Source organism: Halosimplex litoreum, assembly GCF_016065055.1.
Taxonomy (GTDB): Archaea; Halobacteriota; Halobacteria; order Halobacteriales; family Haloarculaceae; genus Halosimplex; species Halosimplex litoreum.
Window position 1 is genome coordinate 2,738,400 of the sequence record NZ_CP065856.1, and the last position, 54,424, is coordinate 2,792,823.

Annotated in this window: 58 protein-coding genes (2 of these 58 only partly in view); 29 read left to right on the forward strand and 29 right to left on the reverse strand. The window is 70.2% G+C overall.

Annotated features, from left to right (window positions below):
• Positions 1–300, forward strand: partial view of a DUF7530 family protein gene (locus I7X12_RS13515; protein ID WP_198060590.1) — the 3' end only. Its footprint begins 459 nt before the window's first position; the window shows 300 of its 759 coding nt (coding positions 460–759); the start codon falls outside the window, past its left edge; its stop codon occupies positions 298–300.
• Here I7X12_RS13515 and I7X12_RS13520 read toward each other — a convergent pair.
• Complete coding sequence (locus tag I7X12_RS13520; protein ID WP_232342847.1) at positions 281–451, reverse strand: DUF5786 family protein; 171 nt, start codon at positions 449–451, stop codon at positions 281–283. The genes I7X12_RS13515 and I7X12_RS13520 overlap by 20 nt on opposite strands.
• A gap of 171 nt (positions 452–622) precedes the next feature.
• Between I7X12_RS13520 and I7X12_RS13525 the strand changes: the two genes are divergently transcribed.
• From I7X12_RS13525 to I7X12_RS13540, 4 genes are all read left to right on the forward strand, one after another.
• The gene (locus I7X12_RS13525; protein ID WP_198060591.1) at positions 623–1,624 is read left to right on the forward strand and encodes a DUF5784 family protein; all 1,002 of its coding nucleotides are present in this window, start codon (positions 623–625) and stop codon (positions 1,622–1,624) included.
• A gap of 325 nt (positions 1,625–1,949) precedes the next feature.
• Positions 1,950–2,354, forward strand: coding sequence for an Hsp20/alpha crystallin family protein (locus I7X12_RS13530; RefSeq protein WP_198060592.1), 405 nt, complete (start codon positions 1,950–1,952; stop codon positions 2,352–2,354).
• A 163-nt stretch (positions 2,355–2,517) separates the two neighbouring features.
• Positions 2,518–3,114 (forward strand): zinc ribbon domain-containing protein, encoded by a 597-nt coding sequence (locus I7X12_RS13535; protein ID WP_198060593.1) that lies wholly within the window; start codon positions 2,518–2,520, stop codon positions 3,112–3,114.
• A gap of 52 nt (positions 3,115–3,166) precedes the next feature.
• Positions 3,167–3,544, forward strand: coding sequence for an ArsR/SmtB family transcription factor (locus I7X12_RS13540; protein ID WP_198060594.1), 378 nt, complete (start codon positions 3,167–3,169; stop codon positions 3,542–3,544).
• 90 nt (positions 3,545–3,634) lie between these two features.
• On the opposite strand, the gene I7X12_RS20705 is transcribed toward I7X12_RS13540, so the two are convergent.
• The gene (locus tag I7X12_RS20705; RefSeq protein WP_269750317.1) at positions 3,635–3,766 is read right to left on the reverse strand and encodes a hypothetical protein; all 132 of its coding nucleotides are present in this window, start codon (positions 3,764–3,766) and stop codon (positions 3,635–3,637) included.
• A 126-nt stretch (positions 3,767–3,892) separates the two neighbouring features.
• The gene (locus tag I7X12_RS13550) at positions 3,893–4,255 is read right to left on the reverse strand and encodes a MarR family transcriptional regulator (RefSeq protein ID WP_198060595.1); all 363 of its coding nucleotides are present in this window, start codon (positions 4,253–4,255) and stop codon (positions 3,893–3,895) included.
• Positions 4,256–4,415: 160 nt separating this feature from the next.
• Between I7X12_RS13550 and I7X12_RS13555 the strand changes: the two genes are divergently transcribed.
• Positions 4,416–5,528, forward strand: a complete 1,113-nt coding sequence (locus I7X12_RS13555; RefSeq protein ID WP_198060596.1) for a pyridoxal-phosphate-dependent aminotransferase family protein — start codon at positions 4,416–4,418, stop codon at positions 5,526–5,528.
• Between the two features lie 252 nt (positions 5,529–5,780).
• Here the strand turns inward: I7X12_RS13555 and I7X12_RS13560 are convergent, their stop codons facing one another.
• Complete coding sequence (locus tag I7X12_RS13560; RefSeq protein ID WP_198060597.1) at positions 5,781–5,933, reverse strand: hypothetical protein; 153 nt, start codon at positions 5,931–5,933, stop codon at positions 5,781–5,783.
• Between the two features lie 168 nt (positions 5,934–6,101).
• Between I7X12_RS13560 and I7X12_RS13565 the strand changes: the two genes are divergently transcribed.
• The gene (locus tag I7X12_RS13565; RefSeq protein WP_198060598.1) at positions 6,102–6,362 is read left to right on the forward strand and encodes a DUF7123 family protein; all 261 of its coding nucleotides are present in this window, start codon (positions 6,102–6,104) and stop codon (positions 6,360–6,362) included.
• Positions 6,363–6,432: 70 nt separating this feature from the next.
• Positions 6,433–8,526 carry an NAD-dependent DNA ligase LigA gene (gene ligA / locus I7X12_RS13570; protein ID WP_198060599.1) on the forward strand — a complete coding sequence of 698 codons (2,094 nt, stop codon included), beginning with the start codon at positions 6,433–6,435 and terminating at the stop codon, positions 8,524–8,526.
• 102 nt (positions 8,527–8,628) lie between these two features.
• Here the strand turns inward: ligA and I7X12_RS13575 are convergent, their stop codons facing one another.
• The 4 genes from I7X12_RS13575 to I7X12_RS13590 all read right to left on the reverse strand — a co-directional run bounded on the left by I7X12_RS13575 (position 8,629) and on the right by I7X12_RS13590 (position 11,824).
• A complete protein-coding gene (locus I7X12_RS13575) occupies positions 8,629–9,663 on the reverse strand; it encodes an ABC transporter permease subunit (RefSeq protein ID WP_198060600.1) in 1,035 nt (344 codons plus the stop codon).
• Complete coding sequence (locus I7X12_RS13580; RefSeq protein ID WP_198060601.1) at positions 9,660–10,667, reverse strand: ABC transporter ATP-binding protein; 1,008 nt, start codon at positions 10,665–10,667, stop codon at positions 9,660–9,662. Before I7X12_RS13580 ends, I7X12_RS13575 begins: the two co-directional genes overlap by 4 nt.
• A 141-nt stretch (positions 10,668–10,808) precedes the next feature.
• Positions 10,809–11,072, reverse strand: a complete 264-nt coding sequence (locus tag I7X12_RS13585) for a hypothetical protein (protein ID WP_198060602.1) — start codon at positions 11,070–11,072, stop codon at positions 10,809–10,811.
• Positions 11,073–11,155: 83 nt separating this feature from the next.
• A complete protein-coding gene (locus I7X12_RS13590; protein ID WP_198060603.1) occupies positions 11,156–11,824 on the reverse strand; it encodes a hypothetical protein in 669 nt (222 codons plus the stop codon).
• 117 nt (positions 11,825–11,941) lie between these two features.
• On the opposite strand from I7X12_RS13590, the gene I7X12_RS13595 reads away from it, so the two are divergent.
• Entirely contained in the window at positions 11,942–12,655 is a 714-nt protein-coding gene (locus I7X12_RS13595) for a hypothetical protein (protein ID WP_198060604.1), read from the forward strand.
• Between the two features lie 46 nt (positions 12,656–12,701).
• Here I7X12_RS13595 and I7X12_RS13600 read toward each other — a convergent pair whose 3' ends face one another.
• Positions 12,702–13,685, reverse strand: coding sequence for an aldo/keto reductase (locus I7X12_RS13600; RefSeq protein WP_198060605.1), 984 nt, complete (start codon positions 13,683–13,685; stop codon positions 12,702–12,704).
• Between the two features lie 211 nt (positions 13,686–13,896).
• On the opposite strand from I7X12_RS13600, the gene I7X12_RS13605 reads away from it, so the two are divergent.
• The 6 genes from I7X12_RS13605 to I7X12_RS13630 all read left to right on the forward strand — a co-directional run bounded on the left by I7X12_RS13605 (position 13,897) and on the right by I7X12_RS13630 (position 19,163).
• Entirely contained in the window at positions 13,897–14,115 is a 219-nt protein-coding gene (locus I7X12_RS13605; protein WP_198060606.1) for a hypothetical protein, read from the forward strand.
• Between the two features lie 126 nt (positions 14,116–14,241).
• Positions 14,242–16,152: an excinuclease ABC subunit C gene (locus I7X12_RS13610; RefSeq protein WP_198060607.1), complete on the forward strand. Its 1,911-nt coding sequence runs from the start codon at positions 14,242–14,244 to the stop codon at positions 16,150–16,152.
• Positions 16,153–16,332: 180 nt separating this feature from the next.
• Positions 16,333–16,704 carry a DUF5518 domain-containing protein gene (locus I7X12_RS13615; protein ID WP_232342848.1) on the forward strand — a complete coding sequence of 124 codons (372 nt, stop codon included), beginning with the start codon at positions 16,333–16,335 and terminating at the stop codon, positions 16,702–16,704.
• An 84-nt stretch (positions 16,705–16,788) separates the two neighbouring features.
• Positions 16,789–16,938, forward strand: coding sequence for a hypothetical protein (locus tag I7X12_RS13620; RefSeq protein WP_198060609.1), 150 nt, complete (start codon positions 16,789–16,791; stop codon positions 16,936–16,938).
• Between the two features lie 69 nt (positions 16,939–17,007).
• The gene (locus tag I7X12_RS13625) at positions 17,008–17,847 is read left to right on the forward strand and encodes a cobalt-precorrin-7 (C(5))-methyltransferase (protein WP_198060610.1); all 840 of its coding nucleotides are present in this window, start codon (positions 17,008–17,010) and stop codon (positions 17,845–17,847) included.
• Complete coding sequence (locus I7X12_RS13630) at positions 17,844–19,163, forward strand: cobyrinic acid a,c-diamide synthase (RefSeq protein WP_198060611.1); 1,320 nt, start codon at positions 17,844–17,846, stop codon at positions 19,161–19,163. Before I7X12_RS13625 ends, I7X12_RS13630 begins: the two co-directional genes overlap by 4 nt.
• Before the next feature lie 166 nt (positions 19,164–19,329).
• Here the strand turns inward: I7X12_RS13630 and I7X12_RS13635 are convergent, their stop codons facing one another.
• Together I7X12_RS13635 and I7X12_RS13640 are read right to left on the reverse strand one after the other, a co-directional pair.
• On the reverse strand, positions 19,330–20,181 hold the full coding sequence (locus I7X12_RS13635; protein ID WP_198060612.1) for an alpha/beta fold hydrolase: 852 nt from the start codon (positions 20,179–20,181) through the stop codon (positions 19,330–19,332).
• A gap of 25 nt (positions 20,182–20,206) precedes the next feature.
• Positions 20,207–21,148, reverse strand: a complete 942-nt coding sequence (locus I7X12_RS13640) for an alpha/beta fold hydrolase (RefSeq protein ID WP_198060613.1) — start codon at positions 21,146–21,148, stop codon at positions 20,207–20,209.
• An 82-nt stretch (positions 21,149–21,230) separates the two neighbouring features.
• On the opposite strand from I7X12_RS13640, the gene I7X12_RS13645 reads away from it, so the two are divergent.
• Positions 21,231–21,875 carry a helix-turn-helix domain-containing protein gene (locus I7X12_RS13645; protein WP_198060614.1) on the forward strand — a complete coding sequence of 215 codons (645 nt, stop codon included), beginning with the start codon at positions 21,231–21,233 and terminating at the stop codon, positions 21,873–21,875.
• Positions 21,876–21,963: 88 nt separating this feature from the next.
• The gene (locus I7X12_RS13650; RefSeq protein ID WP_198060615.1) at positions 21,964–22,776 is read left to right on the forward strand and encodes an MOSC domain-containing protein; all 813 of its coding nucleotides are present in this window, start codon (positions 21,964–21,966) and stop codon (positions 22,774–22,776) included.
• Between the two features lie 158 nt (positions 22,777–22,934).
• Here I7X12_RS13650 and I7X12_RS13655 read toward each other — a convergent pair whose 3' ends face one another.
• From I7X12_RS13655 to uvrB, 5 genes are all read right to left on the reverse strand, one after another.
• The gene (locus I7X12_RS13655; protein WP_198060616.1) at positions 22,935–25,640 is read right to left on the reverse strand and encodes an outer membrane protein assembly factor BamB family protein; all 2,706 of its coding nucleotides are present in this window, start codon (positions 25,638–25,640) and stop codon (positions 22,935–22,937) included.
• Between the two features lie 143 nt (positions 25,641–25,783).
• Positions 25,784–27,373: an outer membrane protein assembly factor BamB family protein gene (locus tag I7X12_RS13660; protein ID WP_198060617.1), complete on the reverse strand. Its 1,590-nt coding sequence runs from the start codon at positions 27,371–27,373 to the stop codon at positions 25,784–25,786.
• 187 nt (positions 27,374–27,560) lie between these two features.
• On the reverse strand, positions 27,561–28,556 hold the full coding sequence (locus I7X12_RS13665; protein ID WP_198060618.1) for a ribonucleotide-diphosphate reductase subunit beta: 996 nt from the start codon (positions 28,554–28,556) through the stop codon (positions 27,561–27,563).
• A 37-nt stretch (positions 28,557–28,593) separates the two neighbouring features.
• Entirely contained in the window at positions 28,594–31,128 is a 2,535-nt protein-coding gene (locus I7X12_RS13670; protein WP_198060619.1) for a ribonucleoside-diphosphate reductase subunit alpha, read from the reverse strand.
• Between the two features lie 245 nt (positions 31,129–31,373).
• Positions 31,374–33,437 (reverse strand): excinuclease ABC subunit UvrB, encoded by a 2,064-nt coding sequence (gene uvrB / locus I7X12_RS13675; protein ID WP_198060620.1) that lies wholly within the window; start codon positions 33,435–33,437, stop codon positions 31,374–31,376.
• Positions 33,438–33,685: 248 nt separating this feature from the next.
• Here uvrB and I7X12_RS13680 point away from each other — a divergent pair, with 248 nt between their 5' ends.
• Positions 33,686–33,949, forward strand: coding sequence for a hypothetical protein (locus I7X12_RS13680; RefSeq protein WP_198060621.1), 264 nt, complete (start codon positions 33,686–33,688; stop codon positions 33,947–33,949).
• A gap of 43 nt (positions 33,950–33,992) precedes the next feature.
• Here the strand turns inward: I7X12_RS13680 and I7X12_RS13685 are convergent, their stop codons facing one another.
• Positions 33,993–35,261: a hypothetical protein gene (locus tag I7X12_RS13685; protein WP_198060622.1), complete on the reverse strand. Its 1,269-nt coding sequence runs from the start codon at positions 35,259–35,261 to the stop codon at positions 33,993–33,995.
• A 119-nt stretch (positions 35,262–35,380) separates the two neighbouring features.
• A complete protein-coding gene (locus I7X12_RS13690; RefSeq protein ID WP_198060623.1) occupies positions 35,381–36,004 on the reverse strand; it encodes a rubrerythrin family protein in 624 nt (207 codons plus the stop codon).
• Between the two features lie 153 nt (positions 36,005–36,157).
• Here I7X12_RS13690 and I7X12_RS13695 point away from each other — a divergent pair, with 153 nt between their 5' ends.
• Both I7X12_RS13695 and I7X12_RS13700 read left to right on the forward strand, forming a co-directional pair.
• The gene (locus I7X12_RS13695; protein WP_198060624.1) at positions 36,158–37,303 is read left to right on the forward strand and encodes an enolase C-terminal domain-like protein; all 1,146 of its coding nucleotides are present in this window, start codon (positions 36,158–36,160) and stop codon (positions 37,301–37,303) included.
• 61 nt (positions 37,304–37,364) lie between these two features.
• Positions 37,365–38,333 (forward strand): hypothetical protein, encoded by a 969-nt coding sequence (locus I7X12_RS13700; protein ID WP_198060625.1) that lies wholly within the window; start codon positions 37,365–37,367, stop codon positions 38,331–38,333.
• Positions 38,334–38,364: 31 nt separating this feature from the next.
• Here I7X12_RS13700 and I7X12_RS13705 read toward each other — a convergent pair whose 3' ends face one another.
• The 3 genes from I7X12_RS13705 to I7X12_RS13715 form a co-directional block, all read right to left on the reverse strand.
• Complete coding sequence (locus I7X12_RS13705) at positions 38,365–39,006, reverse strand: ThuA domain-containing protein (protein WP_198060626.1); 642 nt, start codon at positions 39,004–39,006, stop codon at positions 38,365–38,367.
• A 345-nt stretch (positions 39,007–39,351) separates the two neighbouring features.
• A complete protein-coding gene (locus I7X12_RS13710) occupies positions 39,352–39,618 on the reverse strand; it encodes a hypothetical protein (protein WP_198060627.1) in 267 nt (88 codons plus the stop codon).
• 196 nt (positions 39,619–39,814) lie between these two features.
• A complete protein-coding gene (locus tag I7X12_RS13715; protein ID WP_198060628.1) occupies positions 39,815–40,546 on the reverse strand; it encodes a diphthine--ammonia ligase in 732 nt (243 codons plus the stop codon).
• Between the two features lie 213 nt (positions 40,547–40,759).
• On the opposite strand from I7X12_RS13715, the gene I7X12_RS13720 reads away from it, so the two are divergent.
• Positions 40,760–41,314: a CBS domain-containing protein gene (locus tag I7X12_RS13720; protein ID WP_198060629.1), complete on the forward strand. Its 555-nt coding sequence runs from the start codon at positions 40,760–40,762 to the stop codon at positions 41,312–41,314.
• A 112-nt stretch (positions 41,315–41,426) separates the two neighbouring features.
• Here the strand turns inward: I7X12_RS13720 and I7X12_RS13725 are convergent, their stop codons facing one another.
• Entirely contained in the window at positions 41,427–42,071 is a 645-nt protein-coding gene (locus I7X12_RS13725; protein ID WP_198060630.1) for a DUF502 domain-containing protein, read from the reverse strand.
• 115 nt (positions 42,072–42,186) lie between these two features.
• Complete coding sequence (locus I7X12_RS13730; RefSeq protein WP_198060631.1) at positions 42,187–43,023, reverse strand: proline dehydrogenase family protein; 837 nt, start codon at positions 43,021–43,023, stop codon at positions 42,187–42,189.
• Between the two features lie 165 nt (positions 43,024–43,188).
• Here I7X12_RS13730 and I7X12_RS13735 point away from each other — a divergent pair, with 165 nt between their 5' ends.
• The 3 genes from I7X12_RS13735 to I7X12_RS13745 all read left to right on the forward strand — a co-directional run bounded on the left by I7X12_RS13735 (position 43,189) and on the right by I7X12_RS13745 (position 44,899).
• Positions 43,189–43,734, forward strand: a complete 546-nt coding sequence (locus I7X12_RS13735) for a CDP-2,3-bis-(O-geranylgeranyl)-sn-glycerol synthase (protein WP_198060632.1) — start codon at positions 43,189–43,191, stop codon at positions 43,732–43,734.
• A 79-nt stretch (positions 43,735–43,813) separates the two neighbouring features.
• On the forward strand, positions 43,814–44,386 hold the full coding sequence (locus tag I7X12_RS13740) for a cysteine hydrolase family protein (protein WP_198060633.1): 573 nt from the start codon (positions 43,814–43,816) through the stop codon (positions 44,384–44,386).
• Entirely contained in the window at positions 44,387–44,899 is a 513-nt protein-coding gene (locus I7X12_RS13745; RefSeq protein WP_198060634.1) for a GNAT family N-acetyltransferase, read from the forward strand.
• Positions 44,900–44,911: 12 nt separating this feature from the next.
• On the opposite strand, the gene I7X12_RS13750 is transcribed toward I7X12_RS13745, so the two are convergent.
• On the reverse strand, positions 44,912–45,850 hold the full coding sequence (locus tag I7X12_RS13750; protein WP_198060635.1) for a hypothetical protein: 939 nt from the start codon (positions 45,848–45,850) through the stop codon (positions 44,912–44,914).
• Positions 45,851–45,902: 52 nt separating this feature from the next.
• Between I7X12_RS13750 and I7X12_RS13755 the strand changes: the two genes are divergently transcribed.
• From I7X12_RS13755 to I7X12_RS13765, 3 genes are all read left to right on the forward strand, one after another.
• Positions 45,903–46,367: a hypothetical protein gene (locus tag I7X12_RS13755; protein ID WP_198060636.1), complete on the forward strand. Its 465-nt coding sequence runs from the start codon at positions 45,903–45,905 to the stop codon at positions 46,365–46,367.
• A 42-nt stretch (positions 46,368–46,409) separates the two neighbouring features.
• Positions 46,410–47,108: a lipoate--protein ligase family protein gene (locus I7X12_RS13760; RefSeq protein ID WP_198060637.1), complete on the forward strand. Its 699-nt coding sequence runs from the start codon at positions 46,410–46,412 to the stop codon at positions 47,106–47,108.
• An 80-nt stretch (positions 47,109–47,188) separates the two neighbouring features.
• Entirely contained in the window at positions 47,189–48,610 is a 1,422-nt protein-coding gene (locus tag I7X12_RS13765) for a dihydroorotase (RefSeq protein ID WP_198060638.1), read from the forward strand.
• A 53-nt stretch (positions 48,611–48,663) separates the two neighbouring features.
• Here the strand turns inward: I7X12_RS13765 and I7X12_RS13770 are convergent, their stop codons facing one another.
• Both I7X12_RS13770 and I7X12_RS13775 read right to left on the reverse strand, forming a co-directional pair.
• The gene (locus I7X12_RS13770; protein ID WP_198060639.1) at positions 48,664–49,059 is read right to left on the reverse strand and encodes a hypothetical protein; all 396 of its coding nucleotides are present in this window, start codon (positions 49,057–49,059) and stop codon (positions 48,664–48,666) included.
• 39 nt (positions 49,060–49,098) lie between these two features.
• Entirely contained in the window at positions 49,099–49,845 is a 747-nt protein-coding gene (locus tag I7X12_RS13775; protein ID WP_198060640.1) for a DUF5806 family protein, read from the reverse strand.
• A gap of 117 nt (positions 49,846–49,962) precedes the next feature.
• Between I7X12_RS13775 and I7X12_RS13780 the strand changes: the two genes are divergently transcribed.
• Positions 49,963–50,409, forward strand: a complete 447-nt coding sequence (locus I7X12_RS13780; protein WP_232342849.1) for a hypothetical protein — start codon at positions 49,963–49,965, stop codon at positions 50,407–50,409.
• A 3-nt stretch (positions 50,410–50,412) separates the two neighbouring features.
• Positions 50,413–51,117 (forward strand): DUF7546 family protein, encoded by a 705-nt coding sequence (locus I7X12_RS13785; RefSeq protein WP_198060642.1) that lies wholly within the window; start codon positions 50,413–50,415, stop codon positions 51,115–51,117.
• A 27-nt stretch (positions 51,118–51,144) separates the two neighbouring features.
• Here the strand turns inward: I7X12_RS13785 and I7X12_RS13790 are convergent, their stop codons facing one another.
• From I7X12_RS13790 to I7X12_RS13800, 3 genes are all read right to left on the reverse strand, one after another.
• The gene (locus tag I7X12_RS13790; protein ID WP_198060643.1) at positions 51,145–52,311 is read right to left on the reverse strand and encodes an LEA type 2 family protein; all 1,167 of its coding nucleotides are present in this window, start codon (positions 52,309–52,311) and stop codon (positions 51,145–51,147) included.
• A 104-nt stretch (positions 52,312–52,415) separates the two neighbouring features.
• Positions 52,416–52,697, reverse strand: coding sequence for a cytochrome C oxidase subunit IV family protein (locus tag I7X12_RS13795; RefSeq protein WP_198060644.1), 282 nt, complete (start codon positions 52,695–52,697; stop codon positions 52,416–52,418).
• 2 nt (positions 52,698–52,699) lie between these two features.
• On the reverse strand, positions 52,700–54,424 hold the 3' portion of the coding sequence (locus I7X12_RS13800; protein ID WP_198060645.1) for a cbb3-type cytochrome c oxidase subunit I. It continues 885 nt past the right edge of the window; 1,725 of the gene's 2,610 nt are visible here — the last part of the coding sequence; its start codon lies off the right edge, out of view — the gene reads right to left on this strand; it ends in the stop codon at positions 52,700–52,702.

Here is a 54,424-nt window from a genome sequence, read left to right on the forward strand (position 1 = left end):
CTCTGGGACGTGTGCTACCGCATCGGCACCGGCTGGTGGGCCAGCGTCGCCGCGCTGTGGCGGTCGGCTCGCTTTCGCTTCACGCCCGAACAGACGCGAGTCCTCGCCCGCGCGGATCTCGAGACGATGGGCTTTGGCATCCTCCAGCTGCTGCTCGTCCCCTTCCTGCTGGACCACACGATCCTGCTGGTCGCCGTCGTCGGCCACGTCGTCGCCGTCGCGACCGTCACGACGCTATCGCTGGTCGTCCTCTACCGGCGCACAGAAGGGACCGACGCGATTACGAAGTTATCTCCCTGAACTGGTCGAGCAACTCCTCGGTCGACTCGTCGCTGTCGTACGCCACCTCGCCGCGGTACTCCGTCCGCCGGTCGTCGTCGCTCACCTCGACTTCCCCGTTCTTGCGCTCGCGGCGTTCATGCTCCACTTCGTCGTATGCTCCCATAGACATTGTGTATCACACCCACACTTGTGAGTTAACACCTATCAATGTAACGGTCGGTGAGATACTCCGTCGAACACGGTCGAACCGTCCGACCCGCTGGGGGATCCGGACGGGCGCCGGACGGCGGTGCGGCGACGAGTCCGAACAGTGTATACCGCTGGCGGCCTCTCCCCCGATATGGCCGGACCGGTTCGCTTTCGGCGGTCGACGCAGCGCTGGGACGAGGAGCGGGTCAGACGCGACCTGCTCGCCCCGCTGGACGACCGCTTCGGCGCCCGACTGACGACGCCGAAGATCGACGGCCCGCGCGGGTATCACGCCCGCCGGATCGAGATGGACAACGGCGACCTCGCGCTGTTCGCCTGGGACGACGACGGCGCCTACTGGCTGGGCAACACCGAGACCCCCGAGACGTTGTGGCGCACCGACAAGGAGACTTTCGACGAGGCACCGTTCGAGGTCGCTCGCTGGGCACAGCGCGAACTCACCTACGACCTCCGACGGCAGGCCCCCTGGCTCGCCGCCTACGAGTACGTCTCGTGGTTCTTCCTCCCCGTCCTCTTCTCGAAAGACGGCCGCGAGACCACCCGCGCTTTCTTCGACAACGACGCCGCGGGCTTCCCCGACGCCACCCGGGAGGAGGGTCTCGAATTCTACGAGCGCCTGCTCGACAGCGGCGTCCTCGACGACCACCGCTACACCATGGCCGCCAAGCTCGGCACCAGCGAGCGCAACGAGTTCGGCCGCATGCGTGCCACCATGGGCGAGTTCGACGCCGCCAAGCTGCTCGCCGACGCCGGGATCCCCTTCGTTCCCGAGTCCGAACGCGATTCGGGCCACGCGCTCGATTTCGCCGTCGAGACGCCACAGGGCGAGCGCCTGGTCGAAGTCACCCGTCCGATGGCCCCCCGCAATCGCCCCGCCGGCACCGCCATCGCCGCCCTGCGGCGCACCGTCGACTCGAAGACCCGCGACCAGCTCGCCATCCACGACGACGCCGTCCTCTTCGTCGACTGCACCTCCTTCCGCGACGACGAGTGGAACCCCATCCGCGCCGAGCGCCCCTCCGTCGGCTACCAGCCCACCGTCGTCTTCCGCTACCGACCCGACGGCCGCTGCGAGGGCTACCGCCACGGCGACGTGTCGCTGGACCTCGACGGCGCTATCGAGTGGGTCTGAGGCTTCGGGCCTTCGGAGTGACGGAGGATCGACAACTTCGCAAACGGCGCGTGCCGTCGACCGCTGGGAGTGACGGCGCCTCGGTGGGAATCGCGCTGGATCGGAACTCCCACGGATCGTACGAGCGGGCCGCTGGCCCGCGATCGGACGGCGCCGCCGTGAGCGTGTCCTCCTGGCGGGCCGCTCGAAACAGTCGCAAGTCTACGGGCGACCGTCCTTCTCGCGGCGGAGCGACCCGAAACCACTCCTCGACGGGCACGTCCCCGCGTGCGGACACGGATCCGCGAGCCGAAAGCTTTTGCCGCCGATCCACATAGGTTCTCACATGCGACGCGACGACCGCGACGACCCCTTCGACGAGTTCTTCCGGGAGATAGAGCGGATGATGAACGACGTGATGGACGACGCCCGTGCCCGCGGCGGTGCCGGCGCTGGCGGACCCGCCCCCTCGGACCCGTCGGGTGCGGACGTGCACCTCGACGTGTACGAGGAGGACGACTCCCTGCGGGTCGTCGCTGACATCCCCGGGGTCGACAAGGACGATATCGACCTGCGCTGTGACGGCGAGGTACTCACCCTCGACGCCGCGGCCGACGCCCGCGAGTACCACGAGCGGGTCCGCCTGCCCGCCCGCGTCGACGAACACTCCGCCTCGGCGTCGTACAACAACGGCATCCTCGAAGTGACCTTCGACCGCGCCGACGACTCCGCGAACATCGACCTGTCCTGAGTCCCCGGTCGATCGGTCGTCCCCACCGCCGCGGTCGCTGCGGGAGTCGCTCCGTTCCGCCGACCTTCGTCCGTCCGCATCGCTCTCGCCCGCAGCGGCATCGCCGACCAGCGCCCCGACCGCCGAGGATAGCGTTTTGTTCCTCCGCCGTGAGGTCGACTCGATGGGTGTCGATACGTCGAACCCGGCCTGCCCCGACTGCGGCGAACCGGTCGGGACGCGCGCCGACTACTGCATGCACTGCGGGGCGGAGTTCGACGATCCCGTCGGTGGGGCGGCGACCGACGACGCGGACGCGACGGGGCCGGTCGCTCCGGATCCCGACGGAGCGTCGGTCTCGGACGCGTCGTCGCGGTCGGACGAGTCGACCCGGTCGGGCGGACTGCTCCGATCGGACGGACGGCTGGACGGCGCGCTGACGGTCGCCGTGGGCGTCGCAGCCGGGCTCTTCGTCGGGATCGCGGCCGCGTTCGCGGTCGGATCGGCGTTCCCGGTCGGTGGCGGCGGCGCGGGACTGCTCGCGTGGGTCGGGACGACCGGCTACGTGCTCCGCAGCGAGTCGGTGTTCGGCGCGGTCAGGCTCGGCGCCTACGCGGTCGCGGTCGCCCTGGTCGTCGGTCCGCTCGGGATCGCGACCGGGGCCGACGGCGGGCTCGCCGGCGTGGTCGTCGGCTACCTGCTCATGGCCGTCCCGCTGGGCGTCGTCGCGCTCGCCCTCGTCGCCGTCGGATATCTGGCCGGGCGGGCTCGCCCCGCCTGAGGACGGCGCGCCGGCCGCAACGTACAGGAGCGAGGCGTCCGGATCGCCGCCGATGACCGCTCCGGTCGACGATCCGGCCGAGGCCTTCGACGTGCTGGGCGACCAGACGCGCCTGTCGATCCTGCGGGCGCTGGCCGACGCCGACGAACCGCTCTCGTTTACCCGGCTACGCGAGCGCTGCGGCGTGGCCGACTCCGGCCGGTTCAGCTACCACCTGCGGCGCCTGTGCGAGTACTTCGTTCGCGAGACGGGCGACGGATACGAACTCGGCCACGCCGGCAGTCGCGTGATCGCGGCGACGGGCGACTCAGCGAGCGGACGGCCGGAGCCGAGCGACGCCGCCGGATCCGAGGCGCGTCCCGTCTGGGGCGACGAGGGGTGCGGGAAGCTGTTCCACGTCCACCTCTCGGCGCCGTGGCGCGCGGAGTGAACGAGCCGTTCAAGACGTGACGGATTCGGGCGCGTATCCGTGGAGCGCGGCCGCGGCTCGCCGGACGAGCGATTCGACGACTGCCCCTTGCTATCGATCGAACGCCGCGTGTTTCACCGTAGCGACGTACCACGGCGAGACGTACGCCCGTCTCTCGGACCCGCCGGCGACCCACGCATCGTCGGGGACGGCGATCCCCTCGTCGTGGTCCTGTGTCGTCATCGCGGCGCAGATGCACTCCTCGCGTCCGAACGGATGTGCGTCGGTGCTGAGGGTCAACCACGGGCGATACGCGGGTGTGTCTTTGTGCGGCGCAGGACCCCACCAGACCTCGCCCCGCGACGGCATCTACTCGTCCTCCGAATCGTCGACACCGGGGCCCCACTCGGCCGGGTCTTCGGCTCCGAACCGGTCGCTCGCAGCCCGGGCGACGTGAACACTCGTGAGCGCCGCGTCGATATCGGCGTCGGGTGCGATCGCCCAGTACTCCCCCCGGTGGCGGACGAGTCCCCTGTCTTCCAGTCGACTCAACACGACGCCGACACTTCCCCGCGCCACGTCGGTCGCCCCCCTGATCTCTTTCGGCGTGAACGCCTGGTCGTCGTGTGCGGCGAGGAACGCCAGCACTCGCTCCCCGTTGGTCGGCCCGTTCCCGCCGGCGCGGAGTTCGGCCTCCGGTGACTCCTCGAACTCCTCGACGTCGATAGGCATCGTAACTACTGTAACTACGTAACCGAACGTAATAATTTCGACGGCAGCGACCAGCGACACGGGGCGCGCCACTGTGTCGACCGTGTCTCCGCTGTCTCCCCAGCATCAAAACTACCATACCCTCCCGCTCCGAGCGTTCCGGTAACGAACGGTGGTTTCCGTGTCCAAGAAACAGGAATACACAGGCGACTACGACGACAAGACGCTGTACATCCCCGGTCCGACCGAAGTCCGCGAGGACGTCATCGACGAGATGGCCCAGCCGATGTTCGGCCACCGGATGGACCGGATGACCGACCTCTACACGACCATCGTCGAGGACACCAAGGAGTTCCTCGGCACCGACAACGAGGTGGTCATCCTCACCGCGTCGGGCACCGAGTTCTGGGAGTCCACGACGCTGAACCTCGTCGACGAGAACATCCTCGTCCCGACCTGCGGGAGCTTCAGCGAGCGCCACGCCAACGTCGCCGAACGGCTCGGCAAGGACGTCGACCGCCTCGAGTACGAGTGGGGCGAGGCGATCAAGCCCGAAGACATCCGCGCCGAACTGGAGGAGAGCGACAAACACTACGACGTGGTCGCGACCGTGATGAACGAGTCCTCGACGGGCGTCCGCAATCCGATAGAGGAGATCGGCGACGTGGTCGCCGACTACCCGGACACCTACTTCGTCGTCGACGCCGTCTCCGCGCTGGGCGGCGACTACGTCGACATCGACGAACACGACATCGACGTGATCTTCGCCTCCACCCAGAAGGCCTTCGCCATGCCGCCCGGACTCGCGGTCTGCGTCGTCAGCGACGACGCCTACGACCGCGAACTGGAGAAGGGGTCGGCCTCGTGGTACGGCGGCTTCCAGCGCACGATCGACTACTACGACCGGAAGGGCCAGACCCACTCCACCCCGGCGATCCCGGTCATGCTCGCCTACCGCAAGCAGATGAAGTACATGCTCGAAGAGGGCCACGAGGGCCGCGACGAGCGCCACCGCGAGATGACCGAGTACGTCCACGACTGGGCCGAAGAGCACTTCGATCTGTTCGCCGAAGAAGGCTACCGCTCTCAGACCGTGTCCTGCATCGAGAACACCCAGGACATCGACGTGGCCGCGACCATCGAGCAGGTCTCCGAGGAGTACGACTTCGTGTTCTCGAACGGCTACGGCTCCCAGCTCGGCGAGAAAACCTTCCGCATCGGTCACATGGGCGAACACGACGTCGAGAGCATCGAGGAGCTGACCGACGCCATCGAAGACGTGGCCGACCTCTGATCGCTCGCGGGACCCCAGACAGTGCCCCTGTCGCATCCGACTGTCGACGACGTGCTGGCGATACACGAGCAGATCGTCGAGCGGAGCGACGAGGCGTCCGAGGGCGTCGCGCGGAGGACTCGACGGATCGAGAGGCTCTCGTCCGCCGCCTCTTCGAACGCGACTTCGAGCGCCACCGCGAGATTTACGAGAAACTCGAAGACGAGTAGCCGACCCGATCGGCTCCTGGGACGTTCGTATCGAGAAGCAGTGTCATCGCCGTTCGCGGATGTCGCGAATCGCCTCGACGGCATCGACTTCGACGTCGACGGCCAGCTCCCCCAGCGCGTCGCCCAGCGGGACGCTCTCGTCGTCCTCCGGGTCCGTCGCCGCGAACTCCGCGAGGTCGTCCGTCGTGAGGCTCATGTATCTCGGTCACGCGGCCGTTCGAAAAAATCTGCTGGTGGTTCGTCCTCCGGTCGACCGCCGAGGACCCCGACGTGGAGGCCATGACCGTCGCCGAGGGCGTGTTGGGCGACGATTGACGCCGGAATACGACGCATAACGATGTGTCGACGCGCCGTTCGATCGGCCATGCCCACGCCAGCCCGTCGGGACGGGTCGATCGCGCGACGCTCGCTCTCGGAGACCCAGGCGCGGCTCCTCTCGTATCTGTGCGACCGGGTCGACGGGACCGCCTACCTGAAGGCCAAGCACGTCGCCGACGAGCTCGATCTGTCCTCGAAGGAGGTCGGTATCAACATGGGGATCCTCGCCGACCGAACCGACGACGTGACGATCGAGCAGTGGGGCCGCTCGTCGAGCACGACCTGGAAAGTGAGCGCGCGGGACTGAGTTCCGGGGAGCGCGGGTCGGGCGGTTCGCACCGACGGTTCAAAGAGGGTGCCGCCGCGAGAGAGGGGCAATGACCGACGACGCGGCCGACATACCCGCGGACAACCCCTATCTCGCCGAGCCCTCGACCGACTTCGACCCGGTCGAGGCCCTCACTGGAACCGACGCGGAAGCCCAGGCCGAGCGGCTCCGCGAGGCGATCCGCTATCACGACCAGCGCTACTACGTCGAGAACGACCCCGCCATCGACGACCGGAGGTACGACGCGCTGTTCTCGCGACTGCGCGACCTCGAAGAGCGGTTCGACGTGCAGACCCCGGACAGCCCGACCCGGCGCGTCGGTGGCGCCCCCCGCGACGAACTGCCGGACGTCGAGCACGTCGCACCGATGCGCTCTATCGACCAGGGCGGCGAAGCCGAAGACGCCCGCGAGTTCGACCGCCGCGTCCGCGAGGGGCTCGACTCCGCGGACTGGGACGGGGAGATCGAGTACTACTGCGAGCCGAAGTTCGACGGTCTCTCGGTCGAGGTGGTCTACGAGGACGGCGTCTTCGAGCGCGCGGCGACCCGCGGCGACGGCCAGGTGGGGGACGACGTGACCGAGAACGTCCGCACCATCCCGAGCGTCCCTCAGCGCCTGCGCGGCGACTACCCCGAGTTCCTCGCGGTCCGGGGCGAGGTGTACATGCCAAAGCCCGCCTTCCAGGACTACAACCGCGAACTCGTCGAACGCGGCGACGACCCCTTCGCCAACCCCCGCAACGCCGCCGCCGGCACGCTCCGCCAGCTCGACCCCTCCGTCACCGCCGAGCGCCCGCTCTCCGTGTTCTTCTTCGACGTCCTCGACGGGGTCGAGTTCGACACCCGCTGGGAGATGCACGAGACTCTCCCCGAGTGGGGGCTGCGGACCTGCGATCGGACCGAACTCGTCGACGATATCGAGGCGGCCGTCGACTACCGCGACGCCCGACTAGACGAACGGGACGACCTGGACTACGAGATCGACGGCGTCGTCGTCTCCGTGAACGACACCGACGCCTGCGACGAACTGGGCACCACTTCGCGGGCGCCCCGCTGGGCCTTCGCCTACAAGTTCCCCGCCCGCAGCGAGCACACGACGGTCCGGGACGTGGTCGTTCAGGTCGGCCGAACCGGACGGTTGACCCCCGTCGCGCTGATGGACCCCGTCGAGGTCGGCGGCGTCACGGTCTCGCGGGCCTCCCTGCACAACCCCGCGGAGATCGAGCGCCTCGGCGTCGACGTGGGCGACGGGGTGCGCGTCCGCCGCGCGGGCGACGTGATCCCCGAGGTCGCCGAGGTGACCGACGCCGACGGGGAGGGCCACTTCGCGTTCCCCGACGAGTGCCCGGTCTGCGGGAGCGCCGTCGAGCGCGACGGGCCGATGGCCTTCTGTTCCGGTGGACTGGGCTGTCCCGGTCAGCGCGAGCGGTCGGTCCAGCACTACGCCTCCCGCACGGGACTCGATATCGAGGGCGTCGGCGAGGAGCGCGTCCAGCAGCTGCTCGACGCCGGCCTGGTCGACGACGTGGCAGACCTCTACGAACTGACCGTCGACGACCTCACCGACCTGGAAGGGTGGGGCGAGACCAGCGCCGAGAACCTGGTCGCCGAACTCGACGACGCCCGCGAACCGCCGCTCGCCGACTTCCTCACCGCCGTCGGCATTCCGGAGGTCGGCGAGACCGTCGCGGCCTCGCTCGCACGGTACTTCGGCACCTTCGACGCCGTCCGCGAGGCAGGCGAGGACGACCTGCAGGCCGTCTCCGACGTTGGGCCGACCGTCGCCGCCGAGATCCGGGACTTCTTCGACAGCGAGGCCAACCGGGACGTGCTGGACCGGTTGCTCGCCCACGTCGACCCCCAGGAGGCCGAGACTTCGACCGGCGACGCTTTAGCGGGGCTGACCTTCGTCTTCACCGGCTCGCTCGACGGCTACACCCGCAGCGACGCCCAGGACCTGGTCGAGCGGGCCGGCGGCTCGGCGACCAGCAGCGTCTCGGGCAACACGGACTTCCTCGTGACCGGCGAGAACCCCGGGCAGACCAAGCGCGACGACGCCGCCGAGCACGACGTGCCGATCCTCGACGGCGTCGAGGCGTTCGAGTCGAAACTGCGTGAGTACGGCGTCGAGGCAGCGGACTGAGCCGGACCGCGAGCGGGCCGCTCCCGGTTTCGTCGATACCCGAGCGAACTCCCAGCGGCGGGACCGCGAAAAAACGAGGCCCGGCCGAACCGCGACCGACGGTCAGAGGTCGACGCGGTCGAAGGTGTAGTAGCTGACCGCGGCGGCGAGCCCGATCCAGAGGAGGAGACTCACGAAGACGGCGGGGTCGGAGAAGTAGACGGGGAGGCCGGACCCGCCGGTCTGGCAGACGGTCTGGTTGCGGAACATGGTCTGGCGAACCTGCGGGGTGCCGCCGAGCACGTCGCCGCAGATGACGCCCATGGCCTCGGAGCCCTGCTGGAACATGCCGTAGCGGGCGGTGGTCGCGGCGCCCGCGCCCTCGCCGAGCATCGAGTTGGTGAGCGTCCTGTACGCCTGGGTCGGGCTGAGCAGCTTGACGAACAGGACGATCTGCCAGCGCAGCGCCTCCCCGATCCCGGCGAAGTCGGCCAGCAGGTCGCCGATCGAGTTCGCGAGGGAGTTCCAGGCGAAGGAGAGGTAGAAGTAGACGATGCCGGCGCCGGCCAGCGACCGGAGGTTCGTCGACATCGCGCCGGAGATGCTGACGACGACGGCGGTGAAGACCACGGTGAAGACGACCGTGTACAGGACGAACCACGCGAAGACGCCGAGCTTGAAGGTGAACGGCGAGACGGCGAAAAACAGGCCCGTCAGGCCGAGCGCCGCGAGCAGCGGGACGCCGACGACGGCGCTGCGGCCGACGACCTTCCCGACGATCACGTCGCGGCGGGAGAACGGCAGCGACAGGAGCACCTTCAGCGACCCGCTGGTGCGCTCGTCGGAGACGGCCGCGTAGGCCGCGAAGATGGCGACGATGGGAACCAGCAGCGTGACGATGTCCAGGTACGGCCGAGAGATCGCCACCTGGAGGCCGAACTCCTGCAGGCGCCGCGGCACCTGCTCGGCACCGCGCAGGGTCCACCAGTTGCGCGCCGCCGGGATGACGAACAGCGTCGTGAACAGGAAGGAGAGAACCCACAGCCCCTTCGATCGGATGGCGTCGCGGAACTCCTTTTTGGCGACCGGGTACCAGTCGAAGGTCTCGCGAAGCGCGCCGTCGAGACCGCCGCCGCCGCTCTCGGCGTCCGCGCTCATCGGTCCGCACCTCCCTCGGCGTCGTCGGCCTTCGCATCGCCGTCGGCGTCCGTATCGCTCCCGCCGCCCGCGGTCGCCGCCGGGGTGGCGTCGGTCTCGGCGTCGGTGTAGGCGGCGAACAGGTCTTCGAGCGACGCCTCCTCGGTCTCGAAGTCGTCGACCGCGATCCCGGCGTCCTCGATCGCAGTGAGGACGCTCATCTTCGCGTCGCTGTCGACCGCGACGACGAGGTCGTCACCCTCTACGGTCGCGCCTTCGACCGCCGGAACCTCGTGTGCGGCCTCGGCGGCGGCATCCGCATCGTCGGGGTCGACGCTGACGACCAGTCGCGTCCCGGTGTCGGTCGCCCCGCGCAGGCCCCCGACGGTATCGACGGCGATCACCTCGCCGTCCTGGAGGATGGCGACGCGGTCGCAGACCGATTCGACCTGCCCGAGGATGTGACTGGAGAAGAAGACGGTCGCTCCCCGCTCGTTCTCCTCGCGGACGATCTGTCGCATCAGGCGCGCGCCGTTGGGGTCCAGTCCCGAGGAGGGCTCGTCGAGGATCAGCAGATCGGGCTCGCCGACCAAGGCCATGCCCAGCGCGAGCCGCTGGGCCATCCCGCGGGAGTACCCCCCGACCTTGCGGTCGAGGTCCTCGCGGTCGAGGCCGACGCGGTCGGCGATGGCCTCGGGGTCGGGGTCGGCCCGCTTTGCCTCGCCGACGAACTCGAGGTGGTGGCGACCGGTCAGGCGGTCGTACAGGTCGTAGCCCTCCGGGAGCACCCCCAGTCGCTCACGGATGGTCTCCGACTCCTCGCGGGCGTCGAGACCGAGCACTTCGGCCGAGCCCGCGGTCGGCCGGACGAAGTCGAGGAGGATGTCGATGGTCGTCGTCTTGCCGGCGCCGTTGGGCCCCAGAAACCCGAACACGTCCCCGTCCTCGACGGTCATGTCGACCCCCCGCAAGGCGGTGACGTCGTCGAAGCGTTTCGTCACGCCGTCGAGTTCGATCGCTGGCATGGCCGGGCCTTTCGCGCCCTCCGATTTAGGTTTTGATACACTTTCGACCCCCCGACCGACGAGTCCGTCGGGGTAGTGGTGGCGCGGGCGGCGGGCGGCCCGCGGGGTGCGGTGGACGCCGGCCACGCCCGGACGCCGGTCTCACACCTCGTCGTCGGGGTCGTGCGAGTCGGCCATCGACCGGGCCTGGGTCGCGTAGCGCTCGCGCTCGTCGTCGGCCGTCGGCTCTAGCTTCTCGGAGTCGACGTCGACGGCCGCGGTCGTGGGTTTGCGCGAGAGCAACTGGAAGGACAGCTGTTTGGTGAGGTGGCGCTCGCCGTCGGTGGTGGCGTACACCAGCGTGACGAGGTTCTCGTCGCGGGAGATCCGGTCGACCAGCCAGCACCTGACCGTGTCGTCGCTCATACCGTCACGTGGAACGGCGCGGGTTTGTAGCCAGCGGATCGAGCGGTGGCGGGTCGCCGCCTCCTCGTCGGCCCCGCCCAGGGTCACGTCGACGAGCGCGGTCGGAACGAGGCCGGTGTCGTCCGCTCGGCACACTCGCGGCGCGCGACCGCGACGCCGGCGACGTGTTCGACCAGCAACGCGGTCGCGAGCGCCCCCGATCCGACGATATCGGGCGCGAGGCCGACGCCGAGGTCGGCGAGCGGGTCGCCGCTCGCGACTCCCGTCTCCAGAGCGAGCCAGGCGGTCGCGCCGGCGGCGGTGACGAGGCTGTAGCCGACGGTGCTGGGGTCGACGAGTCGCGACCCCAGCGGCGCCCCCCGGAGGGCGTCGACCTCGGCGGTGTGCTGGAGCGCCAGCGCGACGGCGAAGGCGACACTGCCGACGAACGCGCCGCGGGAGCCGCCGATAGCGGCGACGACGGCCAGCCACCCCGTCCAGACCGCGGTCTCGCTGAGCGCGACGCCCAGTGTTCGCCCGAGCGGGAACCCGACTGCGGAACCGTTGACCGCCAGGTCGACCAGGAACTGGCAGACGAGGAAGGCGACGGCGAGCACCACCGCGCCGACGGCGACGTCCCGAGCGGCGGGGCTCGCGCCGGCGAGCAACGCCAACCAGATCGACAGCGCCGCCGCTTCGACGCCGGTGACCGCCACGACCAGCACCCAGCGACAGGCCGCCGCGAGCACTCCCCGTCGGAAGACGTCGACCATGCGTCGCGCTCGCGCGGTGACCCACGTAGTTATCCGCCACCTACCGGCGACTGCACGGGTATCAATCGAGAGACTCCGGGCCACAGTTTCAAGACCCAGCGCGAGACAGGGGGTCACATGTCCCGACTCCGCGGAGTGCTCGACAGCGTCCGGGGGACGGGTGGGCGGGCGTGGGCCGGGTCCGTCGACGACCTGTGCTACGACGGCGAGTCGATCCGCGAGCGCGTCGAACTGGGCGAGGGCACTCGGGTCGTCGTCACGACCCACCGCCTGCTAGCGTTTACGCCCGACCGCGACGGAGAGAACTACCGCGCCGTCGAGCTGCCGAACGTCGCCGACGTGCGCGAAGGCCACGAGGGCGAGGACAACCTCATCCGACAGGGCGCCCGGCTCGGCGTCTACGGCGTCGTCCTGCTCGCAGTGGGCGTCTTCGTCGACTTCGGGTCGTTCGTCCCGACCGACGCGTTCGCGGGCGCCGGTGCCGGCCAGCTCGGGATGGGGGGGCTGCTCTCGATCCTCCAGCGGTTCCTCTCGCTGATCGCCCGCATCGACGAGTTCGCGCGGCTGATCGGCGCCTTCCTCGTGCTGTTCGCCGTCTTCGTCTTCGCCGTCTACCTGCTGACTCGCGACCGCGTGCTCGAAGTGACCGTCGCCGGCGACGACGACCCGATCCGCGTCCCCGCCGACGACGACACCATCGACGGCGCCGTCGCCGACCTGGAAGTCGTCCTGTTCGGGTCGGACGGGTCGGCCGAACCCGACGACGGCCCGCCCGAAGGTGCCGCGAGCGGCTCGGAGACCGGGAGCACGGACCCGCTCGGCGGGCGGTGAGCCCGGACGGGCCGGACCGCTCGGCGGTCCGCACTCCGTCTCGAGTTCAGTGGCCGGTGACGCCGACGGCCTCGTAGGGTTCTTCGAGGTACTCGCGCTCCGAGTCGCTCAGGTCGATCTCGACGGCTTCCACGGCGTCTTCGAGGTGGTCGACGCTGGAGACGCCGAGGATCGGCGCGTCGACGGCGGGCTGGTGGAGGAGCCACGCCAGCGAGATCTGGGCCATCGAGACGCCCTTCTCCGCGGCGAGTTCCTGGACCCGTTCGTTGGTCTCGACGCCGCCGCCGGCGCGGTAGTGTTCGTCGATCCGCTCGCTGCGCTCGGCGGCGTCGTTGGCGCCGCGCTCGGTGGATTCGAACTCGTCGTCCGGCCGCGCGAGATAGCCCCGGCCGAGCGGGCTCCACGGGATGGCGCCGACGCCCCGCTCCTCACAGAGCGGCAGCATCTCCCGTTCCTCTTCGCGGTAGACGAGGTTGTAGTGGTTCTGCATCGTCTCGAAACGGTCGAGGCCGAGCCGGTCGCTCGCGTGGAGCGCCTCGGCGAACTGGTAGGCCCACATCGAGGAGGCGCCCAGATACCGGACCTTCCCGCGGCGCACCGCGTCGTCCAGTGTTCGAAGCGTGGTCTCGATCGGGGTGTCCGGGTCCCACCGGTGGATCTGATACAGGTCGACCGTGTCGACGCCCAGCCGGTCGAGCGAGTTGTCGAGTTCCTGCTCGATGGTCTTCCGGGAGAGGCCCGCGGCGTTGGGGTGGTCGTCGACGCCGGGGAACCGGACCTTCGTCGCGATCACCTGCTCGTCGCGGTCGTACTCGGCCAGCGCGTCGCCGAGGATCGACTCGGACTCGCCGGCGTTGTAGACGTTGGCCGTGTCGAAGAAGTTCACACCCAGCTCGACCGCGCGGTCGACGATCTCCGTCGCCGTCTCCCGGTCGACGTTCCAGCCCTCGCCCGACTCGCTGAAGCTCATACAGCCGAGACAGATCTCGCTGACGCTCGTTCCCGTGCTCCCGAGTGTCGTGTACTCCATGCGGGCCGCACGAGTGGGCGAGGAAAGTGCCTGTGGGAACCGGCGGGTCGCTCCCCCTCGGTCCGCTCCCACGGCTCACATCGCTCACGGGGACACTCGCTCCTCCCCTCCGAGCGCGCGCTCGCCTCGTTCGCTCGCCGACCGCGTGACCCGATACAGCGAGCGGACGACCGGGAGAACGCATTTATCCACCGCCGGACATACACCGCCCGTGAACCTCGTTGCGGTCGGCCTCGGCGTCTTCCTGGTCGCGTTCGCCGTGTATATCGTCGGCGACCCAGTGAACCGGGTCCGGCTGTGGACCGCCACACGCGAGTACGAGCGTGACCCGACGGGTGCGAAGGAGACCCAGCGGACGAGGACGGTCGTCTACGCCACCGCCGTCGGCGCAACCGGGCTCCTGTTCGTCGCGCTCGGGGTGGCGCTCTGACGCGTCTCGGCCGGCGAGCAGCCGGTGGGGCTCCCGAGGCCCAGCGATCGGCGCGTCACCCGCACGGAGCAGGCACCCACCCCGCGGACGCAGGGTTCAAATCCGCCGAGTCGCTACCGACGAGCGATGGATCCCGACGCGGTCCGGGACCGAGCCGGCGAGTTGCCCGCCGAGCCCGGCGTCTACCAGTTCCTCGCCCGCGAATCGCGCGGCCGAGCGAAGCGAGGCCACGGAACTGACGAGCGGCGAAGCCGCGAGTCCCGCGGGTCGGGCGTGGCCGACGGTGACGGCGGCGATCCGGCCGACGCCGAGTCCGTCGGAGCCGACGCCGACCTCGCCGAGACGGACTCCTACGAACGGGTCCTCTACGTCGGGAAAGCGGTGAACCTGCGGAGTCGCGTGCGGTCGTACGCCGACCCGCGCAGCGAGCGCATCCGGCGGATGGTCGCCGCGGCCGAGTCCGTCGAGGTGGCGGTCACCGACACGGAGACCCAGGCCCTCCTCCTCGAAGCGAACCTGATCAAACGGCATCGGCCGCGGTACAACGTCCGGCTGAAAGACGACAAGTCCTACCCGCTGGTCCAGCTGACCGCTCACGAGTTTCCCCGGATCGAGATCACCCGCGACCCCGCTCCGGGCGCGACCGTCTTCGGCCCGTTCACCGACAAGGGCCGCCTGGAGACCGTGGTCAAGGCCGTCCGCGAGACCTACGGCCTGCGGGGCTGTTCGGACCACAAGTTCGAAAACCGCGACCGGCCGTGTCTCGACCACGACATCGGCCTCTGTTCGGGTCCCTGCGTCCCCGAGACCGACGTGGACGGCGAGGCCTACGTGGGCGACGCCGAGGCGGTCGAGCGGTTCTTCGAGGGGGAGACGGGGGCGCTGGCGGACCCGATCCGCCGCGAGATGGAGGCCGCGGCGGGCGACCGGGAGTTCGAGCGGGCGGCGAACTGCCGCGACCGGCTGGACGCGGTCGAAGCGATCCACGGCGAGGCCGGCGACGCGGTGGCGAACGAGGGCCGCCACGAGGACGCCGAGCGCGAGCGGGCGGTGGACGTGCTCGGCGTCGCCGTCGAGGGCGAGACCGCGACGGTCGCGCGCCTGCACAGCGAGGACGGCAAGCTTGTCGACCGCGAGCGCCACACGCTCGACGCGCCGGCGGGCGAACGCGCCGGTGCGGTGTTGGCGGCCTTTATCACCCAGTTCTACGCCGAGCGCGAGCTGCCCGACGCCGTCCTCTGTTCGGACCACCCCGACGACGCCGACCTGGAGGCGTGGCTGGAGCGGGAGGGCGTCGCCCTGCGGGTGCCCGGTGCCGGCCGCGAGGCGACGCTGGTCGACTTGGCGCTGAAGAACGCCCGCCGCCGGGACCGAAGGGACGACGAGGGGCGGGCGCTGGCCGACGCGCTCGGTCTGGACTCGCGGGTCGAGCGGATCGAGGGCTTCGACGTGAGCCACGCCCAGGGACGGTCGGCGGTCGGCAGCGACGTGACCGTCGTCGACGGCGAACCCGCGAAGGCCGACTACCGACGGAAGAAGCTGACCGACGAGAACGACGACTACGCGAACATGCGGTCGCTGGTTCGGTGGCGCGCCGACCGCGCCGTGGACGGCCGTGACGACCGGCCCGACCCCGACCTGCTGCTCATCGACGGCGGTGAGGGCCAACTGGGCGCTGCGCGCGACGCGCTCGCGGCCGCGGGCTGGGACGTGCCCGCGATCGCCCTCGCCAAAGACGAGGAACTGGTCGTGACTCCCACAGGGGTGTACGACTGGCCGGACGACGCCGGCCACCTGCATCTCCTCCAGCGCGCCCGCGACGAGGCCCACCGCTTCGCCGTCCAGTACCACCAGACCCTTCGGGACGACGTCTCCACCGTGCTGGACGACATCGACGGCGTGGGCCCCGAGACGCGCAAGCGGCTCCTCCGGCGGTTCGGCAGCATCGAGAACGTCCGGTCGGCCTCCCGCGAGGAACTGGAGCGCGTCGACGGCGTCGGGGCCAAGACCGCCGGGACGCTCGCCGAGCGGCTGTGAGCGCCGCCCGACGGAGCCGCGCCCGCCGGAGCCGCGCCCGCCAGGCGACACGTGATTTATTACGCCGCCGCCGGAACTGTCGACCGAACCGCTATGTCCCGATCTGGTCCCGATTCAGGCCCCCTCCCCGGTTCGCTCTCGCGGACGTGGCAGTACGCCCTCGTCGGCGGCGTGATATCGATGCCACTCACGCTCGCCGCTTACTGGAGTTCCGGCGCGAGCGACTCGTTTTCGTTCAACATGGTCGTCGTCGGTGGAGTGGTCGCCGGCTTCCTCGCCCGCCGGTACTCGGCCGACGTGAGCGCTGCGAGTCTCAGGGCCGGCGTGATCGGCGGCCTGGCCGGCTACGTCTGGATGGCTCCGGGGATACTCGCCACCGCCGAAAGTTTCGCCGAGGCGTGGTCGTTCGCGCCCGCGACCGGACTGCTGTTCGCCGTCTTCAGTGCCGTCGTCCTCTGCATTGCAGCGATCCCGGGGCTGATCGGCGGCGTCGTCGGCGCCTGGATCTGCGGGGTGCTCGGTCGGGAGAGCCCGCCGACCGCGAGCGCCTGAGGCCGCTGGTTGCCGTCGACCGGTAGGCTCGCGCTACGCGCGAAGCCGGCGGGTAACTATCGGCGCGGTCGCCGACGACCCTCCATGGCGTATCGAACGACCCTCGGGTGGTCGCTCATCAGTTCCGGCGTCGTCACGCTCCTGCTCGAATTCCTCCCGTACCCGTCGCTCTACTGGGGGGTTGGTCTGCTCGTCTTGGGACTTCTCGTCTTCTTCACGCGGCGGATCTACTGACGGCGCCGACCGAGCGGGTCCCCGCCCGTCCGAAACGGTCAACGGGGCGCCCCCCGTGGACCCGATACCGTGACAGACCCACCCTCGACCGACGCGGCGGACCGTCCGCCGGACGCCCTCGCCGCCGCGGCGCCCGAACGGCGGGTCGTCGAGACCGAGCGCCGACCGCACGACGCCGATCGGGCGACCGCCGCGAACCCCGTCCACGCGGTCGGGATCGGTCCCGGGAGCCTCGAGTACCTCACCCCGCGGGGCGAGCGGGCGATCCGCGAGGCCGACGCGGTCGTCGGGTTCGAGACCGTCGTCGACTACGTCCGCGACCGGATCGACGGCGACGTCTTCGCCTGCGGTTACGACGACCAGGGTGAGACGCTGGCCGCGTTCGCCGACCGCGTCGCCGACGGCGCCGCGGGGACGGCGGTGTTGATGGGCGACCCCAACGTCTCGGGGTACCAGTTCCTCGGTCGCGTCGAACGGGCCGTCGACGATCCGGTCGAGGTCGTGCCGGGGATCTCCGCGGTCCAGGTCGCCGCGAGCCGTGCCCGGACGCCGATCGAGGACGCGACGTTCGTCACGCTCCACAGGCGCGGCGACCTGACCGCCGCCCGCGAGCGACTGCGGGCCGCGGTCGGCGACCGCCACCTGCTCGTGCTCCCGCGACCCTACGACCTGATGCCCGGGGACGTGGCCGCCGACCTGTGCGACGCCGGCGCCGACCCGGCCCTCACCGCGCTCGTCTGCGAGCGACTCACCCACGCCGACGAAGCGGTGACGCGGGCCACGCTCGGCGAACTGGCGGCCCACGCGGGCGGCGACGGCCCCGACGACACGCCCTTTTCGGATCTGTCGGTGCTGGTCGTCCGGGCCGACGACCCCGAGCCGGGGCGAACGGGAGGCCGCGACGAATGAAGGGCCTGGTCCTCGGCGGGACGAGTTCCGGCGTCGGCAAGACCGTCGCGACGCTCGCCGTCGTCCGCGCCCTCGACCGCGAGGGCGTCGCCGTTCAGCCGGCCAAGGCCGGCCCCGACTTCATCGACCCGAGCCACCACGAGCGCGTCGCCGGTCGCCGTTCGCGGACGCTCGACCGCTGGCTCCAGGGCGAGGACGGCCTCCGGCGCAACTACTACCGCGGTGAGGGCGACGTCTGCGTCGTCGAGGGTGTCATGGGGCTGTACGACGGCGACGCCTCCTCGACGGCGATGGTCGCCGAGACGCTCGACCTGCCCGTCGTCCTCGTCGTCGACGCCGAGGCGGGGATGGAGAGCGTCGCCGCCACCGCCGTCGGCTTCCGCGAGTACGCGTCCCACGCCGGTCGGGACATCGACCTGACGGGCGTGATCGCCCAGCGCGCCCACGGCGGCCGACACGCCGAGGGGATCCGGGAGGCGCTGCCCGAGGACCTGACCTACGTCGGCCGGATCGCACCCGACGACGACCTCGACATCCCGGACCGACACCTCGGCCTCCACATGGGCGGCGAATCGCCGCTCGACGAGGGCGCGGTGGACGCCGCCGCCGCACACCTCCGAGTCGACCGGCTGCGCGAAGTGGCCCGGGAACCGGCCGAACCGGACGACCAGGGGTTCACCGCGGCGCAACCCGAGCGTGGCGACGGCGACCGCCCCCGCGTCGCCGTCGCGCGCGACGATGCCTTCTGCTTCGCCTACCCGGCGACGCTCGAACGGATCCGCGAGCGGGGCGAACTCGTCCCGTTCGCGCCCGCCGACGGCGAGGCCCTCCCCGACTGCGACGGCGTCTACCTCCCCGGCGGCTACCCCGAGAACCACGCCGCCGCCCTCGCCGAGAGCCCCGCACTCGACACGCTGGCCGACCGCGCCGCCGACGGTCTCCCCGTCTTCGGCGAGTGCGGCGGGCTGATGGCCCTCTCGGAGTCGCTGACGACGACGGAGGGGACGACCCACGAGATGGCCGGCGTCCTGCCCGCCGACGTGGCGATGCGCGACCGGTATCAGGCGCTGGACCACGTCGAGCTGCGTGCGCGGACCGACACCCTCACCGCAGCGGCGGGCGAGCGTCGCCGAGGCCACGAGTTCCACTACTCGACGGCCGACCCCGCCGGCGACGCCCGCTTCGCCTTCGACGTGGAACGCGGCGAGGGCATCGCCGACGGTCGCGACGGCCTCACCGAACACCGGACGCTCGGCACCTACTGCCACTGCCACCCCGAGAGCGGCGCCGTCGACGCCTTCCTCGACGCGCTGTAGCCGTTTCTCTCAGGCCCGGTCGACGGCCCCCGTTCCCCGCGCAACTCCATTTTGTATCGCGAAATGCAATTTATAAATCCGATCGGACCGCTCGAAGCACGTGCGAGAACGCCGGCGAAGCGGTCGCTCGGCGGGCTGGATCGGGAATTTCGCTGGAGACGAGTGGCTATCGCGGGACGAACTCGCCGATCAGGTCGACGACGGCGTCCGGTCGCTCGCGGGGCGCCCAGTGAGCGCAGTCCTCGAGGAGCTGGAACTCCGCGTCGGGGATGCGGGCGGCCGCCCGATCGCTCCAGTGGTAGGGGAACACCTCGTCGCACTCGCCGTGGAGTAGCAGCGTCGGGGTGTCGAGGCCGTCGAGGCGGCCGGTGAAATCCGTCCGGTAGCCATCGGGGCCGACTTCCGCGGCGCGAAAGCTCCGGTAGGCCTTCCCGACGCCGGGGCGCTTGGCCTCTTCCCAGACGGCGTCGACTGCCTCCGCCGAGAGGCGATCGGTGTCGTGGACGATGGTCCCCAGGCTGGCCTTCGTGAACCCCCGACTGCGCCGCATCAACGCGATAGCGAGCCTGTTGGTCACCCCCTGTTTCGACAGCAGACGCGTGAGCCCGCCGTTGGGGAGTTCGGTCCCGAGCCCGTAGCTGTCGAGCAGGACGAGCCTGTCGACGCGCGCAGGCGACCGGAGTGCGAGTCCCAGCGCGGCGCCGCCGCCCATCGAGATGCCGGCGACCGCGGGCCGGTCGAGGCCGACCGTCTCGACGAACGCCTCGACCACCTCGACGTGGGTGTCCAGCGAGTAGGTCACGTCGGGCTTGGCGCTGCGACCGTACCCCAGGAGGTCGGGCGCGACCACGCGATAGTCGCGTGCGAGCGGGCCGAGGACGGCACCCCAGCTCACGCTCGCCGCGTCGACGATCCCGCCGTGCAGGAGGACGAGCGGCGGATCCGCCGGGTCGCCGGCGGCCAGGTAGTGAACCCGATAGCCGTCGACGACGGCCGTCTCGTGACTTGCCTCGACCATACGGTCCGGTCGCCCGCCGGACCAATCAATCCCGCGGCGCGATATCGAACACGCGAACTCGAGCGTCTAGCAGCGTCATCAGGTGGTCGCCGTCGAGGACGGTCACGTCGGCGTCGGGCAGTCGGTCCCGCAGGCGTTCGGCGTCTTCCAACGGGACGTTCGCGTCGTCGCTGCCGTGCCACAGGCGGACCGGTACCGCCACGTCCGTCGGCGAGACGCCCCAGCCCTCGCCGACCCAGACGAGTTCGGTGACCGCGCCGTCGCGCGAGCGACCGAGGGCTTCGAGGAAGTCCGCGCGAACGAGTTCGGCCGCGTCGGCCGAAACGTCTCCGGGGTCGTCGGTGTACTGCGCGAGCACGGTCGACGGTCCGCTCCGCTCGGCCAGTCGGACCTGCGCCCGGAGAGCCGCCCTGAGGAGCCGCGGCGTCGTCGCCGCCAGTCGGCCCAGGAGGCGCTGGAGCGGCGGCGTCTCGGTGGCGACCGACGGCGGCGCGGCCCCCGAGACGAGGTCGAGCCGGCCGACCAGATCCGGCCGTTCCGACCCGAGCGCGAGCGCGTCGGCGGCGCCGCCGGAGAACGCGACGACGCGCGCCCGCTCGACCCCGGCGTCCGCGAGCAGCGGTTCGAACCACGCGGCCGCGTCGGCCGGCCCCCGTCCCGGCCAGTCCGAGGACTCGCCGAACCCCGGCCGATCCGGGGCGAGCAGGCGGACGCCGGCCTCACGCGCGGCGTCGTCGAGGAGCGCGCTCAGCCGCCGCGAGCCCGGCGTCCCGTGGAGGAAGACGGCCGGCTCGCCGTCGGCCGTCCCGTACTCGGCGTACGCTAACTCTCGTCCTGTCGTCCCGTATTCGACCGTTCGCGGCTCGTCGCCGGTGTCGGCCGCCGTCGGCGCGGCGCCGGTCTCGCCACCGTCCGACGACGCGGTGTCGGTCCCGTCGGTGCGCTCCGCGGGGGTCGACTGGCTCATCGATCGATCGTAATCACGCTGGACCCTCGGCCGTTGTCCCGGATCAGTACGGTCTTTTATATGCAGATGGAAGCGGCGACCGATGCGGCAGGTCACCTTCGAGACGACGTACCCACCCGAGGCGGCTCACCCGATCCACCGGCGACTGGCGGACGAGGGGCCGGCGACGCGGGCCGACGTGCTGATCTGGGGGCCGACGGCCGACGTGACGGCGCTCGTCTGGTTCGACGGGGAACCGTCGGCGGTGGAGGAAGTGCTCGACGCGGTCGACTCGGCGACGGGGACGCAGCTGGTCGCCGCCGACGACGGAACCTACGCGTTCGTCCGTCAGTCCGAGTACGAACTCCCCGACGACGCGCTGGAAGCGGTCGCCGGCTCGCGAGTCGCCTTCGTGCCGCCACTTTCGTTCCGGGCGTCGGGCGTCGCGCGGTTCGAAGCGGTCGGCGAACCGGCCGCCGTTTCGGAGTTCTACGGGGACCTGGACGCGGCTTTCGACACGGCGGTGGTCCGGGTTCGCGAGTTCCGCCGCTGGCCCGAGCCAGCGCGGTTGACCGACCGCCAGCGGCAGGCGCTGGAAGCCGCCGTCGCCGTCGGCTACTACGACGTAGACCGGTCGGGCTCGGTCACCGACGTGGCGGCGGAACTGGACTGCGCACCCAGTACGGCGGGCGAACTCCTGCGGCGGGCGGAATCGACGGTTCTGACGGCGTTCGTCGGCGAGTCGTGACCGCCTCGGCACGATCGCTCGGGCGTCGGTCGCCGGCAGGCGTCGCGGCAACCGCAACCTGAAGGGTCGGGCGGCGCCAACGTGTGGTATGCCCACGCTCTCCGAGATCCGGGTCTACCCCGTCAAGTCGCTCGACCCCGAACCCGTTCAGTCGGTCCGGCTGACCGACGCGGGCGCTATCGCGGCCGACCGCGAGTACGCCCTGTTCGACGCCGACGGCGACTACGTCAACGGGAAAAGCGAGCGTCGGATCCACCGCATCCGCTCCGAGTTCGACTTCGAGACTGGTGAACTCCGCCTGCGCGAAGAGGGAACCGACGGCTGGGACCGGTTCGACCCCGACGCCGACCGCGACGGGCTCGAAGCGTGGTTCGGCGACTTTCTGGGCTACGACGTGACCGTCCGACGCGACGACGAACGGGGGTATCCCGACGACACGAACGCCGGCGGGCCGACGCTCGTCTCGACGGGCACGCTCGAAGCCGCCGCCGAGTGGTTCGACGGGGAGTCGGGGCGACCGGCGATCGACGCCCCGGAACTCCGGCGACGCTTTCGCCCGAACCTCGTCGTCGACGCGCCCGCCTTCTGGGAGGACCGACTGTACGCAGATCGCGAGTCGACCGTCCCCTTCTCCGTCGGCGGCGTCGCGTTCGCCGGCGTCAACCCCTGTCAGCGCTGCGTCGTCCCGACACGGGACCCGACGACCGGCGAGGCCGACGACGGCTTCCGCGAGCGGTTGATCGAGCGCCGCCGGGCGACCCTGCCCGAGTGGGTCGACCGCGACTGGTACGACCACTTCTACCGACTGATGGTCAACACCCGCGTCCCCGGCGCCCCCGCGACGCTCTCGGTCGGAAACTCGGTCACCTGCGACCGCGAACCGACCGCTGACGCGGCCTGAAGCCGCTATCCTCCGTCCGCTCTCGACTCGTCGACTTCGCCACACGCGCCTCGATAAACCTCTATCCGCGATACGGAACCGGTTCCGCGACGGGGTGGCAGCGGCTGGGGACGGTAGGCGGCTCGGAGACCACGAGCGGTGAGAAATCCGTCGCCGAGTCAGTTGTCGTCGTCGTCGAGACCGCCGCCCCAGTTCAGGGCGTCGGCCTGCTTGCCGCCGGTGCCGCCGGTGCCGCCGTTGCCGCCACCGCCGAAGCGTCTGACGGCGGCGCCGAGGGCGGCGACCGCGGCGACCGCGCCGGCGCCGGCGTAGGGGAGCCAGTCGGGCTCGATATCGAGTCCGTCCAGCGGGCCGCCACCGCCCCCACCGCCCCCACCGCCCCCACTCTCGCCATCGCCGTCTGCACCGCCACCGGTGGTCGTCGGCGATGGTGTCGGTGCGTCGGTCGGCGTGGTCGCGTCGCCGGCCGCCGTCGTGGACCCCGGTGTCCCGGTCGGGGTGGCGGTCGGAGTGTCACCGGCCGGGCCGTCGTTCGGCGTCGCCGTCGGCGTCTCGGTCGGCGTCGTTCCGGCGGGCGTGTCCGTCGGCGTCGGCGTGCCGTCGGCGCCATCCGTCGGCGTCGATGTCGACGTGCCGGCCGGCGTCGAGGGGTCGCCCGGCGTCGCCGTCGGCGCGGGCGTCTGGACGGTGTTGGGCGGGTCGAGCGCGGCGACCTCGGCGCTGGCGACGTAGACGGTGTCGTTACCGAAGGCGGCGGTCGTCCGCAGCGGCGCGGCGGTGTCGTAGGCCCACCGCTCGCTCCCGTCGGCCGCGTCGAAGGCGTAGATACTCTCGTTCTCGCTGCCGACGGTCACGAGGTCGCCGGCGACGCCGGGCTTGGCGCGGATCGCCGTGCCGACCTCCGCCTGCCATCGGTCGTTGCCTTCCAGGTCGAAGGCGTACAGCGACCCGGCGACCGTCCCGACGTAGACGGTGTCACCCGCCACGGTCGGGGCGGCCCTGACGGCGCCGTCCAGCTCGACCGACCACCGCTCGCTGCTCCGGTCGTCGCGCTCGGCGTTCACCGCGTAGAACCGACCGTTGCGGTCGCCGACGTAGACGGTGTCGGCGCTCGCGGCCGGCGACGCGACGGCCGCGCTCTCGCGGACGCGGAAGCCCCACAGTTCCTCGCCCGTGGCGGCGTCGAACGCGGAGACGACGCCGCTGGGCGAACTCGCGTAGATCCGATCGCCGCCCACGGCCGGTCTGGTCCCACCGCTGTCGATGCGGCCGGTCCACCGTTCGGTCCCCGCCGCGCGGTCGACTCCGTAGAGCCGCCCGCCGGCGTCCATAGCGACGGCGAGGTCCGACCACGTGACCGGCGCCGTCGGCACCGGGTCGTCGGTCTCGACGGACCACCGCTCGGACCCGTCGGCCGCGGCGAGCGCGCGAACGGTTCCGTCGCCCGCCCCGAGGTAGGCGCCGTCGGCGTCGGCGACCGGGCCGGTCAGGTCGGTGTCGGCCTCGTAGCGCCACAGTTCGTCGCCCTCCGCCGGGTCCAGCGCGTGACAGACTCGCGCGTCGTCGGCGGTGTAGAGTGCGTCGTCCGTGAGCGCGGGTGACCCCGTCGCGGTCCCGTCGGTCGCGTACGTCCACCGCGTCGTCACCGCGTCGAACGACCCGCGGTCGATCGCGGTCTCCGGCCCGCTCTCGACGGCCACGTAGAGGTCGCCGACGACCGCGACCACGTCGTCGACGACCGATATCGAGGGGTCGTTGACGGGCAGGTCCGCCCGCCAGGCCTCGGTAGCGCCCGTACGAGGGTACGCGTAGACGGTGTCCTCGGCGGTCGCGACGTAGACGGCGTCGTCGGTGACGACCGGTTTGCGACTCGCCGGCGCGCCCAGGTCGACCGACCAGCGCTCGCTCCCGCGAGTCGTGTTGCGAGCGTAGAGCGTCCCCTCGGCCGTCGGGACGAACACCGTGTTGCGCGCGACGGTCGGCCCGCCGACGACGGCGCCGTCCAGGTCGACCCGCCAGCGGACCCGGCCGTCGGTTCTGTCGAGCGCGTACACCGTCCCGTCGCTGTCACCGACGTACACACGGTCGCCGCTGACGACCGGTGGAACCGCCTCCGTGCGAGCGTCGGCCTCGAACTGCCAGCGGCTGTTCCCGCTCGTCGCGTCGCGAGCGGAGACGGTCCCGTCGGCGGCGGCGACGAAGACGCGGTCGCCGCCGCGAGCCGGCGCGGCGGCGATCGACTCGCCGGCGTCGAACGACCACCTGTTGGCGCCGCCGTCGCGACTCAGCGAGTACAGCGTGCCGGCGTCGGTGCCCGCGAGGACCCGCGAGTCGGTGACCGTGACCGGCGCGGAGACGACGCCGTCGAGTTCGGTGCGCCAGTAGCGGCGCTGAGAGCCGGTTCGGACGGCCAGTACCGCAGCGCCGTCGTCCATGAACGCGGTGCCGCCGGCGACGGCCGCCGCGGTCGGCGAGGCGCTCTCGCCGTCGGTCTCGTAGCGCCATCGCGTCTCGCCCGAGCCGCGGTCGAGGGCGTACAGGCTGCCGTCCGTGCTCCGAACGTACGCGTTGACGTCGTCGAACGTCGGCTCCCCGGTCGCGTCGATAGCGCGGTCCCAGCGGACCGCGATCCCGTCGACGGGCGCGCTCGCGCTACTGTACCCGGTGTTTGCCGCATCGTACGCGAACATCGGCCAGTTCCGCGAGGCCGTCGCGTTCGTCATGCTCCCGACGGCCGAGGGCGGTTCGCCGGCGACAGTGGAGAGCGTCGAGCCGACCGCGCCGGCCGCGGTCAGGCCGGCGAGGAAGCGCCGTCGCGTCGGTGCGGGACCGCTCGTGTCTGAGTGCGGGGTCGTATCGTCCATCCAGCGGACCTCTGCCGGGGAGTCGTCCGGGCCCGTCAAATATCTTGTCGCACACCGCTTGCGAGCGCAAGCGACCGATTGTCGTCACCGGGTCGTCCCTACCCTGCCGTCACCGGATTGCACTCGTCCCGTCGTCACCGCCGTCAGGCGTCGCCGTCCGGCCCGTCGTCGCCGGTCCGCCGGAGCCCCAGTGCAGCCAGCCCACCGACGCCGGCCAGCGCCGTCCACACTGGCAGCGAGCCATCACCGCTGGTCGTCGTCGCCGCGCTACCGTCGTCGCTCTGGCCGTCCCCACCCCCGGTCGGCGTCGCCGTGGCCGTGGCGGTCGGCGTCGCCGTGGGCGTGACGGTCGGCGTCGCCGTGAGCGTGGCGGTCGGCGTCGCCGTGGGCGTTGCGGCCGGGGCCGCGGTTTCGGCGACCGTCGGCGTGGCGGTCGCGGTCGCGGTATCGGTGACCGCGGGCGTCGCCGTCGGCGTGGCGGTCTGTGTCGCCGTAGCGGTCGGCGTCGCGGTCGGCGTCGGGGTCTCCGTGGCGACCGTCGTCGCGTCGCCCTCGGCGATGGCGGTGACGCCGTCCCCGACGGCGTAGACGGTGTCCGAAACCGCCAGCGACGGCGTGCCGACACCCAGTCGCGCCCGCCACAGTTCGTTGCCCTGCCCGTCGAAGGCGACGACTTCCCCAGCGGTCGTCGGGACGTACACGGCGGCGTCGCCGACGGCGGGCGCGCTTCGCACCGGGCTCCCGACGTCGACGCGCCAGATCTCCTCCCCGTCCTGGTCGCCGACCGCGTAGAGGCTCCCCGCCTCGGTGGCGACGTACGCCCGACGGCTCTCGAAGGAGGGCGTCGCGGAGACGGCGCCGTCGACGCCGTACGTCCAGCGGGTGTCCCCGTTGCGGGAGTCGAGCCCGTAGACGGTCCCGGCGTCGGTCCCCACGTAGAGGAAGTTCCCCTTGATAGCCACCGAGCCGCCGACGCTCCCCGGGACGGTCGCCGTCCAGCGCTCGCGGCCGGTCTCGATGTCGACGCCGTGGACGGTCCCGGACTCGGTGACGGCGTACGCCGTCTCGGTGTCCCGCGAGGCGGCGACCGCCGTCGAGACGGCCTCGCCGACCTCGTACTCCCAGTTCGTCCGCCCCCGTATCGGGTCGAACTCGTAGAGGAAGCCGGCGTCGGTCCCCACGTGGACCTCCGAGTCGCCGATCGAGGTGGTGATCGACGGTGCCACCGGGGCGCCCTCGACCGTCACCGCCCACGACTGTTCGGCGCTGCGGGTGTCGACGGCGTACACGGTCCCGCCCTCGGTGCCGGCGAACACGTCCCCGTCGTAGAAGGCCGGACAGCCGCTCACCGGGGTCTCGGTCTCGAACGTCCAGTCGCCCTCGCCGTCCTGATCGCTGACCGCGACGATGCCGTCGTCCGTCCCGAACGCGAGACGGTTGTCCTTGAGCGCCGGCGCTGTCGCCGCGACGTGGTCCGTCCGCCAGCCGATCCGGACGCCGTCGACCGGTCCCTGGTCGTTCGTCGCACCGCGGTGGACCGCGTTCTGCCCGAACATCGGCCATTCGGTGTGGGTCGTCGCGGTCGCCCCGACGCCGTCGCTGCCCGCCGCCGCTCGGTCGTCGCCCGCCGCGTCCGCGCCGCTCGCGACTCCGTTCAGGAGTCCCACGCCCGCGAGACCGCCCGCCAGCGCCCCGAGGAACCGCCGCCTGCCGGGTCGCCCGTCGTCGCTCATCGACGGCCTCCCTCGGCGTCGGTCGATCGCCCGTTCGCCCACTGTCGCTCGCCCTGAACCCGTTCCATGCCGTGAGGACTGTCGACTTTCGGGAAATAACTTTCCGTTGGCACAGGATCGGCCGCGACCGGTCAGGGTCGCGGCCGGGCCGCGCCGGGTCGCCGCTCCGGCCGTCCCGGGGCGTCGCTTACCACTCTAGCTGGCCGCCGCTCTGGTACTCGGTGACCTGCGTCTCGAAGAAGTTCTTCTCCTTGTCGAGGTCGGCCGCCTCGGACATCCACTCGAAGGGGTTGTCCGTCCCGTACTGCTCGGGCAGGTCCAGTTGCGAACAGCGCCGGTCGGCGACGTACTCGACGTACTCGGCGAACTGCTCGGGTCCCATCCCGAGGACCTCGTCGGGGCAGGCCTCGCGGGCGTAGCGCTGCTCGAGTTCGACGGCCTCGCGGATCAGCTCGACGATCTCCGCCTCGAAGTCGTCGGTCCAGGCGTCGGTCTCGGTCCGGATCTGGTCGATCAGGTCGACGCCGAAGCCCAGGTGCAGCGACTCGTCGCGCATGATGTACTCGAACTGCTGGCCGATGCCCGTGAGTTTGTTCTGGCGTTTCAGCCCGAGCATCATCGCGAAGCCGGCGTAAAAGAAGATGCCCTCCATGACGACGTAGAAGCCGATCAGGTCCCGGAGAAAGGCGCGCACGTCCGCCTCGTCGTCGATGGTGAACTCGGGGTCGTCGACGACGCGGGTCAGGTCGACGACGAAGTCGTCTTTCGCCTCGATGGCCGGGATGCGGTCGTACATGCCGTAGAGGTACTCCGGATCGAACCCCAGCGAGTCACAGCAGTAGATGAACGTGTCGGTGTGGACGGCCTCCTCGTAGGCCTGCCGGAGGAGATACTGGCGACACTCCGGCGCGGTGACGTAGTCGTAGACGGCGAGGACGATGTTGTTGGCCGTCAGCGACTCGGCGGTCGAGAAGAAGCCGAGGTTCCACTCCACGAGGTCCTTCTCGGCCTCGCTGAGCGTGCCGTCCTCGTACTGTTTGGCGTCCTCGCCCATGGGGATCTCCTCGGGCGTCCAGTTGTTGGCGACGCCCGACTGGTAGTACTCGCGGGCCCACTCGTAGTCCATCGGCAGGATCTTGTTCGGGTCGTGCGTGTCGTCGTCAGTCGTGTAGGTTATCGGCATCGTGAGTTGCTCCTGATGGTCGCTCGCAGGTCGGTGCTCACTGGCAGGCGTCGCAGGTCGGGTCCTCGACGCTCGGCAGGTCGCTGTCGGTCGATCCGTCCGTCTCCGCTCCGCTGTCGCCCTCGGCCGTCCCGTCGCTCCCGGCCGGTCCGTCCGCGCTCACGTCGCCGCCGCGGTCTTTCGTCTGTGTCCGGCCGTACTCGCTCATGTCCAGCGTGGACTTCTCGAACTGGCTGGCGCCCAGCGTCCGCAGGTAGTAGGTCGTCTTCAGGCCGAGGTCCCAGGCGGTCTCGTACACGTCGGCGAGGAGACTCCCGTCGGTCTCGGGGAAGAAGACGTTGTGGCTTTGGCTCTGGTCGATCCAGACACCGCGAGCCGCGCTCAATCGGAGCTGGTGGCGCGGGTCGACCTCGAAGGCCGTGCGGTACAGCTCCCGCAGATCCTCCGGGATCTCGGTGATATCCTGGACGGAGCCGTCGTGGAACTTGATCCGGTCGCGGACCTCGTCGGTCCAGAGGTCCCGGGCTTCGAGGTCGGCGACCAGGTCGTCGTTGACGACCGTGAAGTCGCCGCTCATGTTCGACTTGACGTAGAGGTTCGAATAGAGCGGCTCGATGGAGGCGGAGGTGCCGGCGATGGTCGAGATCGTGGCGGTGGGCGCGACGGCCATCGTATTGGAGTTGCGCATGCCGTGCTCGGCGACGTGCTCTCGCACCCGGTCCCAGTCGAGTCGCTCCGAGACCTCGACGTCGACCTCGCGGCCGCGCTCGTCTTCCAGGAGCTCGACGGTGTCCTGCGGGAGCAGGCCGCGGTCCCACTTCGACCCCTCGTAGCTGTCGTAGGTCCCGCGCTCGGCGGCGAGCTTCGAGGAGGTCAGGATCGCGTTGTACGCGACGAACTCGGTCACTTCGTCGGCGAACTCGACGGCGTCCTCGGCGTTCATCGGAATCGACTGCTCGATCAGCGCCTCGTGAAAGCCCATCATCCCGAGGCCGATGGGACGGTGAGTCGTGTTCGAGTCCGCCGAACGGTCGGTCGGGTAGAAGTTCAAGTCGACCACGTTGTCGAGCATCCGCATCGCCGTCTCGACGGTCGATTCGAGCTTCGCGCGCTGAATGCCCTCCTCGGTCACGTGCTCGGAGAGGTTGATCGACCCGAGGTTACAGACCGCGGTCTCCTCGGTGGAGGTGTTGAGCGTGATCTCCGTACAGAGGTTCGACGAGCGGATGGTGCCGGCGTGGTCCTGGGGCGAGCGGACGTTGCAGGCGTCCTTGAACGTGATCCACGGATGTCCGGTCTCGAAGAGGCGAGTGAGGGTATCGCGCCACAGATCCGCGGCGTCGACCCGTTCGTACTGGCGGAGTTCGCCCGCGTCGGCCTTCCGTTCGTACTCGCGATAGAGTTCCGCGAACTCCTCGCCGTGGGCCTCGTGCAGGCCGGGCACCTCGTCGGGCGAGAACAGCGTCCATTGCTCGTCGGCCTGCACGCGCTTCATGAACAGGTCGGGGACCCACGCGGCGGTGTTCATGTCGTGGGTGCGCCGCCGTTCGTCGCCGGTGTTGCGCTTCAGGTCGAGGAAGTCGGGGTAGTCGAGGTGCCACGGCTCCATGTAGGCGCAGGCGGCGCCGCGACGCTTGCCCGAGCGGTTGATCGCGGCGGTCACGTCGTTGGAGATCTTGAGGAACGGCACCGTGCCCGTCGACTCGACGCCGGTCGACTCGATGAGCGAGCCCGAGGCCCGCACCGGCGTCCAGTCGGTGCCCAGGCCGCCGGACCACTTCGAGAGCTTGGCGTGGGACTTGTAGGCGTCGAAGATGCCCTCCAGGTCGTCGGGCACGGTCGTGACGTAACAGGAGGCCAGTTGCGGGTGGGTGGTACCGGCGTGGAACAGCGTCGGTGAGGAGTGGACGAACCGCAGTGTCGACAGCAGTTCGTAGAACTCGCGTGCGCGCTCGGCGCGGTCGTCGACGGGCTCGCGCAGGGCGATCCCCATCGCGACGCGCATCCAGAACGCCTGGGGGAGTTCCAGCGGGTCGCCGTCGTCGTCGAGGAAGTACCGCTGGGCGAGCGTGTCGACGGCGATGTAGTCGAACCGTTCGTCCCGTTCGGGCCGGATGGCTGCGGCCATCTCCGCCAGGTCGTAGGTCAGGAGCCGCTCGTCGACGATGTCGGCGCGGACTCCCTGCTCGATCCCCTCGACGAACGCCTCGCGGTAGGCGTCGGCGTAGTCGTCGTCCAGATCGCCCGCGTCGTCGTCGGCGACGCGACCGTCCGCGTCGGCGGGGAGCGCCCAGTCGTCGCCCGGCGGGTTCTCGCCGGTGACCGCGCGGAAGTGTTTCCGACGGGCGACGCGGGCGGCCGCGTCGTCGTAGGCGGGGTGCCGTTCGATCCGGGCGGTCAGCTCCCCGACGATGCCCTCGTCGCGCTCGTCGGCGTCGACGCCGTCGTACAGCGACCGCTCGACCGATTCGACCAGCTCGTCGAGAGTCTCGTCGTCGATGATGTCTTCGTGGCCTGTGCGTGCGCGCTCCAGGACGGAGCGGATCGTCGACTGCGCTGTCAGCGTACTCATGGTAGTGTCGCCACTGTTCGGTGGCAAAGCGGCACACGTGGCCGCTCGGCTACCCGGGCGATCGCGCCCGAGACCTCCGAATACGGCCGCTCGCGGTGCGTTCTATCCTGTCCGACGCGTCCCGAATAAAGCTTTCCAACAACGCTTTCACTAAGACAAGTTCAGTTGTTCAGGGTGCAACGAGGGGCGGACGGAGGCGGGTAGAGGACGCGAGAAGAGACGGACGCGAGCGGAGACGCGAACCGTTACAGTTCGTCGACTGGTTCGGGGACGACGCCCTCCTCGTCGTCGCCGCCGGCGAGGTCGTACTCCTCGCGGAGTTCGTGGATGCGGTCGCGGATGTCCGCCGCGAGTTCGAACTCCAGGTTGTCGGCGGCGTCCTCCATGCGCTCCTGTAGCCGTTCGATGGCGCGGGCGGCCTCCTCGTCGTCGTCGGGGGCGAGCGAGGCGGCGCCGTCGGTGTCGGTCTTGGACCCGGGCAGCGAGGACTCGCCGATCTCCTTGTCGATGGTCGTCGGCTCGAAGCCGTGTTCCTCGTTGTACTCCTCCTGGATGCGGCGGCGGCGGTTGGTCTCGGCCATGGCCGACTCCATGGCGTCGCTGGGGTCGTCGGCGTAGAGGACGACTTCGCCGTTGACGTTGCGGGCGGCCCGGCCCATGGTCTGAACGAGCGTGGTCTCCGAGCGGAGAAAGCCCTCTTGGTCGGCGTCGAGGATCGCGACCAGCGAGACCTCGGGGATGTCCAGCCCCTCCCGGAGGAGGTTGATGCCGACGAGCACGTCGATGTCGCCCAGCCGGAGCGAGCGTATGAGTTCGTGCCGTTCGAGGGTGTCGGTCTCGTCGTGCATGTACTCGACGGCGACGCCGGCCTCCTCCAGGTACTCCGTGAGGTCCTCGGCCATCCGCTTGGTCAGCGTCGTGACGAGGACCCGTTCCTCGCGCTCGACGCGGTCATCGATCCGGTCCAGGAGGTCGTCGATCTGTCCTTCGGCGGGCGAGACCTCCACGGCGGGATCGACGAGGTGGGTCGGCCGGACGATCTGTTCGACGACCTGCTCGCTGTGCTCCCGTTCGTAGTCGGCGGGCGTCGCGCTCACGTAGAGGGTCCTGTTCGTCTTCTCCTCGAACTCCTCGAAGGTGAGCGGGCGGTTGTCGTAGGCGGTGGGGAGGCGAAAGCCGTTGTCGATCAGCGACTCTTTCCGGGAGCGGTCGCCGGCGAACTGCCCTTTGATCTGGGGGATCGTCTGGTGGGACTCGTCGATGACGGTGAGGAAGTCGTCGGGGAAGTAGTCCAGCAGGGTGTACGGCGCGTCGCCGCTCTCCCGTTCGGAGAGGTGGACCGAGTAGTTCTCGATGCCCGAGCAGTAGCCCGTCTCCTTCATCATCTCTAGGTCGAAGGTGGTCCGCTCGTCGATGCGCTGGGCGGCGACGTGGTTCCCGTTACGCTCGAAGTAGCGCACTCGTTCCTCTTTGAGTTCCTCGATCTCCGCGATAGCACGCTGGAGGCGCTGTTCGGGGATCGAGTAGTGTTCGGCCGGGTGGACGAGCACGGCGGGCTCGCTCGACTCCACCTCACCCTCCAGCGGGTCGACCTTGAGCATGCGGTCGATCTCCGACCCCCAGAACTCCACGCGGACGGCGTAGCGGCCGTACATCGGGTAGATTTCGAGCGTGTCGCCGCGCACCCGGAAGGTGCCCTGGGTGAAGTCCACGTCGTTGCGCTCGTAGTTCAGATCGACCAGCCGCTTGAGGACTTCGTCGCGGTCGATCTCCTGGCCGACCGCCAGTTCGAGGCTCATGTCGACGTAGTTCTGCGGGTCGCCCAGCCCGTAGATCGCGGAGACGGAAGCGACGACGATCACGTCGTCGCGGGTCAGCAGCGAGCGGGTCGCGGAGTGTCTCAGCCTATCGATCTCGTCGTTGATCGAGGCGTCTTTCTCGATGTACTTGTCGGTCTGCTCGACGTAGGCCTCGGGCTGGTAGTAGTCGTAGTAGGAGACGAAGTACTCGACGGCGTTGTCGGGGAACAGCTCTCGGAACTCCTCGTACAGCTGCGCGGCGAGGGTCTTGTTGTGGGCGATCACGAGCGTCGGCATCTGGGTCTCCTCGACGACCCACGAGACGGTGTTGGTCTTGCCAGACCCCGTCACGCCGAGCAGTGTCTGTTCGTCCATGCCCCGTCGGAAGCCGTCGGCGAGCCCTTCGATGGCCTCGGGCTGGTCGCCCGCCGGGTCGAAGGGGGCGTCGACCCGGAAGTCGCTCTCGGCGTCCGGTCTGTCCGGCGAGAGAGGGCCTTCGGTGTCGCTCATTACTCGGGGCTAGTGGCGGACGGACTTGAGAAGCGTGGTCCGAACGCAGTGAGGACCACGCAATTGCGAGCGGGGAACGAAGTGACCCGCGAGCAGCGAGGCGCGAGCGAAGCGAGCGCCTCGGAAACGCGAACGGGCGCGAAGCGCCCGTGAGCGACGGGCGGACCACGCAATTGCGAGCGGCGCGGGAGGTGCGAGCGGCGAACGCCGGCCGCAGGTTCACCGGGGTCGCGCTCTAACGCGCGGGCATGCAGGTGTACTGCACCGACGGGACCGTCGTCGACTGTGCCAGGTACGAAGTCAACGAGTACGGACTCGTCCTGTACGGGACCGAGACTCAGCAGGACCGGGAACGCTACGACACGGGCGACCCCCAGCAGGTCGGATTCGTGCCCCACGACCGGCTGTGGTACGTACTGCCCGAAGGCGTGACACCGCAGGTAGGACTGTCGGCGCCCGGGCAGGCTCAGCCCGACGTGGGGACGCGACCGCAACCACGGCCGCGAGGGTGAGACGGCGGCGCGGTGGTGCGGTCGGGTGGACCCCGCGGTTCCCCTACGGCTGGAAGCCCTGTCGTTCGATCTCGTCGGCGAGCGGGCCGGGGAGGTACTCGTCCTCGCCGGGGGTGATCTCGGGGGTGAGCCAGCCGCCCTTGCAGTAGTGGTGGGCGTCGTGCTGGCAGGCGCCCGGCGCGTCGATACGACCGACGACGTTGTGAAGCAGTTCGTGGACGACGACGTGGCGCTGGGTCGGGTCCGCAGCCCCGGCGTCGACCAGCGCGAACCGACCGCCGACCGAGCCGTAGCCGACGGCGTCGTCGGCGAAGTGGGTCACGACGACCTGGTGATACGCGCCCGCGCGCGGTCCCAGCCGGTCGCGGTAGTGGTCGGCCCTGATCGTCTGGAAGTTCTCGCCCGTGAAGACGACGGTTTCGTTGACCTGCCCGCCCCTGCGGACGTGGACGTCGATGCCAGTCTCCGTCCGCGCGCGGACCGGCATCTCCGCGAACTCGGACTCGACGAAGTCGTAGAACGCGGGCGAGGGGGCTTCGACGCCGCGGGCGTAGTCCACCTGAACGTACAGGTCCATCGCCAGCGGGTCGCTCTCGGGGAGAGGGGCGCCCGACGGCGTCTCCCCACGGTACTCCCAGCCGTCGAGGAGCCTGTCGCCGTCCGTGTCGGCGACGGTGGGGTCGGTCCCGAGTGCGACCTCGCGCCGGTCGCCGAGACCGTCGTCGTCGGTGTCGGGGTCGAACGGGTCGGTGCCGAGGTCGAGTTCGCGCTCGTCGGTGAGCCCGTCGGCGTCGGCGTCGACCGACCGCGGGCTCGTCCCCCGTTCGAGCTCTCTGGCGTCCGAGACGCCGTCGCCGTCGGTGTCGGGGTTCAGCGGGTCGGTACTGAGATCGATCTCGCGTCCGTCGAGGAGGCCGTCGCCGTCCGTGTCGGGGTCGAACACGTCGGTGCCGAGTTCCCGCTCCCGGCTGTCGGCGAGCCCGTCGCCGTCGGAATCCAGCGCGTCGACGCCGTCGGGCTCGTCGGCCGACGGCTCGGTCCCGGAGTCGGAGTCACCGTCTCCGGTGGCGTTCGACCCGCTCGTCTCGCCGGCTCCGTCGGCCATATCGCCGGCCGACGAGACGCCCAACTGTTCGAGCTTCTCGAGAAACACGTCGCTGGCGTCCCCGCTCCCGAGCGGGGACGTGTCACCCGTCTCGCCCGTCGGCACCGCTGCAGGCCCGTCGCGAGCGTCGACCGTCTTCGCCCCCAGCGCTCCGACGCCCGCGACGAGTACCATGCCGAGCAACACCATCGCCAGGACGCGACGCACACGCCCCTCGTGAACTCCCTCCGTAAAAATAGTTGGTCATACGACGTGAACGCGTCGACCGCGCGTTCACTCACCAACGACGGAGACAGACGGAACGAGGCGGGCGGGACGAGGCGGAGTTAACAGACCGGCTTCGGGTTGACGCCCAGTTCCTCGAGCGTCTCGAAGTAGTCCTCGTAGTCGGCCTCGATGGCGCCGGTAGCGGCGGCGACGGCGTCGTCCCGGTCGTCCGCGCTCTCGCAGGTGTCGGCGATCAGGTCGCTCGCGCGCTCGACGTACTCGTCGTAGTCGTCGCCGAACGCACGGAACGTGCTCGCGGTGCGGGGGCTGGCCTGGCCGACGAAGTAGCCGACGACCTGGTCGGCGTTGTTGCCTGCCGCCAGCGCCCAGCCGACGAACGCGCCGAGCCGCTCGGTGGTCCCGGAGACACCCTCGAGGTGGGCGGCCACCGCCGGTTCCTCGCCGGGGTCGTACTCGCCGCGCTCGTCGGCGGCCGCCTCGGCGTGGTCACGCTCGGTCGCTGCGGCGTCGGCGAACAGCTCGCTCGCCTCGCCCGACTCCTCGTCGGCCCAGGCGTCGAAGCGCTCGGCGGCGAAGTGCGCACGGTCGGCCGCGGCACCCGTTACGGCGTCGTCGTCCATCTCGCCCTCGGTGTCGGCGTACAGCGCCTTCGACGAGCCGAGCCGCGACAGCGGCGTCGCCGACTCCTCGCGGACCGTCTCGGCGAACTCCTGTGAATCCATGTCGGACCCGTCGGCTGGCGGCGGCTTGTAACCATCGCCTCCCGTCGCGACGGACGGTTCCGGGGCCGCTGTGCCCGCTCGTCGACCGCGCCGCGTCCCGGAACGGCTCGCCGCGAGGCGCCCTTTCATGGAGCGATCGGCCGTTACGGCGGTATGGAGATCAGACACGCCGACGCCGTGGCGACGCGACCGGGGCGAAACTACGTGCTGGTGCGCGTCGAGACGGCCGACGGACTCGTCGGCTGGGGCGATGCAACGCTCAACGGCCGTGAGAAGGCCGTCGAGGCCACACTCGACCACCACGTCGCGCCCGAACTGGAGGGGCGCGACGCTGCCCGCGTCGAAGACGTCTGGCAGTCCCTCTTCCGGGGCACCTACTGGCGGGGCGGACCGGTGCTCAACAGCGCACTCTCCGGGGTCGACATGGCGCTGTGGGACCTGAAAGGCAAAGCGGCCGGCGCGCCGGTCTACGACTTGCTCGGCGGTCGCACCCGCGAGCAGGCGACCGCCTACACGCACTGCGGTGACGACGATATCGACGCCATCGTCGACAACTGCGAATCGGCGGCCGAGCGCGGCTTCGACCACTTCCGGGTCAACGTCGGCGACCCGGCGGGCGAGTACCTGAACCTCGACCGCGTCATCGACGGCGTCGGCGAAGTCCGCGAACGGCTCGGACCGGACCCGGAACTGATCGTCGACATCCACGGTCGGGCGAGCCCCCGGGAGGCCAGACGCGTCGCGAGCGGGCTCGAAGCCGCCGACCTGTACTTCCTCGAAGACCCCCTTCGACCGGAGAATCGCGACGCGTTCGAGCAGCTGCGGGCGGCGACGACCGCACCGCTGGCGATGGGGGAGCTGTTCACGAATCCCTGGGAGATGCGGCCGCTGATCGAGGACGAGTTGGTCGATTTCCTACGAGTCGACCTCTCGCACGTCGGGGGGATCACGGCCGCGCGGAAGCTCGCGGCAGTCGCCGAACACCACTACGTCGAGACGGCCTTCCACGGGCCGCCCGACCTCTCGCCGGTCGGCCAGGCCGCGAGCGTCCACGTCGACCTCGCCGTCCCGAACTTCGGCGTTCAGGAGTTCACCGACCACGAGGCGGTCTACGGCGACCCCATCGGCGACGTGTTCTCCGGCGGTGCGACGCTGGAGTCGTCCGTCGGCGGGCTCGACGTTCCGGACGAACCGGGGCTGGGCGTCGACGTCGACCGCGAGGCCGCGCTGTCGTACGAGTACGAGCGCAGCCACCTCCCGACCGTCCGACGGGAGGACGGCAGCGTCGCCGACTGGTGAACGGCCCGACGGCCGCTCGCGGACCCGAAAACACTTGACCGAGACTCCCACACTACGATCGATGCCCTCCCGCTCGCCCTCCCGTCGCGAGTTCCTCGCAGCCGCCGGCCTGGCCGCCGGAACGTCCCTGGCCGGCTGCGCTGCCGTCGAGGGACTCTCCGGCGAACAGCAGCTGACATACACGCTCGACACCGACCGGATCGGCACGTCGCTCGCACCGCTGGCGCTGTGGGAACCGCCCGAGGAGCCCCGTCCCTGGACCGCCGACTACGCGGCGAACGTCGACGCCGCCGTCGCCGGCGAGCGCCCGACCACCCACGGCTACCGACCGATTCCCGACGGCGAGTACGTCGAGCGCGACGACACGTACTACCGACTCGCCGTCGTCACGACCGGCCTCGAACGGATCGAACGTCCGGTCCTCCGACTGGAGTGGGTCGGGCGGCTCGACGAACTGGACGATCCACCCGGTCGGGTCCGTCTCCCGGCGCTGACCCGACTGGACCAGCGCGCGGTCAAGATCGCGTACGTCGCCGCCCGCCACCGCGAGGTGGGCGGGACCGCTCCCGGCGGCGCGGTCGAGGCTGGCGGCTACGTCTACCGCCGGGGCTACGAGGGGCCACAGAGCGCGTTCGCACCCGACCCGCTGCACGAGCACGTCGAGTTCAACGGAACCGTCCTCGAAGTCTCCGTCGAGCGCCGCGAGTTCGCCGAACCCGCGAGGACCGGCGTCGCGATCCCGGTCGCCGACTCCGAGGCCGGGTTCGAGCGCGCACTCGACGGCGAGATGGTCGACGCGCGGCTCGACCCCGAGACGCTCTCGGAAGACCAGCGGCCGATGCTGTACCGCGACGGCTACGAGGAGACGACGCCGCTGTCGGAGGACTACCGCGAGCTGATCGCGGATCTGGGGCTCGGCGACCTGCTAGACGTCGGTACCGAGACCGGTTCCCGCGCCGAGAACGGGCTGCATCTCGCGCTGGGCGAGGAGTACTACCGCTACGGGCTGTACGTCAATCCGGCGGACTGACGGCCGGAGGCCGCCCGGACGGTCCCGCCGTTCAGTTCGCGTCGGCCCAGTCGACGGCGTTGCCCAGCAGCGTCACGAACGAGTCGTGGCCGAGCGCCTCGTCGGTGTGGCCCAGCGAGATGTACGCGACGCGGCCTTCCTCGTCGTTGGTCCAGACGACGGGGTACTCCTCGAGGTCGGGGTGGGCCATCGTCGCGAGCACTTGCACGTCCTCGTCGACCGTCACCTGGTAGGGCTCGTCGAAGACGCTGAAGTCCTCGACGCCCTCGGTGATCGGGTGGTCCTCGACGATTTCGACGCTGAACTCCGAATTCTCGGGGTGGGTGAGGAAGTGCCCGCCGATCAGCTCGCGCAGTTGCGGGAACGGCTCCTCGCGTGGGTCGAGCAGTTCGTCGGGGTCGTCGGCCGCCGTAGAGGTCAGGTCGGAGGCGCAGTGGACGCCGACGTAGCCGCCGCCGGCCTCGACGTGGGCCAGCAGCGCGTCGAGTTGGTCGTCGGTGAGCGACGAGTCCGTGAGGTAGTCGACGAGCACGTCGTACTCGCCGGTCAGGGCGTCGCGGTCGGTCGTGATCGTCAGGTCGTACCCTTCCAGCGCGGCCGCGAAGGCGTCGCGCTTCTCGTCGATAGCGTGGAACGGGAAGGTGTTCTCCCCGACCACGAGCACGCGTGTCATGTCCGTCCCGTCGGCGCTCGCCGGGTTAGCTCCACCGGTCCCGGAAGCCGCTTCGGGGACCGCCGGCGGCCGCGTAGACGTCACCGGGACCGTCGTCTGTGGCTCGTTCGCACTGATCGTATGTCCTGTGAACACATACCTGCTAAACAATTATTAACGTCCGGTGCGAAGGTGGATCCATGGCAACACGCCAGTCCACGTCGGACGCGACTCCGACATACCACACGTGCAGCTGTGGGAAACAGTTCGAGACCACAGAGGACCTGCTCGAACACGCACGAGAGACGCACGGACTGAGCGTATTCTAGACCCCACGCCGGCCTCGGGCTGGACCGGCGCCGCGGGTCAGTACACCCGTACCTGAAACTGTTCGTAGCCGCCGTGAGACAGTTCTAGCGACCCGATCCACCAGTTCCATCGCTCGACGAGCGAGTGGTCCGCCGGTGCGTCGTCGAGGTTCTCCAGCACCGCTTCGACGGTGAGCTCGAACCCCAGGTCATCGGCGATCCGCCCCGAGTCCGCCAGGTCTCGCGCCTGTCGAGTGACCACCTGACGCGCGTCCGCGTCACCCTCGAAGCGTTCGAGTTCCGACTCCAGTCGCTCCCGGTTCACACGGGTCCGATCGGCGTCGGGACTCTTGAATTGCCGTCATCGCGGCAGATCTCCCTCCACCACCTTTTTCCCACCCGGGTTTCCTCGGTCGCTGCGCTCCCTGCGGAGAACCCGGGGCAAAAACGTGGGTGAAAAAGCGCCTCCGCCGTCTTCGACGGCGTCGGCGGTGAACCGCGCGCCCAGGGGCGCGCGGACGCTACGCCAGCCGAGCGTCCTCGATCCGCACCGTCCCGCGAGTTCCGTCCCACTCGGTCTCGTACTCCAGTTCGATCGCTTGCCCCATGTGCGGACCGTCGGTGACCAGGGTTTCGAACTCACCGCCCTCGCCGAGTACGTGGACGCCGTACTTCTCGTTGAGAACCCCCAGTTCGTCGAGAGCGTCGGCGTCGAGGCGGCGGCCGAGCCAGGACTCGTCGAGTCCGCCGGCGGCGACGCGGACGATCCGGATCTCGAAGCCCGCCGCCAGCATCTCGTCGGCGAGTTCTCTGGGGTCCCGTTGCCACAGTGGCGCGAACACCTCGGCGTCGAGCCGGTCGGCCATCGCCTCGATGCGGGAGGTCTGGTACTCGCTCTCGACCGCACCGGCGGTGACGCCCGCGAGGCCGCCCGGGAGGTCCGAATCGATGTCCCGCAGCGCGGCCTCCAGCGGTTCGAGCTCTGCGTCGCCCTGCGCCCCGGAGTCGACCGTCTCGCTCGCGTCGAAGTCGCCGGGTTCGACCTCGACCAGCGGGATCCCGACGCTCTCGGCGGCCAGGCTCGCCAGGCGCGTCGCCGGCACGTGGTACATGTAGGAGTCGCCCTCCGGGTGGACGGTCACGAGCCGCTCGACCGGGAGGCCGCGTTCGAGCGCCCGGTACAGCGCCCACGAGGAGTCCTTCCCGCCCGAGAAGAGCGACACCCAGCCGCCCCCGTCCGCGTCGTCTGTCATACCCTCGATTGGACTCCGTACACACTTACCGACTCCGGAACCGACGCCGCGTCACTCGCCCGAGCGGACCACGCTCCGAGCGAGCCTGGTCGCCGTCCCCCGACGTCTGCCCACACCGGTTCGACCGGAAGCGGCAGCCGACGGCCAGTCCGGCCGGAATTTCGCCACGTGCGTCGGCGTAGGTTTTTTATATTACCCAGGGTTATCAGAGATATGGATTTACCGACGCCGGCGGACCTGCGGGAGCGGCGGAACGAGTTGGGGTTGACCCAGAGCGACCTGGCCGACAGGGCGGACGTGTCACAGCCGCTGATCGCGCGGATCGAGGGCGGAGACGTGGACCCGCGGCTGTCGACGCTGCGGCGGATCGTCAACGCCCTGCAGGAGGCCGAGGGGGCTATCCTGCGTGCGGAGGACCTGATGACCTCGCCGATCGTGAGCGTCAGGCCCGACGATTCGGTCCACGAGACTCAGGAGCTGATGGACGAACCGGGGTTCTCGCAGGTGCCGGTCGTCCGCGACGGCACGCCGCTGGGACTGATCAGCCACTCGGACATCCGCCAGCGCTCGGACGACTCGGAGGCCGACAACGTCGGCGACTACCCCGTCGACGAGGTCAAACGCGAGTCCATCGCGACCGTCGAGCCCGACGCGACCATCGACGAGATAAACGACTACCTCAACCACAACGACGCCGTCCTCGTCGTCGAAGACGGCGAGACCGTCGGGATCATCACCGAAGCCGACATCGCCGCCCACCTCAGCTGAACCGGCGTTACGCGGCGCGCTCCCCGCTCGGCGCACACGCGACTCTCGTGGCGCTGCTCCCGTTCGACTGCCACTCCGTCGTTTCGGTCGCCGCCTTCCCTGTGAGCAGCCCCTACGTCTCGTCGTCTTCGTCGCCGTCCGTGGCGACGTCGACGGGGATCGAGGTCTGTTCGGCCTCGCCGAACCCGGCGCTGAGCACGCGCGTCAGCGCCTCCTCGACGCGTTCGTCGGTCTCCTCGTAGGAGTCGGGGTCGACCTCGACGACGAACCCGGTGGTGATGTTCGGTGCGGTCGGGAGAAAGAGCACGTCGCGGCCGTCTTCGGTCGTCTGTCCGGTCTTGAACGCCGTCATCCGCATGCCTTGCCAGGTTTCGATCTTGACCGGCTCCTGGAGTTCGTCGGCGCCGGAGACGACCGTCTCGACGGCCATCTTCGAGGCGTTGTAGACGACGCGGAGCCCGGGGAGCTGGTTCATGACGCCGTCGATCCCGCTCTCGATGACGTCGCCGAACGTGGTCCGCATCAGATAGCCCAGCGAGAAGACGACCAGAACGAAGATGAGGAGCGTCAGGAGGACCCGGAGCGGACTGCCGACGTCCACGTCGCCGGTTCCGACCGTGACGTTGTGGCTGTCGACCGGCAACGGGAGCCCCGCCAGCGCCGTGTAGATCCAGACGATGATGTATGCCGTCACCAGCAACGGCACGAGGATCACCAGCCCGCTGGCGAAATCGCGCTTCCAGGATGCCGAACTCATCTGCGGGTATCTGCCCGCCGGAACGTAGTAAGCGTGTTCCTTCAGGACGCGAACAGGAACGGCGTCCGACGGCGAGACCGTTCGTCGGTGACCCTTCCGCGGAGTGGGCCGTCGCTTACCCGGCGACGACCGCTCGTAGCGCGAAGGCCAGGTTCTCCTTCCGTTCGAGTACCCGCCGGTAGAAGTACGACAGCCACTTCGAGCCGTAGGGGGCGTACTGCCAGACTTCACAGTCCCCTGCCAGTTCGGTCTGGGCGTCCTCACGGACGCCCATCAGCATCTGCACCTCGTAGGGTGTCCCGTGCTCGTCGTGTAGCTTCTCGGCGAGCGCGATCATCGCCGGGTCGTGACTCCCCACGGCGACCCCGTCGTCGAACGCCTCGAACATGTATTCGAGGCAGTCCCGATACGACTCGTTCACCCGCGATTTCTCCCGGTACCCCACCGATTCGGGCGGGTCGTACGCGCCTTTCACCAGCCGGACCTTCCCCGGCAGGTCGGACAGTCGTTCGAGGTCCTTGCGCGTCCGTCTGAGATTCGCCTGAACGCAGACGCCGACCGCCCCGTCGGTCTCGCGGGCGTGTTCCGCGAAGACGTCCAGCGTCGCGTCGGTCGTCGTGTGGTCCTCCATGTCGATCCAGACGAACTCCCCGTGTTCGTCCGCCCGCTCGACGACGCGGGCGAGGTTCTCCCTGAACACCGCCTCGCCGACGTCGAGCCCCAGCTGTGAGGGTTTGACCGAGATGCACGCCCGCAGGTCCGTCCGCGCCAGGTCGTCGAGGAGGTCGCAGTAGGCCTCGGTGTCTTCGTCGGCGGGCTCGCGCTCGTCGTAGTGCTCGCCGAGCAGATTCAAGATCACCCCGACCCCGCGATCGTTGGTCGCCCGGGCGTGTTCCAGCGCGACTGGGGCCGTCTCACCGGCGACGAAGCGACTCGCTATCGGCGGAAGCATGCTGGTAAGTATTGCCGCCAGTGGCAAAGGGGTATCGGCGTCGCGTCCGGCGACGACGGGGCGCTGGGAGTGCGGCCGCGGACCGGGCGCCGACGCCGACCGGTCTAAAATTGTCGGCGGGGCGAACCACGGCGACTTAAGAACCACGGGACTGTCGGCGTCGGTATGGACCTGGTCACGGCGGTGGTGACGGCGCTGTGGGCGATGTTGCCCGCGTACGTGCCGAACAACGCGGCGGTGCTGGCGGGCGGCGGCCGCCCCATCGACGGCGGGCGCACCTGGGGCGGTCGGCGCGTCCTCGGTGACGGGAAGACCTGGCGCGGGACCGCCGCCGGCACCGCCGCCGGCGTCGCGCTCGCGTTCGGTCTGAACGCCGCGTCGGGACCGATCGCGGACCTGTTGAGCGTCCCCGCGGTGGAGTTCCCGCTCCCGGCCGCCGTGGGCCTGGCGCTGGGCGCGATGGCCGGCGACATCGGCGCGTCGTTCGTCAAACGGCGCAGCGGCCGCGAGCGCGGCGCCCCGTTCCCGGGCCTCGACCAGCTCGACTTCGTCGTCGGCGCGCTCGGGCTCGCCGCCGTCCTCGACTTCGAGTGGGTGGCCGCGACGTTCACCCCGCCGGTGCTCGCCACCGTCCTGATCGTGACGCCGCTGTTGCACGTCGTCACCAACGGGATCGCCTACCTCGTCGGCGCGAAAGACGAACCCTGGTAGCCGTCCGGTTCCGTCCGCGGCTCGGCCGGGTCCGTCCCAGCAGGGCTTTTGCTTCGGCGCCACCTACGGTCGCCTAGTCATGCAACTCGACGCCGACAGCGCCGCGGTCGTCGCGGTGGACATGCAGAACGGCTTCTGCCACCCGGACGGCAGCCTCCACGCGCCGGGCAGCGAGGACGCCATCGAACCCGTGAGCGAGGCCGTGTCGTCGGCCCGCGAGGCGGGCGCCGAGGTCGTCTGGACCCGCGACGTACACCCGCCGGAGCAGTTCGACGACGCCCACTACTACGACGAGTTCGAGCGCTGGGGCGAGCACGTCCTCGAAGGCTCGTGGGAGGCCGAGATCGTCGACGATCTCGAACCCAGGGAGGACGATCTCGTCGTCGTGAAACACACGTACGACGCGTTCTATCAGACCCAGCTCGAAGCGTGGCTCGACGCCCACGGCATCGACGACCTGGTGATCTGCGGGACGCTGGCGAACGTCTGCGTGCTGCACACCGCCTCCAGCGCCGGTCTGCGCGACTTCCGGCCGGTGCTGGTCGAGGACGCCGTCGGCCACATCGAAGCGGGCCATCGCGAGTACGCGCTCGAACACGCCGACTTCCTGTTCGGCGAAGTCACGCCGCTGGCGGACATCGAGTTCGTCTGAATGGGGTCGAACGCCGACAGCGACGCGGCGGCCGGTCGGCTCCGACGGTACGAGCCCCGGGACCGCGATGTCGTCTGGGACCTCCACCGCACCGCGTTGCGCGCGGCGGGGTCGAACCCCGAAGACGTGCCCGACAACGACGACATCCGCGATATCGAGGCCAACTACCTCGATCCGGGCGGGGAGTTCCTCGTCGTGGAATCCGACGGCGAGGTGGTGGCGATAGGCGGGCTGGCGGTCGAAGACGAGGGGATCCCCGACGACGCGGGCGAACTCCTGCGGATCGCGGTCGACCCGGACCACCAGCGGACGGGCCACGGCGACCGCGTGGTCGCCGGGCTGGAGGACGCGGCTCGCGAGCGCGGGCTCGACCGGGTCTTCCTCTGGACGGCCCAGCGCCAGCGGTCGGCGGTCCGGTTCTATCGGGCACGGGGCTACGAGGGCACCGACCACCGGACCGAGGGGGAGTACGAACTGATCCGCTTCGAGAAGGCGCTGGGTAGCTCCGACTGACCGCTTCGGTCGCTACGGCTCGTGCGGTTCTATCTCGACGGTCACCTCGGCGCCGACCGGCAGGTCGATCCCCTCGCCGACGAACTTCGCGCCGGCGTGGTCGCGACCGAGCGCGAGCGCGATGCCCCGAACGGGCTCGCCGTTCGCCAGCACGGTCAGGTCGGCCCAGGTCACGTCCCGGCCTTCGGCGCGTCCGACGCGCTCGCCGCAGAGGAACACGTCCGCGGGGTCGTCCGTGCCGGCGCCGTCTCGGCCGTCGACCTCGCCGGTCGCGTCGCGACGACGGAGCAGCCCACCGCAGTCGTAGTGCGGGAGTCCGCCGTCGAGGATGCCCAGCAGTTCCCCGTCCACATCGGTGGCTGCGAGACCGGCGAAGCGTTCGCCCGGTGCCGGATGCACGGGCGAATCGAGGACGGCGTACGTGTCGCCGGCGGCGACGACGGTCCCGGTTCCGTCCCACGGGAGAGCCTCGACCGCCAGTTCGGGGTCGAGTTCGAGCGGCAGCGAGCCGGTGGCGCGGTGGTGGTTCGCGCCGTGCTCGCGAAACCCCAGATGAACGTGGTTGGCGACCCACGGCGCGAAGAAGCCGGCGCGGACGAGCCGGCCCAGCGAGTCGCCGACCGCGACGCGCTCGCCCGCCGAAACCGCGGGCTCGACGTGCAGGAGGCGGGCCACGCGCTCGCCGGTGTCGACGAGGATCAGGTGGTCCTCGTCGGCCGCGTAGGGTCGCGAGGGGGCTCGCACCGTCCGCGTCTCGACGACCTCGCCGGCGACGGGCGAGGGCGCGTCGATCCGGGGACCGTCCTCGGGGTTCGGCTGGAGGGCGTCGCCGCGCTCGTCGCCGGGGTACAGGTCGACGGCGCAGCCCCGCTCGTGAGCGGCGAAGGGGGAGTTGTAGAGCGTGACCCGCCGGAACGGCGCGAGCGCGCCGGCGGACAGCGTGACGGTCATCGGCGGCGGTTAGGGGAGAAGACACATTACGGTCGCGCTTCCGATCCGGACCGTGAACCGGCGCATCGCCGCCCTCGTGGCCGTCCTCGTCGGCGTGGGACTGATGACGGTCCCGGCGCTCGCCCAGTTCCAGACGCCCGACGGCGACCCGGTCAGATTCCAGGTCTGGACCGACGAGCCACCGTCCGAAGACGCGTCGTGGGACAGTCCGACGACGGTGAACGCCTCGGCGATCCCCGACAGCGTCGTCGCGGAGATCCGGGAGGCGGGCGCTGGCGACGACGGCGAGTCCGTTCGGACACGCACGGCGGTGATCGACGAGACGCTGTACCCGGCGCTGGAGTCCTCGCCAGAGGCGGTCTACGTGCGCGACGGCTCGACGTGGTACCGTCTCAACCGGAGCTGGGGGACCGGCGGCTTCGTCGACGCTTCGCTGGTGCTGGGAGGCGTCAGTTTCGTCGCCGGACTCGTGATCACCGCTCTCGGCGGGTGGTACGGCGTCTTCGGTGGAGAGTGACGAGATCGGAGGCGCTTTTCCGCGACGCCTCTAGAACCGAGTATGCGTGTCTACCGCGGTCGGGCCGACGCCATCGACGCCGACCGGACGGTCTCGGACCGACTGGTCGACCGGGTCGCCGCCGACCGCGAGCCGGCCGTGCGAGTCTGGCGACCCCACCGGCAGGTCGCGTTCGGCCGTCGCGACGCACGCGCAGAGAGATACGAGACGGCCCACGAACTCGCCGAGGAGCGCGGATTCCCGGCGGTCGAGCGGGAGGTCGGCGGCCGTGCGGTCGCCTACACCGGGTCGACGGTGGCGTTCGCCCGCGTGACGCCGGTCGACGACCCGCGCTCGGGACTGAGCGATCGCTACGACGCTGCCACCGCCGACCTGCTCGCCGCCCTGGACTCGCTGGGCGTCGACGCCAGCGAGGGCGAACCGGCCGACTCGTTCTGTCCGGGGACGCACTCGGTCCAGGCCGATTCGGGTGGCCGAGCCCGGAAACTCGCCGGCCTGGCCCAGCGGGTCCGTGCCGACGCGGCCGTCGTCGCGGGCGTGCTCCTCGTCCGCGACCACGACGAGATCGCGTCGGTGCTCGACCCGGTCTACGCGGCGCTGGACGTGCCCTTCGACCCCGAGACGGTCGGGAGCGTCGGGCGGGCGGGGGGCGTGAGTGACCCGGACGCGGTCGTCGCAGCAGTCGAGTCGGCGCTGGTCGGCGCGGGCACGGGACCGACGACGATCGAACGGGTCGGCTAAGCTCCGCTTCCCACCGAACACGTGCCAATCGGGCTGCAGGAAACCAGTGAACTTAGGGTACCGGGCGTTTGAGGTGGGGTATGCTGTTCCGGAACGCGACGCTCGCGGACGGCCGGCGGCGGGACGTCCGCGTGTCGGGCGAGACCGTCGCCGCGGTCGGGGAGGATCTGGGTGTCCGGGAGGACGAGCGGACGGTCGACGCGACCGGCAAGCGCCTGCTCCCGGGGATGATCGACGCACACGTCCACTTCCGCGAGCCCGGCGACTCGCACAAGGAGGACTGGACGACGGGTTCGGCGAGCGCCGCCGCCGGCGGCGTGACGACCGTCGTCGACCAGCCAAACACCTCGCCGCCGACCGTCGACGGGGACGCCTTCGGCGAGAAGGCGACGCTGGCGGCCGACTCGCTGGTCGACTTCGGGCTCAACGGCGGCGTCACCGCCGACTGGGACCCCGACTCGCTGCTCGACCGCGACGTCTTCGCGCTCGGTGAGGTGTTCCTCGCCGACTCGACGGGCAACATGGGCGTCGAGGAACCGCTCTTTCTCGACGCGCTCGCCGAGGCCGACGCCCGCGACGTGACCGTCACCGTCCACGCCGAGGACGCGAGCCTGTTCAACGTCTCCGCGCAGGAGCGCGACGACGCCGACGCCTGGAGCGCCTACCGCACCGCCCGCGCGGAGGCCGCCGCCGTCGAGCGGGCCTGCGAAGTCGCCGCCGAGCGCGATACCGAGATCCACGTCGCTCATACCTCGACGCCGAAGGGGATCGATATCGCGAGCGAGGCCGGGATGACCTGTGAGGTCACGCCCCACCACATGTACCTCTCGCGCAACGACCTGCGCGAGCTCGGCACCCACGGGCGGATGAACCCGCCGCTGCGCCGCGAGAAGCGCCGTCAGAAGGTGTACGACCGCGTCGTCGACGGCACCGTCGACATGGTCGCGACGGACCACGCTCCGCATACCGCCGCGGAGAAAGACGCCGCGATCTGGGACGCGCCGTCGGGCGTCCCCGGCGTCGAGACCGCGCTACCGCTCCTGCTCGCCGACGCCCGCACCGGCGACCTGACCTACGAGCGCGTCCGCGACCTGACCGCCGCCAACCCCGCCGAGGTGTTCGACCTGCCGTCGAAGGGCCGCGTCGCGGAGGGCATGGACGCCGACCTCGTGCTGGTCGACCCCGGCAAGACCCACCCGATCCGCGCCGACCGGCTGCACACCAAGTGCGACTGGACGCCCTTCGAGGGTCACGAGGCCGTCTTCCCCGAACTGACGCTGGTTCGGGGCTCGGTCGTCTACGAGCGCGATTCCGACGACCGCCCCGGCGGCGCGAGCGAGACCTTCGGCGACGCCGGCGGGCGGAACGTCCGCACGGCGGCCGAAGCGAACGCCGACCGTGCCTCAGAGTCGGGACCGGTCACCCGCGGCGAAGAGACCGAATCGATCGCCGACCTCGCCGCCGAAGTCGTCGAGGAGCGTCCCGACGACGAGCAGCGCTGAGCGGTACTTTCCCTCTCGTCCTCGCCGGCCACACCTTCTCTCCGGCTTGTTTTTCAGACCGCCCGCTCCCGCGCGGCGTCGAGTCGCGACTTCGGCACCGGGCGCACGACGCCGAAGACGAACCGGTAACAGAGCAAGCCGGCACCCATCCCCGCGAGCCCGGCGCTGACGACCGTCAGGACGACTAGGTCAGTCGCGACGGCGACGAGGCCGACGGCGACTGCGGCGGCCACGACACCGACGGTCGCCGCGGCGTAGCGCCGCCAGTCGCCCCAGCCGAACAGGTCGTGTTCGTCGGTGTACGCGACGGCGACCGTCGCGACCGCCGCCGCGAATGCGACCCACCACGCCGCGCGCAGCCCCGCGAGCCCGACGTTCACGACGCCGAGCGCGATCCAGAGGGTTCCCATGGTGCCTTCGAGGAGGACGACGCGTCGGGCGGTGTCCATACCCGTCCGTAGAACAGGACGCCAAATAAAGGACGACGCTCAGTCGTCGTCGACGGCGTCGGCGGCGGTGGCCTCGAAGTGGTGGCCGCAGTCGGGACACTCTACCTCGTCGTGGCGCAGCGCCGCGGAGTGTTCGCGGACCTCGCGCATCACCTCGGAGATCTCGTCCTCGGCCGCCAGCTCCTCCTCGACGGAGAGCTCGACGCCCTCCACTTCGAGCAGGAACTTCGCGACCTCGGTGGCCTCGTACATCACGTCGTCCAGCTCCTCGGCGGTGAAGAAGTCGCACATCGCCCCGTAGAGGAAGGTCGCGCCGGCCTTGCGGACCTTCTCCTCGAAGGAGGCGCGGGCCTGGTTGACGGCCTGGGGCGTGTACGTGTCGGTCATAAAGGGGACGAGTTCGGGGAGGTTCTCGCCGATCTTCGTCATCTCGACGCCGGTCTCGGTGCGAAAGTCGGCGCAGAGCCGAGCGATGGCCCACTCGCGGGCGGTGACGTACGTCCGGTCGCGCAGGAAGTCGTTGGCGCGGTCGTAGGTGCCGCCGTCGATCTTCTTGAAGCGGTCGTACTTGGCCACGTCCGGCGGTAGATCCGGATCCGGGGCGGCCGGCGCGTCGGTATCGACACCGCTCGCGTCGGGTTCGGCTGGGTCCGTCGGTCCGGTGCCGTCGGCCTCGGTGCCGTCGGTCGATCGTGCGTCGGTGGTCTGGTTCCGTGGCTCTCCCTCCCTCTCGGTCGACTCCGCCCCGAGCCCGTCACCCTCGCCCGCTTCGGGTCCGTCGGTCATGGTCCCTTCTGTGTCGCGGTCCCGAAAAAGCGTGTCGGCGTCGGCACCGTGCGGTGGGACCGGCGTTCTTCTCGGTTTCGTTAAAAGAATAATTATAAATGCTGGGTGAAAAGTTGTGTGTGGGAACGTACCATGGCAAACACGACCTACCTCGCGAGCACGGTACTGATGGGGCTGCTCGGGGTCGGGGTCGTCCTGTTCGTCCTCCGGTCGCGTCGGTGGCGCCGCTACGTCCCGCGAGCCGCCGTCGCAGTCGCCGCCGGCGAGCGACCGGCCCCGGGGCTGACCGAGTTCGCCGGGCGGACGAGCACGTGGACGGCCACCTACATCGCGCTCGTGCTCGGGTTCATGTTCGGCGCGATGGCCTACGCCGGCGGGGCGATCACCGGACCGGTCGTCATCGGCGCCGTCGTCGCGCTGGTCGCCGGGTTCCTCGTCGCCGGCGTCTACGTCGCGATGCGCGACAACGGTCGCCCGAGCGCGCAGGCGGCGGCGGGCAGCGCCGTCGCCACGGGCATGCTCGCCGTCCTCGCGATCACCGTCGTCCTCGTCACGACCGGGTGATCGATGGCCCACTCGACGCGCGACCGAGCGCCGTCCTTGCCGGCCGGCGCGGGACTGCTGGCCGCAGTCGTCGCCCTTGAGGGCGTCCTCGTCGTCGGCTACTTCCTCGCCACGCCGGGGACCGTCACCGTCCCGCGCTACGTGCTCTACCCGTTCGTCTGGATCGACGCCGTCCTCGTCGCCGCCTACCGCACCCCGATGCCGTCGGCACCACCGCGCCGACATCTCTTCGCGGGCGCGCTCGCAGTCGGCTACTTCCTGTTGCTGGCCAACTGGGCGGCCCTGATCGGGCTGACAGTCGGTGGCCACCACCCGATCCCCGACGGCGTCCTCGGACTCAGCGTCGGCGCCGGCTCGCCCGGCTGGGGACGGGTCCGCCTGATCACCGAGACGTTCTACGTTTCGTTCGTCCCGTACCGCGTGATCGGCTATCTGGGGCTCACCTACCTCGTCTACGCCGCGCTCGTCGACGCCACCGGCGTCGTCGCGTCGGGCACGCTCGGCTTCGTCTCCTGTCTCAGCTGTTCCGCCCCGATCTTCGCGTCCGCCGTCACCGGCGTCCTCGGCGGGTGGGTCACGCTCATGTCGACCGCTATCGCCTACTCGGTCGACATCTCGACGGTCGCCTTCCTCGCGTCGGTGGCGCTGCTGTACTGGCGGCCGGGAGCCCCGTCGCTCCCCGGTGGGCGCGACGAGGCGGACGGATGATGGACGAAACGGTGTCGAGCGGGGCCCTCAGGGCCCGCTTGGCACGCGCGGCGGTTCGCAGTCCGAAGACGTGTTCTGGCCGTCGACGAGGATCGCCGTCTGGAACGAGCAGTCGTACACCGTGGCCGAGTCGCGGGGGATCCGCAGCGAGTCGCCGGTCACGGGGTTGGCGAGGACGAGCTGGACCCGCGACTCGACGGTCGTCCGCTCGCCGTTGCGGACGTGGCTGGTGAACCACTCGTCGACGCGGTCGTTGTCCATCGTCACCGCGAAGGCGACCTCCCGCGTCTCGTTCGGCCCTATCAACAGCGGCGATTCGGCGTTGCGCGCCGAGAGCGACCCGCCGTCGGCCTCGAACGTCGGGACGTCGTTCAGGTCGATGCTGACGCCGATCCCCTCCGGTGAGCCCGGTACGGGCACGTCGCCGGGGTTGTGGACCCGCATGTGGAAGACGACGGTCGTCCGGTTCGCCGTCACCTCGCCCCAGGTGGCCCAGCCGCGTTCGATCTCGTAGCCGACGGTGAGACTCCCGGTCTCGCTCAGTCCGGTGCCTTCCAACAGCGAGTCGGACGCCTCGCCCGCGCCGACCGACCGCGTGTAGGTGCCGCTGGTCCGGTTGGCCGAGGCCGACAGCGAGTCGATCACCGGCGTCGACTCCGTCAGCATCGTTCGGTTCCGGTGGACGTCGTAGGTCACCGGGAGCGGCGTATCGACGCGGAGCGTCGCGTTGGCGTCGACGGCGACGGTCTCGTTGCTCCGGACGTATCTCACCCACCAGTCCGCCAGGCGGTCGTTCAGCACGTCCGTCCGCAACTGCTCGGTGCTGTTGCCCCTCGGGACGGTGATGTTCGACTTCGTCCCCTCAGCGAGCAACACGTCGTTGAGAGAGATGTCGTAATCGGCGGTGACCGTGTCGCCGAGCGAGACGCCGACGGGGTTCGGGTTGTTCACCCACACGGTCGTGACGATCTCCGTGCGCTCGTCGGTCACTTCCCCCCAGTCGCCGCGGTCGACCAGCCCCGCGCTCGGCGCCCCGACGATGCCGAGCAGGTACAGCAGGACGAACAGCCCCACCAGCGCGCCCAGTCCGGTGGCGATCCTCCGCGGCCAGGTGCCGACGAGCGCGGCGAGTCGCGACCTCCAGCCCCCCTCCGCGCTCTCCGCTCCCGAACCCGCCGGACCAGCCTCTGACATGACTGGACGGACAGATAGCGTCGAGCGGATAAACGCTGGCGATCGGATCCGAACGGGTTCGGGCGGCGGTTCGACGGGCCCCCGGAGCGGCGACCGCGCGACCGCTACAGGATCGAGTAGGCCGCGGCGGTCGTCAGCGCGAGCGCGACGAACAGCCCGCCGAGGAACAGGTAGGTGACCGACCGGGGTTCCCACCGGAGGTGCATGTAGTAGGTCGCGACGAACGTCGCCTTGACGAACGAGAGGACGAGGATGACGCCGAACGCCGTCCAGTAGGTCCCCGGTGCGTCGAAGTCGACCATGCCCGTCCGCTCGACGACCGCCTGCGTCGTCGACAGGCCCATCAGTACCACGAATATCGCCGTGTACAGTTTGAATCGTGCCATGATTACAGGATGTAGAACAGCGGGAACAGGAACAGCCAGACGATGTCGACGAAGTGCCAGTACAGCCCGAAGTACTCGATGCTGGAGTCGTCGTCGAGGTACGCGCCCCGCCAGGCCCGCGGGATCATGTACAGCAGCATGATCAACCCGACGACGACGTGGGCGCCGTGGAGTCCGGTCGTCAGGTAGAACGTCGAGGAGGCGACGTTCGTCCCCACGTTCCAGCCGTTCGGGAACGCGTCCGTCGAGACGTGGAACAGGTGCTGCCACTCCAGGCCCTTGTTGATCAGGAAGCCGACGCCGAGCAACCAGGTCACCGAGAGGCTCGCGACCACGCCCCGTCTGGAGTTCCGGTGGGCGGCCACCAGCGAGAGCACGACTGCGAAACTGCTCGCCAGCAGCAGGTACGTGTTGACGAGCCCGGGGAACGTGACGTGCGCTTCGGGAACGAACTCGTGGTGCCAGTGGATCCAGCCGTTGGCGACCCGCAGGAACAGGTACGAGCCGATGAACCCGCCGAACAACACCACGTCGGAGGCGAGGAACGTCCACATCCCCAGCTTCATGTTCTCGACGCCGCCGAACGGCCACTGCTCGGCGACCGTCGGTTCGGGCACGTAGAACGACTCGCTGGCGAAGCCGACGAACCCGACGGCGCTCAGGAGACCCCCGACCGCGGTCAGTCCGAGATAGGCACCGCCGCTCTGGATCCCCGAGACGCCGAGGAAGGTGAGGAAGCCGGCGAAGCAGACGACGAACGGCCAGAAGCTCGCGTGGTCGGCGTGGGGCCCGCCGCCGTGAGCAGTCCCCGTGCCGGCCGCCGCCGGCGTCGCGGTCCCGGGGTCGCTCACGAGCCCCGTCCCGCCGGTGGCAGCGCCTTCGGTTCGGACGCCGCCGTCGGACCGGGGGTCCGACGAGGTCTCGCTCGCTTCACTCGCGAGACCGCCGTCCGTAGTCGTGCCGCCGTCAGTCGACGGGCTTCCCGCGGGCTCGTCGTCGCCGCTCCCGTCGGCGGTCAGTTCGGGCTCGTCGCGGAAGGAGAGCTTCCCGCCGCTGTAGCTGGGCTTCCCGGGGAAGTTCTCCAGCGGCGGCGGCGAGGAGACCACCCACTCGGCGGTGGTGGAGTACTCCCAGGGGTTCTCGCCGACTTCCTCGCCGGTCGCCAGGCTCACGAACAGGTTGTAGAACATGACGAGGAACGACGCCCCGAGTACGAACCCGCCGATCGAGGCGACCTGGTGCCAGCTCGTCAGCCCGGGCGCGTAGTCGAACACCCGACGGGGCGTCTCCCAGGCGACGAACAGCGGGAAGTAGAGGAGATTGAACCCGACGAAATAGAGGGCGAAGTGAACCTTCCCCAGAAACTCGTCGTACATCCGGCCGGTCATCTTCGGGAACCAGTAGTAGATGCCGGCGAACAGGCCGGTCGCGCCGCCGACCATCACGTAGTGGAAGTGCGCGACGACCCAGTAGGTGCCCCGGAACTCGTAGTCGAGCACGACCGCGCCGAGGAAGACGCCCGTGATCCCGCCGACGATGAACAGGATCAGCGCACCGAGCGAGAAGAGGAAGGGAGTCGTAAAGCGGATACGGCCCTTGATCATCGTGTAGATCAGCGAGAAGACCATCAGGTCGAACGGCAGGGAGATGCCGATGGTCGTGATCATGAAGAGGGTCTTGATCTCCAGGTTGATCCCGGTCAGGAACATGTGGTGCATCCAGACGAC

Coding starts and splice junctions, on each gene's coding strand:
- I7X12_RS13520 (WP_232342847.1), bottom strand. CDS start 451: ATGTCTATGGGAGCATACGACGAAGTGGAGCATGAACGCCGCGAGCGC.
- I7X12_RS13525 (WP_198060591.1), top strand. CDS start 623: ATGGCCGGACCGGTTCGCTTTCGGCGGTCGACGCAGCGCTGGGACGAG.
- I7X12_RS13530 (WP_198060592.1), top strand. CDS start 1,950: ATGCGACGCGACGACCGCGACGACCCCTTCGACGAGTTCTTCCGGGAG.
- I7X12_RS13535 (WP_198060593.1), top strand. CDS start 2,518: ATGGGTGTCGATACGTCGAACCCGGCCTGCCCCGACTGCGGCGAACCG.
- I7X12_RS13540 (WP_198060594.1), top strand. CDS start 3,167: ATGACCGCTCCGGTCGACGATCCGGCCGAGGCCTTCGACGTGCTGGGC.
- I7X12_RS20705 (WP_269750317.1), bottom strand. CDS start 3,766: ATGACGACACAGGACCACGACGAGGGGATCGCCGTCCCCGACGATGCG.
- I7X12_RS13550 (WP_198060595.1), bottom strand. CDS start 4,255: ATGCCTATCGACGTCGAGGAGTTCGAGGAGTCACCGGAGGCCGAACTC.
- I7X12_RS13560 (WP_198060597.1), bottom strand. CDS start 5,933: ATGAGCCTCACGACGGACGACCTCGCGGAGTTCGCGGCGACGGACCCG.
- I7X12_RS13565 (WP_198060598.1), top strand. CDS start 6,102: ATGCCCACGCCAGCCCGTCGGGACGGGTCGATCGCGCGACGCTCGCTC.
- ligA (WP_198060599.1), top strand. CDS start 6,433: ATGACCGACGACGCGGCCGACATACCCGCGGACAACCCCTATCTCGCC.
- I7X12_RS13575 (WP_198060600.1), bottom strand. CDS start 9,663: ATGAGCGCGGACGCCGAGAGCGGCGGCGGCGGTCTCGACGGCGCGCTT.
- I7X12_RS13580 (WP_198060601.1), bottom strand. CDS start 10,667: ATGCCAGCGATCGAACTCGACGGCGTGACGAAACGCTTCGACGACGTC.
- I7X12_RS13585 (WP_198060602.1), bottom strand. CDS start 11,072: ATGAGCGACGACACGGTCAGGTGCTGGCTGGTCGACCGGATCTCCCGC.
- I7X12_RS13590 (WP_198060603.1), bottom strand. CDS start 11,824: ATGGTCGACGTCTTCCGACGGGGAGTGCTCGCGGCGGCCTGTCGCTGG.
- I7X12_RS13595 (WP_198060604.1), top strand. CDS start 11,942: ATGTCCCGACTCCGCGGAGTGCTCGACAGCGTCCGGGGGACGGGTGGG.
- I7X12_RS13600 (WP_198060605.1), bottom strand. CDS start 13,685: ATGGAGTACACGACACTCGGGAGCACGGGAACGAGCGTCAGCGAGATC.
- I7X12_RS13610 (WP_198060607.1), top strand. CDS start 14,242: ATGGATCCCGACGCGGTCCGGGACCGAGCCGGCGAGTTGCCCGCCGAG.
- I7X12_RS13615 (WP_232342848.1), top strand. CDS start 16,333: ATGCCACTCACGCTCGCCGCTTACTGGAGTTCCGGCGCGAGCGACTCG.
- I7X12_RS13620 (WP_198060609.1), top strand. CDS start 16,789: ATGGCGTATCGAACGACCCTCGGGTGGTCGCTCATCAGTTCCGGCGTC.
- I7X12_RS13630 (WP_198060611.1), top strand. CDS start 17,844: ATGAAGGGCCTGGTCCTCGGCGGGACGAGTTCCGGCGTCGGCAAGACC.
- I7X12_RS13635 (WP_198060612.1), bottom strand. CDS start 20,181: ATGGTCGAGGCAAGTCACGAGACGGCCGTCGTCGACGGCTATCGGGTT.
- I7X12_RS13640 (WP_198060613.1), bottom strand. CDS start 21,148: ATGAGCCAGTCGACCCCCGCGGAGCGCACCGACGGGACCGACACCGCG.
- I7X12_RS13645 (WP_198060614.1), top strand. CDS start 21,231: ATGCGGCAGGTCACCTTCGAGACGACGTACCCACCCGAGGCGGCTCAC.
- I7X12_RS13650 (WP_198060615.1), top strand. CDS start 21,964: ATGCCCACGCTCTCCGAGATCCGGGTCTACCCCGTCAAGTCGCTCGAC.
- I7X12_RS13655 (WP_198060616.1), bottom strand. CDS start 25,640: ATGGACGATACGACCCCGCACTCAGACACGAGCGGTCCCGCACCGACG.
- I7X12_RS13660 (WP_198060617.1), bottom strand. CDS start 27,373: ATGAGCGACGACGGGCGACCCGGCAGGCGGCGGTTCCTCGGGGCGCTG.
- I7X12_RS13665 (WP_198060618.1), bottom strand. CDS start 28,556: ATGCCGATAACCTACACGACTGACGACGACACGCACGACCCGAACAAG.
- I7X12_RS13670 (WP_198060619.1), bottom strand. CDS start 31,128: ATGAGTACGCTGACAGCGCAGTCGACGATCCGCTCCGTCCTGGAGCGC.
- uvrB (WP_198060620.1), bottom strand. CDS start 33,437: ATGAGCGACACCGAAGGCCCTCTCTCGCCGGACAGACCGGACGCCGAG.
- I7X12_RS13680 (WP_198060621.1), top strand. CDS start 33,686: ATGCAGGTGTACTGCACCGACGGGACCGTCGTCGACTGTGCCAGGTAC.
- I7X12_RS13690 (WP_198060623.1), bottom strand. CDS start 36,004: ATGGATTCACAGGAGTTCGCCGAGACGGTCCGCGAGGAGTCGGCGACG.
- I7X12_RS13695 (WP_198060624.1), top strand. CDS start 36,158: ATGGAGATCAGACACGCCGACGCCGTGGCGACGCGACCGGGGCGAAAC.
- I7X12_RS13700 (WP_198060625.1), top strand. CDS start 37,365: ATGCCCTCCCGCTCGCCCTCCCGTCGCGAGTTCCTCGCAGCCGCCGGC.
- I7X12_RS13705 (WP_198060626.1), bottom strand. CDS start 39,006: ATGACACGCGTGCTCGTGGTCGGGGAGAACACCTTCCCGTTCCACGCT.
- I7X12_RS13715 (WP_198060628.1), bottom strand. CDS start 40,546: ATGACAGACGACGCGGACGGGGGCGGCTGGGTGTCGCTCTTCTCGGGC.
- I7X12_RS13720 (WP_198060629.1), top strand. CDS start 40,760: ATGGATTTACCGACGCCGGCGGACCTGCGGGAGCGGCGGAACGAGTTG.
- I7X12_RS13725 (WP_198060630.1), bottom strand. CDS start 42,071: ATGAGTTCGGCATCCTGGAAGCGCGATTTCGCCAGCGGGCTGGTGATC.
- I7X12_RS13730 (WP_198060631.1), bottom strand. CDS start 43,023: ATGCTTCCGCCGATAGCGAGTCGCTTCGTCGCCGGTGAGACGGCCCCA.
- I7X12_RS13735 (WP_198060632.1), top strand. CDS start 43,189: ATGGACCTGGTCACGGCGGTGGTGACGGCGCTGTGGGCGATGTTGCCC.
- I7X12_RS13740 (WP_198060633.1), top strand. CDS start 43,814: ATGCAACTCGACGCCGACAGCGCCGCGGTCGTCGCGGTGGACATGCAG.
- I7X12_RS13745 (WP_198060634.1), top strand. CDS start 44,387: ATGGGGTCGAACGCCGACAGCGACGCGGCGGCCGGTCGGCTCCGACGG.
- I7X12_RS13750 (WP_198060635.1), bottom strand. CDS start 45,850: ATGACCGTCACGCTGTCCGCCGGCGCGCTCGCGCCGTTCCGGCGGGTC.
- I7X12_RS13760 (WP_198060637.1), top strand. CDS start 46,410: ATGCGTGTCTACCGCGGTCGGGCCGACGCCATCGACGCCGACCGGACG.
- I7X12_RS13765 (WP_198060638.1), top strand. CDS start 47,189: ATGCTGTTCCGGAACGCGACGCTCGCGGACGGCCGGCGGCGGGACGTC.
- I7X12_RS13770 (WP_198060639.1), bottom strand. CDS start 49,059: ATGGACACCGCCCGACGCGTCGTCCTCCTCGAAGGCACCATGGGAACC.
- I7X12_RS13775 (WP_198060640.1), bottom strand. CDS start 49,845: ATGACCGACGGACCCGAAGCGGGCGAGGGTGACGGGCTCGGGGCGGAG.
- I7X12_RS13785 (WP_198060642.1), top strand. CDS start 50,413: ATGGCCCACTCGACGCGCGACCGAGCGCCGTCCTTGCCGGCCGGCGCG.
- I7X12_RS13790 (WP_198060643.1), bottom strand. CDS start 52,311: ATGTCAGAGGCTGGTCCGGCGGGTTCGGGAGCGGAGAGCGCGGAGGGG.
- I7X12_RS13795 (WP_198060644.1), bottom strand. CDS start 52,697: ATGGCACGATTCAAACTGTACACGGCGATATTCGTGGTACTGATGGGC.